Origin of the sequence: uncultured Kordia sp., assembly GCF_947489565.1 — a bacterium.
GTDB lineage: Bacteria > Bacteroidota > Bacteroidia > Flavobacteriales > Flavobacteriaceae > Kordia.
In genome coordinates, this window is record NZ_CANLEA010000021.1 from 1 (window position 1) to 57671 (window position 57671).

Annotated in this window: 63 protein-coding genes (1 of these 63 running past the window's edge); 37 read left to right on the top strand and 26 right to left on the bottom strand. The window is 32.7% G+C overall.

Translation table 11 applies throughout. The annotated features are described in order from the left end of the window. Nucleotides 1-266 precede the first annotated feature (266 nt). From Q0845_RS22540 to Q0845_RS22560, 5 genes are read right to left on the bottom strand one after another with little or no spacing between them, the layout of a single operon-like run. Nucleotides 267-602 (bottom strand): 2TM domain-containing protein, encoded by a 336-nt coding sequence (locus Q0845_RS22540; protein ID WP_298518368.1) that lies wholly within the window; start codon nt 600-602, stop codon nt 267-269. Nucleotides 603-612: 10 nt separating this feature from the next. Then, entirely contained in the window at nt 613-951 is a 339-nt protein-coding gene (locus tag Q0845_RS22545) for a 2TM domain-containing protein (protein ID WP_298518371.1), read from the bottom strand. Next, entirely contained in the window at nt 951-1289 is a 339-nt protein-coding gene (locus Q0845_RS22550; RefSeq protein WP_298518374.1) for a 2TM domain-containing protein, read from the bottom strand. Before Q0845_RS22550 ends, Q0845_RS22545 begins: the two co-directional genes overlap by 1 nt. Beyond that, a complete protein-coding gene (locus tag Q0845_RS22555) occupies nt 1289-2650 on the bottom strand; it encodes a 2TM domain-containing protein (RefSeq protein ID WP_298518377.1) in 1362 nt (453 codons plus the stop codon). Before Q0845_RS22555 ends, Q0845_RS22550 begins: the two co-directional genes overlap by 1 nt. A 57-nt stretch (nt 2651-2707) precedes the next feature. Continuing rightward, nucleotides 2708-3334, bottom strand: coding sequence for a hypothetical protein (locus Q0845_RS22560; protein WP_298518379.1), 627 nt, complete (start codon nt 3332-3334; stop codon nt 2708-2710). Nucleotides 3335-3837: 503 nt separating this feature from the next. Here Q0845_RS22560 and Q0845_RS22565 point away from each other — a divergent pair. Continuing rightward, nucleotides 3838-4299, top strand: a complete 462-nt coding sequence (locus Q0845_RS22565) for a hypothetical protein (protein WP_298518382.1) — start codon at nt 3838-3840, stop codon at nt 4297-4299. A 19-nt stretch (nt 4300-4318) separates the two neighbouring features. Here Q0845_RS22565 and Q0845_RS22570 read toward each other — a convergent pair whose 3' ends face one another. Beyond that, complete coding sequence (locus tag Q0845_RS22570; RefSeq protein WP_298518385.1) at nt 4319-4693, bottom strand: hypothetical protein; 375 nt, start codon at nt 4691-4693, stop codon at nt 4319-4321. A 188-nt stretch (nt 4694-4881) separates the two neighbouring features. On the opposite strand from Q0845_RS22570, the gene Q0845_RS22575 reads away from it, so the two are divergent. Together Q0845_RS22575 and Q0845_RS22580 are read left to right on the top strand one after the other, a co-directional pair. Beyond that, a complete protein-coding gene (locus Q0845_RS22575) occupies nt 4882-5238 on the top strand; it encodes a hypothetical protein (protein WP_298518388.1) in 357 nt (118 codons plus the stop codon). 74 nt (nt 5239-5312) lie between these two features. Next, a complete protein-coding gene (locus Q0845_RS22580; RefSeq protein WP_298518391.1) occupies nt 5313-6290 on the top strand; it encodes a hypothetical protein in 978 nt (325 codons plus the stop codon). 76 nt (nt 6291-6366) lie between these two features. Here Q0845_RS22580 and Q0845_RS22585 read toward each other — a convergent pair whose 3' ends face one another. Further along, a complete protein-coding gene (locus Q0845_RS22585; protein ID WP_298518394.1) occupies nt 6367-7674 on the bottom strand; it encodes a phosphatidylserine decarboxylase in 1308 nt (435 codons plus the stop codon). Nucleotides 7675-7826: 152 nt separating this feature from the next. Here Q0845_RS22585 and Q0845_RS22590 point away from each other — a divergent pair, with 152 nt between their 5' ends. From Q0845_RS22590 to Q0845_RS22645, 12 genes are all read left to right on the top strand, one after another. Then, nucleotides 7827-8198, top strand: coding sequence for a hypothetical protein (locus Q0845_RS22590; RefSeq protein ID WP_298518397.1), 372 nt, complete (start codon nt 7827-7829; stop codon nt 8196-8198). Between the two features lie 23 nt (nt 8199-8221). Then, nucleotides 8222-8737 (top strand): GNAT family N-acetyltransferase, encoded by a 516-nt coding sequence (locus Q0845_RS22595; RefSeq protein WP_298518400.1) that lies wholly within the window; start codon nt 8222-8224, stop codon nt 8735-8737. A gap of 65 nt (nt 8738-8802) precedes the next feature. Continuing rightward, nucleotides 8803-9486 (top strand): DUF6090 family protein, encoded by a 684-nt coding sequence (locus Q0845_RS22600; RefSeq protein WP_298518403.1) that lies wholly within the window; start codon nt 8803-8805, stop codon nt 9484-9486. Nucleotides 9487-9617: 131 nt separating this feature from the next. Beyond that, complete coding sequence (locus Q0845_RS22605; RefSeq protein ID WP_298518405.1) at nt 9618-10133, top strand: hypothetical protein; 516 nt, start codon at nt 9618-9620, stop codon at nt 10131-10133. 7 nt (nt 10134-10140) lie between these two features. Further along, a complete protein-coding gene (locus Q0845_RS22610; RefSeq protein ID WP_298518408.1) occupies nt 10141-10719 on the top strand; it encodes a hypothetical protein in 579 nt (192 codons plus the stop codon). 435 nt (nt 10720-11154) lie between these two features. Further along, complete coding sequence (locus Q0845_RS22615; protein WP_298518411.1) at nt 11155-13560, top strand: aminotransferase class I/II-fold pyridoxal phosphate-dependent enzyme; 2406 nt, start codon at nt 11155-11157, stop codon at nt 13558-13560. Between the two features lie 206 nt (nt 13561-13766). Next, a complete protein-coding gene (locus Q0845_RS22620) occupies nt 13767-14252 on the top strand; it encodes a DUF1572 family protein (RefSeq protein ID WP_298518414.1) in 486 nt (161 codons plus the stop codon). Next, nucleotides 14249-14734: a hypothetical protein gene (locus Q0845_RS22625; RefSeq protein ID WP_298518416.1), complete on the top strand. Its 486-nt coding sequence runs from the start codon at nt 14249-14251 to the stop codon at nt 14732-14734. The genes Q0845_RS22620 and Q0845_RS22625 overlap by 4 nt, the downstream gene beginning before the upstream one ends. Nucleotides 14735-14942: 208 nt before the next feature. Further along, complete coding sequence (locus Q0845_RS22630; protein ID WP_298518419.1) at nt 14943-15605, top strand: LysM peptidoglycan-binding domain-containing protein; 663 nt, start codon at nt 14943-14945, stop codon at nt 15603-15605. 120 nt (nt 15606-15725) lie between these two features. Then, complete coding sequence (locus tag Q0845_RS22635; protein WP_298518422.1) at nt 15726-16451, top strand: hypothetical protein; 726 nt, start codon at nt 15726-15728, stop codon at nt 16449-16451. Between the two features lie 26 nt (nt 16452-16477). Further along, the gene (locus Q0845_RS22640) at nt 16478-17011 is read left to right on the top strand and encodes a GNAT family protein (RefSeq protein ID WP_298518425.1); all 534 of its coding nucleotides are present in this window, start codon (nt 16478-16480) and stop codon (nt 17009-17011) included. 46 nt (nt 17012-17057) lie between these two features. Next, nucleotides 17058-17291, top strand: a complete 234-nt coding sequence (locus Q0845_RS22645; protein WP_298518428.1) for a hypothetical protein — start codon at nt 17058-17060, stop codon at nt 17289-17291. A gap of 60 nt (nt 17292-17351) precedes the next feature. Here the strand turns inward: Q0845_RS22645 and Q0845_RS22650 are convergent, their stop codons facing one another. Next, a complete protein-coding gene (locus Q0845_RS22650; protein ID WP_298518431.1) occupies nt 17352-19505 on the bottom strand; it encodes a TonB-dependent receptor in 2154 nt (717 codons plus the stop codon). 224 nt (nt 19506-19729) lie between these two features. Between Q0845_RS22650 and Q0845_RS22655 the strand changes: the two genes are divergently transcribed. The 4 genes from Q0845_RS22655 to Q0845_RS22670 are packed head-to-tail and all read left to right on the top strand — an operon-like array spanning nt 19730 to nt 21951. Beyond that, complete coding sequence (locus Q0845_RS22655) at nt 19730-19990, top strand: DUF6576 domain-containing protein (protein ID WP_298518434.1); 261 nt, start codon at nt 19730-19732, stop codon at nt 19988-19990. Next, nucleotides 19990-20529 (top strand): metal-dependent hydrolase, encoded by a 540-nt coding sequence (locus tag Q0845_RS22660; RefSeq protein ID WP_298518436.1) that lies wholly within the window; start codon nt 19990-19992, stop codon nt 20527-20529. Before Q0845_RS22655 ends, Q0845_RS22660 begins: the two co-directional genes overlap by 1 nt. Continuing rightward, nucleotides 20526-21191, top strand: coding sequence for a lysoplasmalogenase (locus Q0845_RS22665; RefSeq protein ID WP_298518439.1), 666 nt, complete (start codon nt 20526-20528; stop codon nt 21189-21191). Before Q0845_RS22660 ends, Q0845_RS22665 begins: the two co-directional genes overlap by 4 nt. Nucleotides 21192-21246: 55 nt before the next feature. After that, complete coding sequence (locus tag Q0845_RS22670; RefSeq protein WP_298518442.1) at nt 21247-21951, top strand: lysoplasmalogenase; 705 nt, start codon at nt 21247-21249, stop codon at nt 21949-21951. On the opposite strand, the gene Q0845_RS22675 is transcribed toward Q0845_RS22670, so the two are convergent. Further along, nucleotides 21943-23235 carry an NAD(P)/FAD-dependent oxidoreductase gene (locus tag Q0845_RS22675; protein ID WP_298518445.1) on the bottom strand — a complete coding sequence of 431 codons (1293 nt, stop codon included), beginning with the start codon at nt 23233-23235 and terminating at the stop codon, nt 21943-21945. The genes Q0845_RS22670 and Q0845_RS22675 overlap by 9 nt on opposite strands. A 108-nt stretch (nt 23236-23343) precedes the next feature. On the opposite strand from Q0845_RS22675, the gene Q0845_RS22680 reads away from it, so the two are divergent. From Q0845_RS22680 to Q0845_RS22690, 3 genes are read left to right on the top strand one after another with little or no spacing between them, the layout of a single operon-like run. Continuing rightward, nucleotides 23344-23838: an RNA polymerase sigma factor gene (locus Q0845_RS22680; protein WP_298518448.1), complete on the top strand. Its 495-nt coding sequence runs from the start codon at nt 23344-23346 to the stop codon at nt 23836-23838. Nucleotides 23839-23841: 3 nt separating this feature from the next. After that, nucleotides 23842-24468 carry a hypothetical protein gene (locus Q0845_RS22685; RefSeq protein WP_298518451.1) on the top strand — a complete coding sequence of 209 codons (627 nt, stop codon included), beginning with the start codon at nt 23842-23844 and terminating at the stop codon, nt 24466-24468. A 33-nt stretch (nt 24469-24501) separates the two neighbouring features. Beyond that, nucleotides 24502-24753: a hypothetical protein gene (locus Q0845_RS22690; protein WP_298518454.1), complete on the top strand. Its 252-nt coding sequence runs from the start codon at nt 24502-24504 to the stop codon at nt 24751-24753. 79 nt (nt 24754-24832) lie between these two features. Here Q0845_RS22690 and Q0845_RS22695 read toward each other — a convergent pair whose 3' ends face one another. Both Q0845_RS22695 and Q0845_RS22700 read right to left on the bottom strand, forming a co-directional pair. After that, nucleotides 24833-25636: a 1-acyl-sn-glycerol-3-phosphate acyltransferase gene (locus tag Q0845_RS22695; RefSeq protein WP_298518457.1), complete on the bottom strand. Its 804-nt coding sequence runs from the start codon at nt 25634-25636 to the stop codon at nt 24833-24835. Nucleotides 25637-25674: 38 nt separating this feature from the next. After that, complete coding sequence (locus Q0845_RS22700) at nt 25675-26322, bottom strand: CoA pyrophosphatase (protein WP_298518460.1); 648 nt, start codon at nt 26320-26322, stop codon at nt 25675-25677. Nucleotides 26323-26324: 2 nt separating this feature from the next. Here Q0845_RS22700 and Q0845_RS22705 point away from each other — a divergent pair, with 2 nt between their 5' ends. Both Q0845_RS22705 and Q0845_RS22710 read left to right on the top strand, forming a co-directional pair. After that, nucleotides 26325-27035: a peptidylprolyl isomerase gene (locus Q0845_RS22705; protein ID WP_298518463.1), complete on the top strand. Its 711-nt coding sequence runs from the start codon at nt 26325-26327 to the stop codon at nt 27033-27035. An 85-nt stretch (nt 27036-27120) separates the two neighbouring features. Further along, nucleotides 27121-28326, top strand: a complete 1206-nt coding sequence (locus Q0845_RS22710) for a hypothetical protein (protein ID WP_298518466.1) — start codon at nt 27121-27123, stop codon at nt 28324-28326. A 52-nt stretch (nt 28327-28378) separates the two neighbouring features. Here Q0845_RS22710 and Q0845_RS22715 read toward each other — a convergent pair whose 3' ends face one another. Beyond that, a complete protein-coding gene (locus Q0845_RS22715) occupies nt 28379-28984 on the bottom strand; it encodes a trimeric intracellular cation channel family protein (RefSeq protein ID WP_298518469.1) in 606 nt (201 codons plus the stop codon). Then, on the bottom strand, nt 28984-29724 hold the full coding sequence (locus tag Q0845_RS22720) for an RDD family protein (protein ID WP_298518474.1): 741 nt from the start codon (nt 29722-29724) through the stop codon (nt 28984-28986). Before Q0845_RS22720 ends, Q0845_RS22715 begins: the two co-directional genes overlap by 1 nt. A 24-nt stretch (nt 29725-29748) precedes the next feature. On the opposite strand from Q0845_RS22720, the gene Q0845_RS22725 reads away from it, so the two are divergent. From Q0845_RS22725 to Q0845_RS22750, 6 genes are all read left to right on the top strand, one after another. Then, the gene (locus tag Q0845_RS22725; protein WP_298518477.1) at nt 29749-30726 is read left to right on the top strand and encodes a stage II sporulation protein M; all 978 of its coding nucleotides are present in this window, start codon (nt 29749-29751) and stop codon (nt 30724-30726) included. Further along, nucleotides 30710-31654, top strand: coding sequence for a hypothetical protein (locus Q0845_RS22730; protein WP_298518480.1), 945 nt, complete (start codon nt 30710-30712; stop codon nt 31652-31654). The genes Q0845_RS22725 and Q0845_RS22730 overlap by 17 nt, the downstream gene beginning before the upstream one ends. Nucleotides 31655-31659: 5 nt before the next feature. Continuing rightward, nucleotides 31660-32427, top strand: coding sequence for a DUF4129 domain-containing protein (locus Q0845_RS22735; protein ID WP_298518483.1), 768 nt, complete (start codon nt 31660-31662; stop codon nt 32425-32427). Further along, entirely contained in the window at nt 32424-33647 is a 1224-nt protein-coding gene (locus tag Q0845_RS22740) for a DUF4350 domain-containing protein (protein ID WP_298518488.1), read from the top strand. Before Q0845_RS22735 ends, Q0845_RS22740 begins: the two co-directional genes overlap by 4 nt. A 30-nt stretch (nt 33648-33677) precedes the next feature. Then, complete coding sequence (locus tag Q0845_RS22745) at nt 33678-34703, top strand: MoxR family ATPase (RefSeq protein WP_298518491.1); 1026 nt, start codon at nt 33678-33680, stop codon at nt 34701-34703. Between the two features lie 88 nt (nt 34704-34791). Continuing rightward, nucleotides 34792-36072 carry a DUF58 domain-containing protein gene (locus Q0845_RS22750; RefSeq protein WP_298518691.1) on the top strand — a complete coding sequence of 427 codons (1281 nt, stop codon included), beginning with the start codon at nt 34792-34794 and terminating at the stop codon, nt 36070-36072. 43 nt (nt 36073-36115) lie between these two features. Here Q0845_RS22750 and Q0845_RS22755 read toward each other — a convergent pair whose 3' ends face one another. Next, nucleotides 36116-37252, bottom strand: a complete 1137-nt coding sequence (locus Q0845_RS22755) for a hypothetical protein (protein ID WP_298518494.1) — start codon at nt 37250-37252, stop codon at nt 36116-36118. 693 nt (nt 37253-37945) lie between these two features. Continuing rightward, entirely contained in the window at nt 37946-38776 is an 831-nt protein-coding gene (locus Q0845_RS22760) for a hypothetical protein (protein ID WP_298518497.1), read from the bottom strand. Between the two features lie 609 nt (nt 38777-39385). On the opposite strand from Q0845_RS22760, the gene Q0845_RS22765 reads away from it, so the two are divergent. Beyond that, a complete protein-coding gene (locus Q0845_RS22765; protein ID WP_298518500.1) occupies nt 39386-39811 on the top strand; it encodes a DUF2141 domain-containing protein in 426 nt (141 codons plus the stop codon). A 313-nt stretch (nt 39812-40124) separates the two neighbouring features. Continuing rightward, nucleotides 40125-40397, top strand: coding sequence for a hypothetical protein (locus Q0845_RS22770; RefSeq protein ID WP_298518503.1), 273 nt, complete (start codon nt 40125-40127; stop codon nt 40395-40397). A gap of 483 nt (nt 40398-40880) precedes the next feature. Here Q0845_RS22770 and Q0845_RS22775 read toward each other — a convergent pair whose 3' ends face one another. Further along, nucleotides 40881-41354 (bottom strand): Dps family protein, encoded by a 474-nt coding sequence (locus Q0845_RS22775; RefSeq protein ID WP_298518505.1) that lies wholly within the window; start codon nt 41352-41354, stop codon nt 40881-40883. A 116-nt stretch (nt 41355-41470) separates the two neighbouring features. On the opposite strand from Q0845_RS22775, the gene Q0845_RS22780 reads away from it, so the two are divergent. Further along, nucleotides 41471-42409, top strand: a complete 939-nt coding sequence (locus tag Q0845_RS22780) for a LysR family transcriptional regulator (RefSeq protein ID WP_298518508.1) — start codon at nt 41471-41473, stop codon at nt 42407-42409. 44 nt (nt 42410-42453) lie between these two features. Here Q0845_RS22780 and Q0845_RS22785 read toward each other — a convergent pair whose 3' ends face one another. The 4 genes from Q0845_RS22785 to Q0845_RS22800 form a co-directional block, all read right to left on the bottom strand. Then, a complete protein-coding gene (locus Q0845_RS22785; protein WP_007092881.1) occupies nt 42454-42651 on the bottom strand; it encodes a hypothetical protein in 198 nt (65 codons plus the stop codon). Between the two features lie 130 nt (nt 42652-42781). Next, nucleotides 42782-45643 carry a T9SS type A sorting domain-containing protein gene (locus Q0845_RS22790; RefSeq protein WP_298518516.1) on the bottom strand — a complete coding sequence of 954 codons (2862 nt, stop codon included), beginning with the start codon at nt 45641-45643 and terminating at the stop codon, nt 42782-42784. Nucleotides 45644-46016: 373 nt separating this feature from the next. Further along, nucleotides 46017-46814, bottom strand: a complete 798-nt coding sequence (locus Q0845_RS22795; protein WP_298518518.1) for a TIGR00266 family protein — start codon at nt 46812-46814, stop codon at nt 46017-46019. 64 nt (nt 46815-46878) lie between these two features. Then, nucleotides 46879-47340, bottom strand: a complete 462-nt coding sequence (locus Q0845_RS22800) for a DUF4442 domain-containing protein (protein ID WP_298518521.1) — start codon at nt 47338-47340, stop codon at nt 46879-46881. Nucleotides 47341-47709: 369 nt separating this feature from the next. On the opposite strand from Q0845_RS22800, the gene Q0845_RS22805 reads away from it, so the two are divergent. The 4 genes from Q0845_RS22805 to Q0845_RS22820 all read left to right on the top strand — a co-directional run bounded on the left by Q0845_RS22805 (nt 47710) and on the right by Q0845_RS22820 (nt 51425). Next, on the top strand, nt 47710-48174 hold the full coding sequence (locus tag Q0845_RS22805; protein ID WP_298518524.1) for a DUF4870 domain-containing protein: 465 nt from the start codon (nt 47710-47712) through the stop codon (nt 48172-48174). Between the two features lie 135 nt (nt 48175-48309). Beyond that, on the top strand, nt 48310-48654 hold the full coding sequence (locus tag Q0845_RS22810) for a PadR family transcriptional regulator (RefSeq protein ID WP_298518526.1): 345 nt from the start codon (nt 48310-48312) through the stop codon (nt 48652-48654). Then, nucleotides 48647-50395: a PspC domain-containing protein gene (locus Q0845_RS22815; protein ID WP_298518529.1), complete on the top strand. Its 1749-nt coding sequence runs from the start codon at nt 48647-48649 to the stop codon at nt 50393-50395. The genes Q0845_RS22810 and Q0845_RS22815 overlap by 8 nt, the downstream gene beginning before the upstream one ends. 292 nt (nt 50396-50687) lie before the next feature. Continuing rightward, entirely contained in the window at nt 50688-51425 is a 738-nt protein-coding gene (locus Q0845_RS22820; protein WP_298518532.1) for a head GIN domain-containing protein, read from the top strand. 126 nt (nt 51426-51551) lie between these two features. On the opposite strand, the gene trxB is transcribed toward Q0845_RS22820, so the two are convergent. The 6 genes from trxB to Q0845_RS22850 form a co-directional block, all read right to left on the bottom strand. Next, a complete protein-coding gene (gene trxB / locus Q0845_RS22825; RefSeq protein WP_298518535.1) occupies nt 51552-52523 on the bottom strand; it encodes a thioredoxin-disulfide reductase in 972 nt (323 codons plus the stop codon). A 235-nt stretch (nt 52524-52758) separates the two neighbouring features. Beyond that, complete coding sequence (locus Q0845_RS22830) at nt 52759-53067, bottom strand: hypothetical protein (RefSeq protein WP_298518537.1); 309 nt, start codon at nt 53065-53067, stop codon at nt 52759-52761. Between the two features lie 654 nt (nt 53068-53721). Further along, complete coding sequence (locus Q0845_RS22835) at nt 53722-53991, bottom strand: hypothetical protein (RefSeq protein ID WP_298518540.1); 270 nt, start codon at nt 53989-53991, stop codon at nt 53722-53724. 12 nt (nt 53992-54003) lie between these two features. Then, nucleotides 54004-54606: a hypothetical protein gene (locus Q0845_RS22840; protein WP_298518544.1), complete on the bottom strand. Its 603-nt coding sequence runs from the start codon at nt 54604-54606 to the stop codon at nt 54004-54006. A gap of 35 nt (nt 54607-54641) precedes the next feature. Then, entirely contained in the window at nt 54642-55448 is an 807-nt protein-coding gene (locus tag Q0845_RS22845; protein WP_298518547.1) for a hypothetical protein, read from the bottom strand. A gap of 733 nt (nt 55449-56181) precedes the next feature. After that, a protein-coding gene (locus Q0845_RS22850; RefSeq protein WP_298518551.1) for an ABC transporter permease crosses the window boundary here: on the bottom strand, nt 56182-57671 show its 3' portion. The gene runs 907 nt beyond the window's last position; the window shows 1490 of its 2397 coding nt (coding positions 908-2397); its start codon lies off the right edge, out of view; it ends in the stop codon at nt 56182-56184.

Below are 57671 nucleotides of genomic sequence, written 5' to 3' on the forward strand. Positions count from 1 at the left end.
GCATTTTACATTTATAGTTTCTAAGTACTTCTCGATACTAATTTGTTTCACAAATTCACTCGAAGTGACGTTTGGTAGTATAGAAGCAGATTACTTCATCGCAACTCCTCATAATGACGTATTGAAATATAACTTTTACATTTATAATTTAGCATTTTACATTTATAGTTTCTAAGTACTTCTCGATACTAATTTGTTTCACAAATTCACTCGAAGTGACGTTTGGTACATTTAGAATTTATAATTCAACATTTATAATTTCAAAATCATTCCCAGTTTCTTCTGTCGTCAGACATGTATTCTTGAATTTTTCGTTCTTCCCATTTTTTTCCTAATAAAAAATCGGGACCAAAAACGCCTGCTGCATGAAATGCAACTCCAATTCCCCAGAAAAATGCTGTTGAAAAATGTCCAAATTTCCAAAATGTTTCGCCTTCGTCTAAATTCAACCAAATCATGGCTAATATAAAAACATTGACGATGATATATGAAGCAAAATGTCCATAAAATCCTTTTAGTTTTTCAACCTTCTTGCGCGCACGCATGTATGCTTCTTCTTTGGTGTAATCTTTATTATATGTGTTTGATGATAATCTTTCCATAACTCTTAATTTATAGATTTTCGGAACGAGTTTCCTCGTCCATATACTGTTTTATTTTTCGTTTTTCCCATTGTGCTCCAAAGATGTTAATGGAAGAAAACACATTCATTCCATGTATCAAAAGTACAAAACCCCAAATGATCCAAAGTGTATATAAATCTCCATCTTTTAGTGAACTTTTTATCGTTGCTCCAGCTTCCATATTATGAAAATGTTCTCGAAAAGAAATAAATAAGTTAACGAATATGTATATGGCTACATGCTTATAAAAACTGCGCAAAGACGCTACTTTTTTCTGAGCTTCAATATATGCTTCACTTTTGTGTATATGCACTTTTTCATTTTCCATTAGTTCCATCTTTTTTGCTTCTCTTCCTCCATGTATTCCTTAATTTTACGCTCTTCCCAACTTCTTCCTAGTTTTCCATCTTTCACGAAAACATTGAATGCATGAAATGCCAATCCAATTCCCCAAGCTAACCACACAACAAAGGTTCCTACATCAAAAAATGCTTCATTAAAGGTTTCTCCGTTATCTAGGTTTCTTGATATTTTTTTGATGCTAATGAATAAGTTTATACAAAGATATACGAGCAAGTGGACATAAAAACCTCTAATGTTTTCTACTTTCTTTTGCGCACGCATGTATCTTTCTGTTTTTTCGCGCTTTTGATCGTCTGTATTCATTAGTTCCAATTTTTACGTTCTTCATGTTCCATAAATTCTCTAATCTTACGCTCTTCCCAATTTCTACCAAAACGTCCACCTTCTAAATACACGCTCATTGCATGAAATGCTAATCCGATTCCCCAACCAAATATTGGAAACCAAAACCAGTGGAATTGTGGACTGAATCTTAAATTGATGAATATTAAAAATGGAATTACTAAACAGTATGATAATAAGTTATAATAAAATTCTTTTAATTTTTCTACGTGCTTTCTAGCTTGGATGTATTTATCATCTAAGTCTTGATCTTCTCTATGTATTGTTCTATTTTTCATGACTTCTCTTTGTTTTGTTAGCATCGGAATTGCTACTTGAAAATCCGATGTAGTTTTGTTAATGTATACTTGGCGTTCTGTGAGTAAATCGTATCGTTGTCGGATATTATTTAAACCTACACCACTACTCTTTTTTACAATTTGTTTTTCTTGAAGATTGTTTTCAATGATTAAATTCCCACGATCTTCATGTATTTTTATATGTAACGGTTTTGAAGGCGTTACCATATTGTGTTTTACGGCGTTTTCTAATAGTAATTGTAATGACAATGGCACTACTTTACTTTCTGGATTACTTGCCGTTTCTGGAGCTTCAAAAATGATACTATCTTCAAATCGCATTTTTAGCAAACTCATATACGTTTTGGCAAATTTCAATTCTTCATCAACCGTGACCAATTCTTTGTTTTTCTGTTCTAATACATACCGATATACTTTGGAAAGTCCGGATGTAAATTTCTGCGCTTGACGCGGATTTTCATCAATTAAAGAACTGAGTACATTTAAACTGTTGAACAAAAAATGTGGATCGAGTTGATTTTTTAAGGCATCAAACTGTGCAGAGGCCGTTCCTGCAATGATTTTTTGTTCGGTAACTCTCTTTTTTTGTAATTCCTTGTAAAAGTATATTGCGTGAAAGAAAACAGCGAAAATAATGGTGATGAGTAAAGCTCTAAAATAAAAACTGGGACTTTCCTTTTGTAGAAACTCTCCATAAGAAAGTCCTTCAATATATACACGTTGCGTAATTCTAACTAAAAATACGGTAACTATTGTAATAACAACTGAACCAACAATTCCTATAAACAATCGATATTGTTTCATCGTTTTTGTCCATTGTACTTTGGTGTTCAAATGATCAAAAAAGTACGAGTTTGCTAAACTGATTGGAATGGAATACAAGCAATAGTATCCAAAAACTATGAGCGTTTGTTTATTAAATACGATCGTGCCTCCACCTACATACTTAAATAACAGGTCTACTCCCATTAATACGATTGCAATTATAATTCCTACAAATACAACTCTTGTAAACTCTTTCATTATTTGCTTTTTTAGTTGGCTTCTATCAAATATACTAAGGATTTTTAAACGATCTCGTTACTTTTTACAATCTTCTACTAATTGTGTAGCTCGTTCTTTTCCCCAACTTGGACTATAATCATCTTTCTTTTTTTCTGCTTCAAAGAGTGTTTTTGCTCTTTCCAATTCTTTGCAATATGGCGCCGTGTCTTTTCCAAAATAGCGTGCACTTCCCATATCCCATTCTGTTTTGCTTAGTACAACTCTTGGATTGTTTTTGTCAATTGCATATGCTTTCGCGTAGATTTCACTCACTTTTGGTGCATACTGCATTCCATACGTTGCGCCGTCATAAGCTACCCAAACTGTATATAACATGGCTTGTAAAATCATGATTTCTGGATTATTTGGCGAAATACTTGTTGCATGATCAATTTGTTTTTGTGCCTTTTCTAGTTGTTGTGCTAATTTACTTTTGTCTTTAATTGCAAATCCATTAATAACGTTGATTTGCGCTGCATAATACGATGGCAACCATTCGTTTGGAGTTGCTTCAGCAATGCGCTCAAATAAATTAGCAGCTTCTACACTTTTTTGTTCTTTCCATAACGAAAAGGCTTTTTCCATTCCTTTTTCATACTTTGTTTGTGCTGTGGCAATGCTTCCGAAGAAAACTAAACTTAAAATTAATACGACTTTTTTCATTGTGTTTGCTTTTTGATGATTTTACTTTGTTTGCTTGAATTCCTGTTTTCAAATGATTGAAAAAAGATATTCGATGATGATGAATGCGATACTGATCATTTTTTGATTGATTTGATTGTTTTGATTGATGGTTCAAATATCCAATAAACTATAGGTCTGAAAAAAAAGAAACTACCGAATTGTAATTTTTTAAGGATGAATTGTCATTATGTAGATTTTTAGACTTCTTAGACCGCTTCGCTTTTAGATTTTTTGGTGGTTTATGCTTGACTTTTGTTACTTGGTTGGTTGATTTGTTTATTCGTTTACGCTACGTTTATTGAAGTCTTTGTCATTGAAAATATACTGTCAATCTAGGATTTCGGTGTTTAATAAATAAACTTCAAATACCCAAAACCTAAAAGCAAAGCGTCCCAAAACCTATTCAAAATCTCCCTATGTATAGGTATTTCCTAACATTGTGAATTGGTTATTTTTAAACTACTTAACCGAAACATTTTTTTATGCAATTTTCAGCAACCTTAGAATACTTTATACTTATTGTTGTATATGCTTTACTTAGTTATGATTTTTTAGCTACAATTGGTTTTAAAAAACCGTTAGGGAAAGAAAAGAAAAGTGTACAGAGGTTTCAACAGGTTTTATTAATACTGATTTTACTTTGTATGATTTTATATTATAGATCAGCAACAATCACAACAGTTCAATTGTCTATTGTTCCATGGATTTGGGGATTTTTAGCAGGTCATATTTTTATTAAAACTAAAAAACGTTGGCTGAACGAATTGTTAGGTTTGGGTATTTTATTGGCTATTACAATTGTGTTGTTTTTTAAACAAACAGAAATCATTCAGTCATTTACAACCACTGACATAGCGACAATTACCTCTACGATATATCTTTTGTATATAAATCTCGGATTTCTTTTAGGCATATTTCTCTGGCCTTCTACTTCAGACACATAAGAAGCATTTTACATCTGTATTAAGTAGTTGATACAACTTTTTTGAGTTGCTCTTTATATATTATGATACAGATGATACTGAAAAGGAAATTAATTCCCCATGGTAGCATACAATACGGAAATTCTATCACAATCATTGGACACGTCAATATGGAAGGAAACAAAAAAGCAGCTATTTTTTCCCATTCTTTGTTATAATCTGGAATTGTAAAATAAATGGCATAAATAAGCAAACTCCCTACAGCCCAAGCAGCTACCAATATGTATATCATTTGTATTTCACCCGTTCTGTCTCCCACAGTAATTTTGGCAAGTATCCACGGAAGCACTACATTGAGCAATAACGCTACCAAATAAAAATTTCGAACCAAATGTTGGGCAAGCTTTTTTTGCATGATGAGTTCTATTTTTTACTTAAAGATAGTTTATTTTTAAAAAGTTTTACTTTTAAACTTAACTTGTATAAAAAATATAAAAGCTTTTGAAAAACTTGACATTTACCGGTATTATAAAACTCCCTATTCAGGTAAAAGTAATTACAATATATAATTGCTTTCAAACATTGGTTATTTTATACATACTTATGCAAGTCTTTCCCATCGGTTGGTGGTTAGGAACGATAGCCGTATTGTTGATGATTACTAATTATCATTTGCTATTAGGTAAAAGAATTGCATGGAAAATCATGTGTGTTTGGTATATCCTTCTCACATTTTCAATTCAGCTGGTCTTCGATTCTTTTAGTTTTTCGTTTGACTTCGGATATGGGCTTGACATGTCAATAAGTCTTGGAATTAATTTAGGAGCTCAAAAACTAAGTATTGATGTATTATCATTAATTATGTTGATTATTCATTTTTCCTCAAGAAAATACTTTAGAAAGAAAACAGTTATTGACGAAATTGATGAGATTTCAGGAAAAGATATAAATATAAATTAATACACATACGTTCTTTCCTTTTAAGCTGTTTACATTATTTTTGTAAATACATTAACATACTATAAATCATACTTATGATTAAACATACAATCCGCTTATTTTTTATGATAAGCCTCTTTCCTCTCCTTCTTTTGGGGCAAAAAACAAAAAATACTGATAGCAAAAAAAATACAAAAGCTGTAATAACGCCAATGGTTCAAAAAGACAAAGAACTTTATCACTATTCCAAAGTAACAACACTTCCTTTTGAAAATAATTGTGCTCCCGAATTAAATGAAAAAGAACGTATGGCATGCGCAGAAAGTCATGTACGTACAATGATCTTTGAAAACTTAAATATGTTTAATGATTTTAGTGGAAATGTATATGTTTATTTTACAGTTACTAAAGAAGGTAAAATCACAGATATTGCCACAGCTAACTATCCTAAGACTTACGATTATTCCGATGATTTTAGGGATGCCATCATGAAATTAAAAGTAAAACCTGGAATGGTTGATGGAAAGGCTGTACATACCCGTATGTGGACGCCTTTTACTTTTCCTACATCTTCTAAAGAATTATTATCAGAATCTTTTGCAAAGATGAAAGACGATAAAGATGCTAGCTATGAAAAATATGAATTATTACTTTTTGATGCTACACAATACATTTTTGCGCTTCCTGTATTTGAAAAAGGTAGAGAGTGTAATGCCGCTTTTAATATTGTTCGTTTTTGGATGAATAAAGAAACTGAAACCGCAATTCCTCTTGGTGGTAAGTTTTATGAGAGCTTAACTTCTAATCAAAAATTCTTATATGTTGCTGCAGTACTAAAATATCAATTGGAACAGAAACACTATGAAGGACGCTTAGTTTCTTGTAATCCAAAAAGAGAAGGTTTAAGTAAAGAGGAACTTCGAAAAGAAATCAAAGAAGTTCAATTAGAAGCAGCAAAAATAATGCTCACGTATATGTCTGATGAAAAAAATAATGTTCCAATGAAGTCCAAAACTAAAAAGTTTTATAGAGCAATGAAGAAAGGAAAACTCAAAGAAAAGCTTTTTGATTAATCTTTTACATTATAAAATACAAACGCCACAACTTTTACATTGTGGCGTTTTTTGTTACTATGTATAATCTGATAAATTATTGTACATAAATAGCAGTCTGTCCATATTGAAAATGAATTGGAACATGCCCTGGATCTGCTTTAAACATATATAAATCTTTTACTGGTTTTTCGAATACCATGATGATATCAGAACCACCGAATCTGAACTTACCAAATTCGCGTCCTTTTACGACTGAATCGCCGACTCCAATCAATTTTTCTGCTGGCACACCTGCTGGCGGATTGTCTTTTGTATACATCATCACACCTGAAACTTGTGCCATTCCGATAGGAAGAATCGCTACTTTTCCAACATCTTCGCCTCCATCAACAATGACTAATCCACGTGCTTGATTGAATTCGTATCCATCTTCAGAACCATCTGGCGCATCCCATTGTCCTTCTACCATATCAACATTTAAAAATACTTTTCCGTTAATATCTTTAATTTCCAATACTTCTCCACTTACTGGCGTATGGAAACGGTGATAATCGTAAGGTCCTAAGAAATAGTGTACAAAGGTTCCTCCGTAAAAATCACTTGCATATTCGCTTCCATCCAACAACTCGTCAATAGTTCCGATGGCATGCGTGTTTTTTAAACGATCTTGTGTAGGCACTCCATCTTTTCCTAATACATTTCCTTGTGCATCAATTATATAATCTTGCTTAAAGGTACAATCTGCTGGCGCTACTACAGTTGTATTATCGTCTGGCGCTGCAATTGGTCGCAATGGAGAAATTCCTGTGACTGCATCAGCTCCGTTAAATTCTCTGTAAAAGAATTCGTTAAACGTAGTCCAACTTTCAGAATTATCTCCATATAAAGGATAATTATACATTGGATTGTGTCTAAACGAATAATAACTTTCTTTGGTTAATGAATCGGTTGTATCTAAAAAGCTTCCCCAAGCTTTGGCAAAATCTACCAACCAATCTGCAAACTCTGGATAGCTTTGTAATGAAAGTCCTGATTGTTCTACTTTTTGATCTACCAACCAATAGAATTGACATAATAAATCGTATACTTTTTGGTTGTAACCGTTAGAAGAATCGGTACTTTTCCATGCATTCGGGTAATTTGGATCATCACTTTCGTCTGGTACCAAACATACATACATGTCTAAATAATCATAATAATCTTGAATAGTTGTTGGCCATGCATTTCCATTAAACTCATCATTATACGCATTGTATAAATCTGAATTTAAGCTTTCTTTCGCAGAAATATTTGCGGCTTGTAATGATACTAATAAGGCAGACTCTATTTCTGGCTTCGCTTTTAATAATGCTTGTAACTCTACCACAACTGGGCTATGCTTCAAATGTATTGGGTTTTTCATTGTAATATGGTTTAGTTTTATATATCTCAAATATAGAAGCTAAATACTTCTGATATAAGCGTAATACTATCCTAATTTAAAAAGCACGTAGATTTGCGTACTTTTATAACTACATATTGATTTTACTATATTTGATTCTTAAGAACAATACAATGGATTATTTAGATCAAGAAAAGTTTGGAAAAGTATTCTGCTTTTTTGATTGTCATGGCGAATTTTTAGATCCACAATCATTTAAAGCATGTATAAAACTTCGAAATACTGTAGATGATTTAATGGCACAAGGCTTAACTAAGTACGAAGCTATTATGGAAGTTTGTAAACAGGTACATATTTCTTTTGAAATACTTTTAAAACAGAACCATGTTATTACCATTACTACATTTATGAATAACAAAGAATGGAGTCACAATACCTTTCAAGGAAATAGATTTGATGCCACAAAGTTTATAGCAAGTGAATTATATAAGATGCTGTATATTAAGTTTGAAAATATAGTTTTCATTGAAGAAGTCTCTGAATAAGATATTAATCCTCTGTATTTAAAATGATTCACATACGAAAAGCCACTCCAAATGACATCAATGCCATTGCGCAATTAGGAAGCACTACTTTTTTAGACACGTACTTACCAAATACGCCTAAAGAAGCCGTGGAATCTTTTGTAGAAAATGCTTTTGCTATAGATACGCTTTGCGCAGAATTTGACGATCCAAACGTTCACTATTTTTTGATTTTTTTGGAAGAAACACTCGCAGGATATTCTAAAATTATACACAACGTACCTAATACTACTATTGAAGAAACGCAGCTTACCAAACTTGATCGTTTTTATGTATTGAAAGAATTTCACGGACAAAAATTGGGCGCACAACTATTTAATCATACTATAGATTTTTCTAAAGAAAACGAACAACAAGGAATTTGGTTATATGTATTAATTGAAAACGAACGTGCTTTGCGTTTCTATCAACAAAACAACTTTCAAATTGTGGGCGAATACGATTTTAAAATTTCGGAAACACGATACAATCCTAATTATATCATGTATTTGGAATATTAAATCGACGCAGAAGTTTGTATATTGGTTCAATCCTAATAGGAAGACATCATCTAATCAGAAATATTTTGAAAAAATTCATTAAAAAAATTAATTGGAAATATGCGTTTGGAGAACTATTCTTAATTTTTCTCGGTATTACCATGGCTATTTGGTTTAACAATTGGAATGAACATCAAAAATCGAAAAGAATAGAAGTAAAATCCATTAAGGAAATCAAAAATGCAATTCATCAAGATTTATTAGATATCGAAGAAAACATTGCAGGTTTTGGCGCAAGAGTTGCCTTGTACGAACGTATTATTCGTCATATTAAAAATGATCTTCCTTTAGATAAAGATTTACAAGCACAACTTCCATATTTGCAAGGTATCACAACATTTCTATCGAATATTGGTCCTTATGAAACCTTGAAGTCTAGAGGTTTGGAAACCATAAGTAACGACAGCATTCGGTTAAAAATATCGCTGTATTATGATTTTGAATATGAAAAAATTCAAACCAATGAAAGACAACATTATGAACATCATATAAATTATATGAAACCTATGATGTTGAAGAGTTTTGACATGTCAAATAATGAAATAAAGCCGCTAAATTACGACGAATTATTCCATGATTTTGAGTTTAAGCAAACCATTAGTTGGGCACTGCGTATCGATCAATATATGTTGGATTTGTATAAACGATTATCCAAAAAAGCAAGATCGCTTATAAAAGAACTTGACGACGAAATTATTCGCATTGAATAAAGAAGTATCACAACGCTTTCAACAAAATAATCATTCCTTTACAGTTTTTTGTCTTTTATGTTTGCTGATAAATCGTTAGGCAAAAAAGTTCCGTACATTAGAGAAAAACGCTAATACTTTACTTTCATCACATGAAATCTAACGCTATTCTCTTTTGTCTATTTTTGATCATGGTAAGTTGTCATCAAACAAAAAACGACAATGCTAAAACTCCCATACAAATTATCAATGCATTTGATGATGCAGAAGTAACATGGTTCAAATCTAAAGGAACTGGAACAATTACGGGCGTTGCGAAATTTAAATCTAAAAGCGGTGAAGTACGGTATGGAAAAGAGTTTCGAATTGAGTTGATGCCAAGTTGCACATATACGGAAGAACGATTGCAACATATTTACAAAAACAAACAATCTGGAGCTGTATTTCTTGAAGATGGAATTCCAACATTTACACCTGATCCCGAAGGATATCACGACACTATAAAAATGATGTGTGATGAAGATGGTGCGTTTGCATATAAAGATTTGCCTGCAGGCGATTATTACATAATTGCTTTTATGCTGTGGGATGAAACTGGCGGCGGACTCATGCAACGTGTGACACTTACCGAAGGCGCAACCAAACATATTGAAATGACTAATTTTTAACAGAAACATGAAAAAGTATTTCGTATTGCTGCTCGTATCATACTTGTATGCGTGTTCAACCAAAGAAGCTACGCAATTTGTATTGTTTGATGAAGAATTTACCTTTACGCATCAAGATGCATTAACTTCTTCGCCGAGTAAATCACATTATTATGTCATGAATGAAATGCTTTCTCCTAACATTCCGAAAGATTGGACGCATCCTATTGATTATAGAAACGGAACAGTTCACATTCGTATTGAAGTCATTGAAAAACCTACAGGAAACGAACCTACAAAATGGACACTTTGCTATATTCCCAACAAAGGACAAGAAAATATGTACGGCTGTACTTCTACGAATTTGTTTACGAACGAAGGAATTTATGAAAAAGACGTTTCTATGAACGAATTCTGGGAAAATGAATCTATTATTTGGTCAGAAGGTATCAAACAAATGGATTTAGTGATTAAAGATGATAGCGGCGGACAAGGACATGCACACAAACGTTCTGATCATGAAAAATTTTTTCCCACCAAAGTACGCATCACCATGATTCAAGTGGCAAAAGGAGCGACTTATGATGCTTCTATCTTCCAAAAATAATCTTTAATTTAGCTTCCGCTTCTCTAGTTCTCTTTACAATAATTTCATTCAATCGGATTGGAATTATTAAAAATAAAACCTACTTTTAAACCTGTAAAAGTTTACTTTTCATTAAAGTAATTACACATTTTCTTGTTTTAAGAATCATGGATATTATTTATTCTACGCTAAAACTATCGTTTGTAGCTGATTAGAATTACGCCTTATCAAATTCATGATGTCTTGAAGCCAAGGTAGAATTGCTTGAAAAAAACTTTTATAGCAGTTTGATGTACTACATAAATTTAAGATAAGGCATATCTTCAAAAAGTACATCTACAATACAACACATAGCAAATTATAGACTTGCAAAAAGGGACATTATAGTCGTGACTTTGCTATGGAATACATGCCAAATTTTACAGAAAAAAGTTAACTCCATAAACAACCTACATTATGATTGACACGTTAAATCAAATCATTGAAGATGGATTTAGAAGAAAGTTGGTACACAATTTTACTACTCCAAATCCACAATTACCCAACAACACTATTGTCATAGACGATAATGAAATGATCCATTTTGGATCTTGCAGTTATTTAGGACTCGAAAAAAACAGAACGTTACAAAACGGTGTTATCAATGCCGTCATGAAATACGGCACACAGTTTTCGTCCTCAAGAGGCTATGTTTCGGTAGACTTGTATCAAGAATTGGAACAGTTAATGTTTCAAATATTCAACAAACCTGCGATTGTTTCAGCAAGTACAACCTTAGGACATTTGGCAACAATTCCTGTCTTGGTCGGCAAAAATGATGCTGTGATTCTGGATTTGCAAGTACATTCGAGCATTCAGATGACTGTACAACAGTTGAAAGCTAAAAACATTCCAATCCATATTATTAAGCACAATTGTATGGAATCGCTAGAAAATCAGATAAAAAAACTATACAACAAGCATGAAAAAATCTGGTATTTTGCGGACGGTATTTATTCCATGTACGGAGATTATGCGCCGTTTGAAGCACTCGATTCTTTACTAAATACCTATGATAAATTCCATCTGTACATTGATGATGCGCATGGTATGGGATGGACTGGCAAAAGCGGTTGCGGTGTTGTGTGGAGTAAAATGCAACAATCTGAAAAAATGATTTTGACAGTTTCTTTAAATAAATCCTTTGCTGCTGCTGGCGGATGCATCGTTTTTCCGAATGAAGAAACCGCAAAGAAAGTTCGGAATTGTGGTCCTACGTATTTGTTTTCTGGTCCAATTCAACCGCCAATGTTAGGCGCTGCAGTTGCTTCTGCAAAATTGCATCTTTCTGAAGAAATCAAACCGATGCAAGATACGCTTTGGGAACTTATTCAATATACAAACCAGCGATTGGATGCTCTTGGTTTTCCGCAGTTTCAAAAAACAGATAGTCCTGTATTTTTTATTCCTGTGGGACTTCCTAAAATCTGTTATGATATTATTTCTAAAATGAAAGACAAAGGTTTCTTTGTAAATACCGCTTCTTTTCCGGTAGTTCCGATGCGTAAAAGCGGAATTCGTTTTATGATTACTACTTTTTTGGACAAAACTCATATCAATTCCATGTTGACGACTTTGTGTGAAGTGTATGCGGAAACTATCATGGAAAATGAGATGACTTATGAAAAAATAGCAAAGACATTTTCCATTCCAAATTTCAACATTCATATTGAAAAACAACACATTAGAAATGAATCAAACGAGAAACTTCAAGTGGAGTTATTTCGTACCATCAAAGATTTGGACGAAAAAGAATGGAATGCAACTTATTCCCGAAATGGCACCTTGAGTTATGCCAATTTAAACTTGATTGAAGATGTATATTCGCATCAAACAACACCCGAAAATAACTGGGATTTTTATTATTTACTCATAAAAGATCACACGCAAAAAGTCATACTAAAAACTCCAATTACAGTAGCGTTGATTAAAGACGATATTTTTCATCCAGGATATGTTTCTGAAAAAATTGAAAACTTACGTTTGGAAAACACGCCTTATTTTTTGACTTCAAAAACGGTCATTACGGGAACTTTGATTACCAAAGGAAATCATGTATATATTGATTATAAAAACAAACATTGGAAAAAAGCCTTGTCTTTGTTTATTGAACAACTTTATAAAGTGTTGGAAACGTCCAAAGCAACTAAAATCATGATTCGCGATTTCTACGGACAACAAGATAGCGAGTTTGAGACTGAAATGCTTGAACGCGGATTTATCAAGTTTCAATTGCCAAATAATATGGAAGTTGAGCATTTAACTTGGAACGATAGGAATCAGTATTTAAAATCGCTGCCACAGAAATACCGCTACAATGTAAAAAAGGAAATTATACAGTACGAACCGAATTTTGAGACTTCATATACAAAACCAAACAGCGAAGTTGAAATCAGTCAAGTGTATAAATTATACGAGCAAGTCTTTGAAAAGTCGTATGATTTGAATGTTTTCAAACTGACTTATGAATACTTTCAAAGAATGTGTACTTCTGATGAATATGATGTGATTCGATTGTACTTAAAAGATGATGAAAGCAAACATACAAATCGTTTGGTGGGCGTTATGTTTAGTCATATTCATGAAGATGTATACAATGCGTTAATTGTCGGTTTGGATTATGAATATGTGTACAGTCACAAAACGTACAAACAAATTTTATTCAAAACCTTATTAAGAGCTAGAGCTTTAAATTGCAGAAAATTAGATTTGGCATTTACTGCCGAAATGGAGAAGAAAAAAATTGGTGCCAGACCCAAAGAAGTATTCGCGTATATGCAAGCCACAGAACATTTAAAAGGCAGCATGTTGGAGTTTATGTAATGTTTTGACATAAAACAGAAAGCTTTTAACAATCAATACTTTGTCAGTTTCAGCGCAGTCGTGTAGTGAGGAATAATCATATTTTTCATTCATCTCGACTGCGCTCGACTTGACAATTTTGCAAAATTTTTCCTTATCAAAGTGGTAAAAAAAGTAGTTTTTTGAATGTATATTGTGACACCTTTACTGATTTAAACACCAATCTTATGCAAAAAGAAAGTTTATCCAAAAGTCTGGCAAACCGATTACGTGAAGTATATACTGAAGGAAAATGGGTTACAGGAACCAACGTGAAAGAGCAAATTATGAATACTTCTTGGCAAGATGCTATACAAAGTATTCACGGTTTAAACTCTATTGCAAAATTGACATTTCACTTAAACTATTATATCGTTGGTGTGACACAAGTATTTGAAGGCGGAACCTTAGATATTAGAGATAAATACAGCTTTGATGCGCCTCCAATTACTTCGGAACAAGATTGGAAAGATCGCGTTAAAAAGTTTAGTGAAGATGCTGACAAATTCATTCTTTTGGTAGAAAACATGTCCGAAACACAATTATTTGAAAATTTTGTGGTGGAAAAATACGGTACTTATCATCGAAATATAGATGTACAAATTGAACATGCGTATTATCATTTGGGACAGATATTGTTAATTAAAAAGATGCTAAAAAACTCAGAATCATGAACATTTTCCCTACAAAAAAGCTGTATTTCAAACTTCATGATACGCAAACAAAAACCTTAGATCAATTACAACGAAGAACTAAAAAATCTGAAAAATTAGTTACGTATTATACAGATAAATCTTTTATAGGAACAATTAAAGGAAATAACTTTCATCTTATTTCTTCAACTATAGGCAAAGGTGCTTTCTGTGTGATGAAAGGTAAAATTGACGCAAATAAAGGCTATGTCCATGTGGAAATTCACAAAGCTTTCAGAATATTAATCACTATTATGATATGTCTTATTCCAATTGGTCTTTCCATCGTTTTCTTTACTGATAAAGAGCAATTCAGTTTTTTATTGATTATTGTGGCGATTATACAAATATTGATAATTCGCTTTATTGCTGTAGAACTTGCTTTTAAATTTTTATCAAGAAACAGTTTACAACGACTACGAGACGTTTTAGATGCTGATTGGATACGTCAAAATGAGTATTAAAATCAGTAATTAAAATCCAACGGAGAAACCTTAGCTTTCAAAAGGCATTTCACGATTTAACACATATATATTCAGGCATTCAAAACAATTTTCTTCTTTTTCTTTTCCGACATTTGAAAGTTTTTAATGCATATCACATTGTCTATTTGTAATCTTTTTTCTATTTTTCAAGTACAATATATTTGAAATCTTACCTAAATCTTTAATCATGAAATTCTTTTCAAAATTACTTCTCATAACCATTTTTCAATTATTTTTTCACACGGGCTTTTCTCAAGAAGTCAATTCAGCATATGTAGTTCAACATGGAGATTGGTTGAGTAAAATTTCTCAAAAAGCATATGGAAATCCGCATTTATACTATAGAATTATTGAAAGTACCAATGAAAAGCAACTGACAGACCATAGTTTTCAAAAAATTACGGATGTTCGTAAAATTCGTGTGGGTCAAAAATTGTGGATTCCAAATTATTCTTCAACTAAAGACACAAAAGGCGATGGTGTTTTAGTAACTATTCCGGTTACAGATTGTGAAATACGCGTATGGTATAACTATCAAGTTGTCGCTATTTCCGAACTTAATAAAAACTGGATTTCACAAGATATCGATTTAAAAACCAGAGCGAAAAAAGCGTATACACTTCGACATAATGCGCGTGTAAATGCCAGATTCATGATGCAAAACAAAGATTCAGTAAAAGCTTTACAGGCTAGAGATTTAAAAAAATATAAAAATCCGCATGGACCCACTTTTGAATATCTCATGGAAAAATGCAGTAAAAGTGGCGCTACAACCGAACAATGTTATCAAAGTATTATTAAAACTTCAAGTACGGTTAGTAAAGTATATAATAATCAATGTAAGGATTAAAAACTCGAATCTAAGACTGCTTTCAACACTTTTAGAAACTTAGACGAATACTGATTGTGCTGTTTTGGTCTAGTTTTTGTGCTATTGTATACACAAAATTAACCATCAAAATCATTACACATGAAACATTTTGTAAGTGTTGTTATCGTAGCTTTATTCGTAAGTGCTTGTTACCAGCAACCCCAAAAGAAAACTGTGGCTACATTAGAAACGTCACAAATTTCAAACGAAATCAAAAAGAACACGTATCCTTTTTCAAATGTGAGCTTATATGATGATTTCAGTAATGAATTGATTTTAGATACGCTTCAATTTAAACGTGAAGCTCAATTCTCACCGCTATATATTGGTGATGAAAAAAAAACGATCAAGCTTGTATACAAAACGTCCAAACTAGCCTATAATGGAACTGAGTTTGATCGTGATTATAGAATTCCGACTACTTCTGACATACAAATATTTATAGATACTACCAGAACTATTGGTTTTTCTATGCCTATGGCTGTCTCATATAATAAAACTGAATATCGCACCAATAAAAAATCGTATCCTGTATTTATTAAAAATACTTCTAATAAGATTCACCAAATTGGTATAGGAGAAATTTTATATATGAAGACTGAAGCAAAAGATTCTACTGGGAATTGGCGTGAAATAGAACGTGATTTCATGTATTTTTGTGGCACAGGATTAGCTAGGTATTACCTTAATCCAAACCAGATAGCAATAACAGCATTCCGACAAAATTACGGTCGTTTTAAAACTAAGTTCCGTATAAAATTTGGCAGTTTTGAACATCCAATTTATTCTAATGAAATTGATGGATATTTAAATTTTGAGTTGTAAATTTAACTCAATCTTTTCCTATCCAAATGATCGAAACAGAAACGCTTTTACTAAGACCTATTCGTCTTGAAGATTCTATACAGGTATTTGATTACAGATCAGATGCCAACACAAATAAATTTCAAAATTTTGTCCCAACAGATGTATCTCAAGTAGATGAATTCATTGCTGAAAATCCTTCACAATTTAATGTACCTAATACTTGGTTTCAATTAGTTATTATTGAAAAATCTTCTCAAAAAATCATTGGAGATTTAGGAATTCATTTTATAGCAGGAGATCATCAGCAATGTGAACTTGGTTGTACTTTACACAAGGATTTTCACGGAAAAGGATACGCGACAAAAGCCATGGCACTTGTCATTGATTATTTGTTCAATACATTAAACAAACACCGAATCATAGCTTCTGTAGATCCAGAAAATACGGCTTCTATTCAACTTTTAGAACGCTTACGCTTTAGAAAAGAAGCACATTTTAAACAAAGTCTATTCTTCAAAGGAACTTGGGTTGATGATGTTGTGTATGCTGTTTTACAACATGAATGGAATAAAGATTAGCTAGTACGAGTTTCCAAACGCGTGCAAACAAATAAAACTAAAAAGTATGTCGCATCAATTAAAATTCAATTCTTTTGAAGAACTAGAAAATCATTTAAGAAATTGTATTCATTGGAATGCCACAGAAGATATTGGACAATATGATACTGTTGGAATTACGACGCTTCTCGTGGCTTTATTAGAAAATCTAGAGGAAAACACACATGAATCTCAATACGAAGACTTAAAACAGATGCTTTCCAAGCAACATATTAATTTTTTGGAAAAGCTACTGAAATAGAATATAGAAGCTAGCACGAGTCTCAGACTCGCGCTAGGTTTTACAGTTAGATAGCAACAACTACAACGTATCCAATTGATTGCTTTTCTTATCATCACTAATCGTCCAAAAGAATCCTACAAAGAAGAATTGATCTGCATTCGGACGACGTGTCATACGCTGAAATGTTCCGTTTATATCTGGTTGGTTTGCGTATTCATACCCAAATACATTTCGAAGTCCAAGCGGATTTGATACTGAGAAAAATAATATTTTTTGTTGTGAAATTAAGTACGCCCAATTCACACTTACACTATGGAAATCTTTGGTTTTTTCATTTAAGAAACCGCCAACATTCGGGTTGGTATATGCTCTACCTGTAGAGTAGCTATAGCTGAATCCTACCTGACTTTTCAATTTGTCAATCCAATGTTTTGTCACCAATGAAAAGTTGTGCTTTGTCGCAAAATTTGGCATGGCTTCTACAGGATAATTTTCAAATTTACGCGAAGTGTCTAAGTACGAATACGAAACCCAATAATCTACATTTTTGATACTTTTATTATCTCTCCACCAAAGATCTAATCCAGTTGCATGTCCAAAACCATCATTGGCAAAATCAGTTCCGAACTGAGGAAAATCACCTGAAAACGTAATTAAATTGTTGTATTCTTTATGATACGCTTCCGCGCGAAATGTCTTTCCATCATGCACATATTGATAGTTTAAAATATAATGTGTCGCATTTTCTGGACGGAAATTCGTATTAAATTTCAGATAATTACTATTCGGATTCTGGTAAAACTGTCCGAAAGCAAACGATACTTGATCTTTTTCTGAAGTTTTGTACGCCACAGATAAACGCGGTGAAATCGTAGTCTTGTCTAATAATGAAGTATGATCTAAACGTACGCCAACTTTAGCTGCGAAGTTTTTAGAGAAAAAGATATCTGTTTCCGCAAAAGCACCAATTAAATTACTCTTAAAACCATAATCAACCTTTGGTACGAACGGATTTTCAAACTCTTCGTCAAAATCAGTTGTAAAATATTCTGCTCCAAAACTCAGTTTGAAGCGATTGCTAAAGTTCTTTTTCAACTTTGTTTTAAAGTGGAATGAATTTTCCAAACTGTTAATTCGATCGTCAATAATACGTACTTTCGATTGATCGCGCGTATAACTCAATCCAGAAGTTATTGCCCAATTTTCACCAAATACGCCTTTGTACGAACCATTCATATATAAATTGTTGTTGTTCAATTTGAAACGAACCAATTCATCAAAATTGATACTTTCTTGATCTAGTTCAAAATCGGTAATATCAAATGCAGTATAAAATTTTAAGGTTCCATTCTCAAAATGATGACGAAATACACTTTCTCCTTGTCCACCTTGAAACGGTTTAATCCAATCGTTACGATCTGGAAACAACTCTAAATACGGCGCTAAGTTGATATATGACGTACTAAAACTGACAGAACCTTTCTCCCACTTTTCTGTATGTCCAAGTGCGCCACCAACCGTCATCACTGAAATATCTGTCTTCTCTTGATCGGGTTCGTTAATCGTATTCAATTCTAAAACTCCCGACAAGGCTTGTCCAAATTCTGCGGAGTAACCACCTGTAGAAAAGGTAATTCCTTTAAATAAAAATGGCGAATAACGTCCACGCGCAGGAATATTATTGGTTGTATTGCTATACGGCGTAAACACACGAATTCCATCAATAAATATTTGTGTTTCTTCGGCACGTCCGCCACGTACAAACAAACGTCCATCTTCTGCTACCGTACTCGTTCCTGGTAACGTTTGTAAAGCACCTACAAAATCGCCCAAAGCACTTGCTGTAGTCACAATATCTAAAGGTTTTAACGCTGTTACTTTGGCATTTTCTCCAGCTTCAAACGATCCTGCGCTCAAAATTACGGCATTCAATGCATCTACATTTTCACGAAGTTGAATCGTTATATTTTCCATTTTTGAAACTTCCAGAGATATTTCTTTCGTTTCAAACGATAAAAAAGAAATTACTAAAACCTGTGTTCCTGTTTCTTCTGTGGTAAAGTTAAATGCCCCTTTTTCATTGGTAGAAGCGCCATCATACGTACCTTTTAAATACACATTGGCGCCAAAAATAGGTTCGTTTGATTGATCGGTTACAATTCCAGAAACAGTCGTTTGTGCCACAATTATATTGCAGAAACAGAAACCGATAAGTAGTAGTAATTTTTTCATGAGATTATTTTATTATTGATTGATGATGGGACAAATCTCTTGTAAAATGAAAGACTTAGAAAAAAGGAACTACTCAATTGTCGTAATTTATGGATGAATTGTAGTTAAGTTAAATTCGAGTTAAAAAAACAGAATTCAGCAATTGAATTTGATTCTAATTGCAGAAAAAATAGAAATATCATACTTTTGATATCTAAAAAAATCCCTAGAAGCACTATTTACTCATGAATATAATGGTTTACCTTGCCTGTGCAGTTATTGCAATTTTTATTTACATTAAATTTTTTAAGCCAAAGAGTGATGGCGGAGGATTTACTGAAAAGTCAGGTCAAAGATACCAAACCATTGATGATAAATACAACGCGCAACGCAAAGAGAAACAACAACGCATTGATCGTATTTTAGAGAAAATCAATGAAAAAGGTGTAGCCAGTTTAACACCACAAGAAAAAGCGCTCTTGGACGAATATTCAAACTCTCAATAATGGCGTCTATTTTTGGACATGCTTTGGCAGCGTATACGATTGGAAAAGTTGCCCATGTAAAACTAAATCCTGTAAAGTTATCCTTATTAGCTATTTTCTGTGCAGTTATTCCTGATGCAGATGTGATTATGTTCAATTTTGGGTATCCATACATGCATCCGCTTGGACATCGTGGATTTACCCATAGTATTTTGTTTGCTTTTATATTGGCTTTTTTGATCCGTGCTATCTTTTACAGAAAAGTCAATTATTTCTCCAAACTCGGTATCATATTATTTGTCATTTTTCTCTTATCTACCTTATCTCACAGTATATTAGATGCGTGTACCAATGGCGGAAGAGGTGTTGGTTTCTTTATTCCTTTTGAAAATTCTCGTTATTTTTTCCCTTGGCGACCGATTATGGTTTCTCCATTAGGCGCTGGCAAGTTCTTTAGTGAATGGGGATTGCGAGTGCTTCAAAGTGAAGCGCTGTATATTGGAATTCCTGCAGTAAGTTTATTAGTCTTAAATTATTTCTTTAGAAGGAAATCCTCATGAAAACAAAATTCTTCCTTATTCTTTTTGCAGTTATCACAATACTTGAACTCTTTTTTGGAAGCTTTGAAGACTATACATATTTACATTATTTTACAAAACCAGCAATTGTAATTTCTTTACTTGTGTTTTTTCTTTCAAATTCAAAACATTTGACTTCTTCTTTGAAGTTGATCACTATTCTTGCCTTACTCTTTTCCTTATCGGGAGATGTTTTATTAATGTTTGTTACAAGCTCTGAAACTTTTTTCATCGCAGGTTTGGTTTCTTTTTTGTTAGCACATATCATGTATATTTTGGTTTTCCTGCGCAATAGAAATACCAAAATGAACAATTTCCCATTCATAGCACTATTATTAGTATACGCTACAGGTTTGTTTTGGTTAATTAAAGATGGATTAGGAGATTTGTTGATTCCTGTTTTGGTTTATATGGCAGTAATCTTAACTATGGCTACAACAGCATTTTTGCGAAAAGAAATGGTATTACACGTTGGTTATGTATATGTTTTTGTGGGTGCAATATTTTTCATGTTATCTGATAGTTTACTAGCAATCAACAAATTCCATTATACACTTCCTTTTTCAAACCTTAGCATTATGTCTACATATGCCTTGGCGCAACTTTTCATTGTTTTGGGAATTATCAAAAGTTATAAGAACTAAAAAGTACTATTTTTTTCACTAAATTGCACTGCTTTTTGAGAAGCATGATAGTTGTATGAAATTTTTTAAAGTCTTTATTGCTATATTCTTACTAAATCTTTCTTTAGACATTTATTTTAATAATGCTAAAGAGTTTTATGAATTCAGAATTGTCACAAAGCCTCTAATAACTCTTTTATTAGCTGTCTTTTTTTATGTGAATAGTCATGCAATGCAATTTCGCCATCGAATGACTATTATTGGTGCTTTGTTATTCCTGTGTGCAGGCGATGTTCTTTTATTACAAGACACTCCTTTTTATTCTTTTATGGGAGGATTGGCACTATTTTTAATCTCTATGCTACTCTACTCGCTGTATTTTTATAAGCAAACGAGATACGATATTGACCGATTGATTCCTTATTTGGCAGTATCCTTATTGATTTCGCTCTCCATGATTTACTTAATGTATGATGGTTTAAATAATTTATTAATTCCAGTCATGATTTATCTGGTAACTGTACTCAACTTTTTAAAAATTGGTTTTTTACGTTACAAAAGTGTAAATATGAAAAGTTATCGCTTGGTATTTATAGGAATTGTTTGCTTTACGTTGGCGCAAATGATTATTGGACTCAATGAATTTTATAAAACTTTACCATATAAAGATATATATATCATGTTCTTCTATGGAACTTCTCAATTATTAATTATTATGGGTATTTTGTCAATCAGTTCCCATGAAAAAGTTCAAAAACAAGAAGACGCTTTCTTATTGTAAAGATGATTTTTTGCGTTTTTTATACGGTCTAATAATTAAGCGTGCTTCACGATCGAAACGAATATAATTATATACCCAATTGATAAAAACTACCATTCGATTTCGGAATCCAATTAGGAAGAATAAATGTACAAACATCCACACAAACCAAGCAAAAACTCCTTGAAATTTGAATTTTGGTAAATCAACTACTGCTTTGTTTCTTCCAACAGTTGCCATAGAACCTTTGTCATAATAACTGAAAGGTTTCATTTCTTTGCCATTGAGTTGACGCACTAAGTTTTTTCCCAAGTTTTTTCCTTGCTGAATGGCAGGTTGTGCCATCATTGGATGTCCAAAAGGATATTCTTCACTTTGCATAGAAGCAATATCTCCTAAAGCATATATATTGTCAAATCCTTTTACTTGATTGAACTGATTCACCAAAATACGATTGCCTCTTGTAATGAGTTCTTCTCCGTCTAAACCTGGAATAGTTGCTCCTTTTACACCTGCTGACCAAATTACAGTAGCCGATCTGAAGTTTACAGTATCATTTGTTTGTACCTTATCTCCATCATAATTGGTCACTCGTAAATTTTTCCAAACATCAACGCCCAAACCTTGCAAATAATCTTCTGCCTTTGCAGACGCTTGTTCGCTCATTGCTGGTAATATACGATCGGAACCTTGTACTAAATTGATTTTCATCTGACGAATGTCTAAATCAGGATAATCTTTTGGAAGAATTCCTTTTTTTATTTCTGCCAACGCTCCTGCCAATTCAACACCCGTTGGACCAGCGCCTACAATCACAAAATTCATGAGCGCATTTCGTTCTTCCAAATCAGAAATTAAAATCGCCTGTTCAAAATTTTCAAGAATCAAACTACGAAGGTTCAACGATTGTGGAATCGTTTTCATCTCCATACTGTGTTTTTCAATTTCGCTATTGCCAAAAAAGTTTGTTTTTGAACCTGTGGCAATGATCAAATGATCGTAGCTCAATTCCCCAATATCAGTATTAATACATTTATTGTCCGTGTCTATAGCTTCCACATTGGCCATACGGAAATAAAAATTTGGGTAATCTTTGATAATTTTTCGAATGGGATATGCAATAGAATCGGGTTCTAATCCGCCCGTAGAAACCTGATACAGTAAAGGTTGAAAAGTGTGATAATTATGTTTATCGATTAATACGGCTTGAACTTCTTGTTTTTTTAACTGCTTTGCCAGCGAAATTCCTGCAAATCCGCCACCAATAATGACTACTCTTGGGTAGCTTGTTCTTGGTATGTTCATAAAAAAAAGTGACTTTACACTACAAAAATACGGCTTTCTAATTTTTTTTTGAAAAATATGTAACATATTTGTGAAAAGAAACACTCATAAGCAAATAACCATCAAAAATTGAGCAAAAACCTCGAACATAGTTTTGTTACCGAATTAGAACGTCATCAGAATATCGTTCATAAAGTGTGTCGTATATATACCTCAAATAAAGATCAGCACAACGATCTTTTTCAGGAGATTACCATACAATTATGGAAAGCATACCCAAAATTCAGAGGCGATTCTAAGTTTAGTACTTGGATGTACAGAGTAGCGTTGAATACAGCGATTACCTTATACAGAAAATCTAAACGTAGTGTGAAGACGCAAGACTATGAAAGTGTTGTTTTTAAAATCAAATCTGAAGATTATGACAATACTGAAGAAGAACAGTTAAAAATAATGTATAAAGCAATCAAGCAGCTATCAGATATAGAAAAAGCCTTGATTTTCTTATACTTAGAAGATAAAAATTATAAAGAAATAGCCGAAACAATTGGGATTACAGAAGTGAATGCACGTGTGAAGATGAACAGAATTAAGACCAAATTGAAAAAGATTTTAAATCCATAACTCATGGAAGAATTAGATTTATTAAAAAAAGATTGGAAAAAGCAAGAGGCACATCAGCCGAAGCTATCCTACGACGATATTGACAATATGATGTTGAAGAAATCCTCTTCGCTTGTAAAATGGGTTTTTTACGTCAGTTTGTTAGAACTTGGGTTTGGAATTGCCATTGTGATTCTCGCTTTGTTAATTCAACCCGACATTTTGAACGATTCTAGCATGCCATCATGGTTGAATTGGTTCTTTTACGCCTCCTCTGCAGTTGTATTTTATTTTATTTACAAGTTTTTTACCAATTATAAAAAAATCTCTACAACAAGCTCCATTAAAGATTTAATGAAAAATATTATGACCACACGTAGAACTGTAAAACATTATGTGATGTACAGTTTGAGTGTGATTGCTTTTACCGTATGTATTGCGGTTCCAACAGGATATATTGAAGGAGCAGGCGGAGCAGATAAGTTTACAGCCGAAGCAACACTTTCGCATTATTTATTACTTGCGGTAGCCACTATTATTGCAGCTTGTTTGGTTGTAGCCTTATTTTACGGAGTGTATTATTTATTATACGGACTCCTTACCAAGAAGCTCAAAACAAATTATACAGAGTTACAACAATTAAAATCATAAAAACAATCATACCTTTTTAATAAACCATATATCATGAAAAAGATCTTTTTTTTAGTACTAGCTGCTATGTTTTGCGTCTCAGTAAGTGCACATGAAAACACAAAGAGTTTCCAACAACAATTTGGAACATCCTTAGTACAAAATACAACTTCACATGCATCAATGCATACTATTAATAATGGTGGATGGATGCAGTTTATTTATAATGTATTTCATAAAGTTGGACAAGCTTTGTATTCAACGGTAAACGATACACCGCAAGAAGAAGAAAACACTGAGAATTAATACGCTCGGTAAATTCAACATATAAAAAAAGGACGTTATTTCGAAGTAACGTCCTTTTTCTGCATGTTTTTGAAATATATTAATACTCCCATTTACGTTTTTCATTGAGTTTTTCCATCGCCTCCAATTCTGCTTGAGGAATTACTTTTAAGAACGAAGGATGCTGCTCAATTGCATATTCTATTTTTTCTATGATCGCTGCTACGCTTTCATTTTCATAATCAATCTCTAACGGTTGTTTGATTTCCATGGATTGCAGAATTCCTTTCTTTTTGATACGAAGTCCTTTGCGATCAAAAGAACGTCTAAAACCATCTATTACTATTGGAACAACAATAGGTTTGTAACGTTTTATGATATGTGCTGTCCCTTTTCGGATAGGTTTCCAAGGTCTTGTAGTTCCTTGTGGAAATGTAATTACCCAACCGTCATCAAGTGCGATTCCAATATTGGAAATATCACTCATTTTCACTTGTCTGTTTACATCTTCACCATTGGCACGCCAAGTACGTTCAATGCTTACAGATCCTGCATATGCTAATATTTTTGGTAGTAATCCTGATTTCATTGTTTCCTTAGCCGCAACATAGTATAAGTTTAGCTTCGGATTCCACAAATATCCTACGTTTTTAATAGAATCACCTCGACCTTTCAAACTCGCATTAAACACGTGAAACATCGCTACAACATCTGCAAAATAGGTTTGGTGATTGGACACAAATAATACATTTTTGTCTGGTAAGGAGCGTAATACTTCTGAGCCTTCAATTTTTAGTTCATTAAAACCACGATAACGTCTATGCGTCATAGTACCCGCGATTCTAATCAACCATTTTTTTAAAAATAGTATATGTCCGAAAGGATTTCTTTTGAATAATCCCATGTATTTTAAATTTTGAACGAATTACAAAGCTACAAAAACTAATTTGAAATGGCTTTAGAAATAATGTCTTTAACTTCACTTAGCATCATTGCTGTTGCTCCCCAAACCACGTGTTCATTTAAATAAAATGCTGGAACTTGGATCTTTTTCATGTAGGAAGTTGTCAATTCTTTTTGAATAACGGTACGTTCCGAAAGGAAGTCTGCCAAGGTCACTTCAATGATTGCTTCTACTTCTGAAGGTTCCGGAATAAAACTTGGCGTTTCATGTAAAATTCCGATAAATGGCTGTACGATAAAGTTACTTGGAGGAATGTAAGTCGCTGTAAGTTCACGAATTACCTCAACGGTATGTATTGGCACTCCTACTTCTTCTTCCGTTTCACGCAATGCGGCTGCTTCATAGTTTACATCCTCAGGCTCTAGCTTTCCGCCTGGAAATCCAACCTGATTGGAATGCACTCCACTGTAGGTTTTACGAAGAATTAAAACAAAATTTGTTTCTCCTTTTTCATCCGGATAAAACAATGCCATGACTGCCGATTTTCGTGCATTTTTCATACGATCTTCCATGGCGTTGAGCTCTTGTTCTCGCATCGAAGGCGCCATTTTCAACTGTGAAGAAACGCCTGGAAGCGGGATTTTTGCTATTTTTGGAAGGATTTTTTTAAAATTATCAAAATTCATCTATGAAAAAGATTTGCTTTGTATTAATTGCTGCATGCGTTTTATTCGGTTGCGAAGATACTAAAACTTCTACATCCGATACGAAAGAATCGCAAAAAACAGAAACCCCAAAAACAGTTAAAAAGCCTACGAAAGAGGTGAAAAAGCAACCAAAAAAAGAAGTCAAGATTACCAGTAAGAATGTATTAGATTATATGATCGAATACGGTAAAAATAATCCTGAACGTAAGGTGCGAATTGTGACTGATTTTGGAGATATTGATATTGAATTATACAACGAAACTCCGTATCACAGAGCAAATTTTATCATGCTTGCCAAGCGTAAATATTTTGATGGTACACAATTTCATCGTGTGGTAAAGGACTTTGTTATTCAAGGTGGAAACTCCGATGGCTGGAATATTGCAAAAAAACGTCGTGCTATTGGTAGGTATTTGCTTCCGCCAGATACTAAAAAAGGATTCAAACATGACCGAGGCGTTATTTCCATGCCTAGTGGTGAAATTAATAATGCGTATAAACTTGCTTCACCATATGAATTTTTTATCGTTCAGAAAAAAGGTGGTACACATCATTTAAATGGAGGATATACGGCTTTTGGAAAAGTATTTGCAGGTATGGATGTTGTGGATGAAATTGCCAATCAGCCAACGGATAAAGGCGAATGGCCAAAGGCAAATATTATGATTCTTCGTGTGGAAGTGTTGGATTAATACGATTCTATACAACGCTCATACATTTTTTCACTCCTTATTAAGATAATTCATTAGTTTTGCGTTAAAATCAACATTAAAACACATGAAAAACTGCACAAGAGTATTACTTATTTTCTTGTTATTTACTTCTAGCCTTTTTGCACAGATTAACTTTGAAAAAGGCTATTTTATTTCTGAAGACGGTCAAAAAACAGACTGTTATATTAAAAATGGAGATTGGCTCAACAATCCTTCTAAATTTGAATATAAACTAACTCTTGATGGAGATACCAAAACATTAAGAATATCATCTTTAAAAACCGTTGTGATAAACAATGCGTTTAAGTTTGAGAAACATACTGTTCCTTTTGATAATTCAGATCGTTCAATTGCAAAGTTAAATTATGAAAGAAGTCCAAATTTAAAAGAAGTAGATCTTTTATTAAATGTGCTTATTGAAGGAGAAGCTTCTTTGTATTCTTTTGTCGATGGAGATAAAAGAGCATTTTTCTTTAAGAAAGGAGACAATGCTATTGAACCATTAATTTATAAAGTTTATACCAACAAAGATCGCGATATTTTATACAATAAGAGATACCAACAACAGTTATTAACTGAATTACCGTGTGCTGGAATTTCTATGAAAAAAATTACGCGTGTTGATTACAAAACGGATGATTTAAAATCCTTTTTCAGAGATTACAACCAATGTAAAGGAAAAACTAGCGTTGAATTTAATAAAAAGAAAAAAGGAGTATTCCATTTAAAAGCCTTTGCAGGAGCTTATCAAGGAAGTTCTGAAAGCAATATAGCCATTTCTGCCTTTTTTAATAATGGTATTGATACAGGAACTGCTTGGTCACCGACTTTTGGTGTAGAACTTGAATATGTTTTTCCGTTTAACAAAAATAAATGGTCCGTATTCGTAGCGCCAAACTATAGCTCTTATGAAGGTGAAGGTGGCTTTTTAGATTTATCCGTCAGAAGAAGATTTAAACTAGAATACAGTTCCATTCAAGTTCCTATTGGGTTTCATCATTATATGTTTTTGAATGATTCTTCTAAATTATTTTTAAGTGGTGCTGTTATTTTTGACATGTTGTTAGATGCAAAAGGAAGTGGAAATATCGTGATTGAAAAAGATCGATTCAAAACTGCTGCCGGATTTTCCGTAGGACTTGGATATAGTTATGATAAGTATTCAGTGGAAGCAAGATATATTCCAAATAGACAGATTTTGGAAACTAGTCCAGTATCTAGTATTGAATTGCAACAATTCTCTATTACTGTAGGATATACTATTTTCTAAAAAATCTAAGAAAAATATATTGTAAAGGAACTGACACATGTTGGTTCCTTTTTTATTTATGATAAATGGTTGGCAATTGAATTCGAAACTTTACCACAATCAAACGAATTGAAATGACCATAAGCGCTGTAAAAATATAGATTAAGTCTTCTGGTAAACCTGCATATTTCAACACAAAAAAGGTAATTCCGCCCAAAATACAAGCAGTTGCATAAATTTCTTTGCGGAAGATTACAGGAATTTCATTACATAAAATATCTCGAATTACACCACCGAAACTCGCGCTCATAGTTCCTAATGCAATACAGATAAGCGGATTTAAGTCTTTTGAGATTCCGACCTCAACACCAATAATGGTAAAAACTCCAAGTCCAATTGTATCAAACAGAAAGAGAGACGTTCTGAGTCGGTTGAGTTTTTTCCGAAGTACTATCGAAAAAATAACAGCCGCACCAATAGCATATACATAGTTTAAATCGTTCATCCAGCCAACGGGAGTTTTCCCAATAAGCACATCACGCAAAGTTCCGCCTCCAACAGCTGTGACAAAAGCAATGATGAAAATTCCAAACGGATCCATACGTTTTTGCATCGCAATAAGCACGCCTGAAATTGCAAATGCAAAAGTCCCAATAATATCTAGTGCGTAAAAGAGCATTACATGTTTTGTGTGTAAAAGTTGTAGTCTTTAATGATAATTTCTATAAAAGGAATCGTTGCTTTATCGGACTTCGTTTCCATTACCTGCTCTACTTTGGCACGTAATTTATTCAGTGTATCAAAATCTTTTCCTTTTTTAGCGATCAAGAAGGTTTCTTTAATGATGCGCATATCATTATCTGAAAGATTGATCACAGAAGGATATTGTGGCACATAATTGTCGCCCAATTCCTCCATGATTGTATGTGAAATGCGGACTTTATTTTTCTGAGAAATTACAGCCGTTCCAGCAGTAACATCTCCTAAACGCTGCGCTTTATCGCTCATAATGATACTAATGATTGCAATAAAACCACTTAACAGATTTAAATCAACAATTCTAAAAAACCATCGAATCAAATAATCGACAAAAGTAGCTTGATAGCCATCAATTTTCACGACTTTAATCTTTGTAATTTTCTTTCCCACGGTTTGTCCTTCCCACAAAGATTCTAAAACCAAACTATAAATCAGCGCAGGAAAAAGCAACATTGCATAAATGGCATATTGAGACCAATGATCTGCATAATAAAACCAATCCGAATATTGAAAAAGACCAAGAAAACTCATGATAATTACATATCCGTATGCAATTTTAATAATTAAGTCAATAACGTGCGCAACAACACGTTCTCCAATAGCTGCCAGTGTAAAATCGATATTTACATTTTGCGTAGTATTAATTTGTATCTCTGACATATTATGTTTTATTTTAGCGTATCTATGAGAGAAGTTGCATTTATCAAGCAAAATAAGGAAAAATGGTTAAACTTTGAAAAAACCATTTATAATAATCAGTTTCAAAATCCAGATGAACTTTCGTCCTTATACATTCAGTTAATGAATGACTTGTCGTATGCACAAACCTATTACCCTAAGAGTAAAACCATTAGCTACCTAAATCAGCTTGCCGCTGCAGCTTTTCAACGTATTTACAGAACCAAACGTACCAAAACAAATCGTATTGTTTCTTTTTGGAAAACAGAAGTTCCACTAATTATGTACGATGCTCGCCGTTATGTGATGTATGCGTTTTTAATATTTGGTGTTTTTGTTGCAATTGGTGCAGTTTCTGCTGCGTTTGATGATTCATTTGTTCGTTTAATTTTAGGCGATGGTTATGTCAATACAACCTTAGAAAACATTCAAAAAGGAGATCCTGTAGCCATTTATAAAAGTGGAAGTAATTGGGGAAGTTTTATTGGCATTACACTTCGGAATCTGTATGTAGGAATGCAATGCTTTATCCTTGGCGTTTTTGGAGGCATTGGTACTGGCTATGTTTTAATGCGCAACGGTGTGATGTTAGGTTCTTTTCAGTACTTCTTTTATGACCAAGAAGTATTGTGGGAAAGCGTTCGTGGTATTTGGATTCACGGTGCTATGGAAATATTTGCCATTGTTATAGAAGGTGCTGCTGGCTTAATATTAGGCGCTAGTATTTTGTTTCCTAAAACCTATTCGCGCATTACTTCTTTTAAGATGGGACTCAAAATTGGAATAAAAATATTAATCAGTACATTTCCTTTTACAATCGCTGCTGGCTTTTTAGAAGGATACGTTACGCGATACTCGAATATTATGCCGAATTGGCTTTCGGTTGGTATTATAATTCTTACCTTAGGAATTATATCATTTTACTACTTACTATATCCGCGTATCGTTCATAAAAAATTAAGAACACATGTTGCAACTATATAAATCTAGAGATTTCGGACTCTTTTTTAAAGATACTTTTGCTTTTCTAAAAATGCATGCTGCCCATTTTTTCAAAAATTATATTTTGGTAAATGGACTCTTTTTGGCAGTTTTAATTGGTATGAGTTATTTTTTATATAACGAATTAGCCGAAATGCAAGCGCTAGGTCTTTTGGAAGAAAACAACTATCAAGAACTCTTAAGATATCTTCAGAGATATTCGGCTACGTTTTCTACCTATGGTATCTTTTACATATTGTTAGCTGCTTTTGTGGGAATCTTGAATTATTCATATATCGCTTTCTATTTTAAGTTGTATGAACGACATCAAGGAGCCAATTTTGGTTATAAAGAAATATCTGATGAATTATTTTCCAACTTTGGAAAATTGGTCAAGTTCATTTTAGCTACCATAGTTATTTCAATTCCTATTCTTATTGCAACTTTTATTGTAATGGGTATTTTAACATTTACGATTATTGGAATTCCGTTCATTTTATTTGTAATCGCATTTCTTTCGCTTTTTTATCATTCTGCCATCATGGAATATTTAAAGTCTGATAAAGGTGTATTTGATTGTTATGGATATAGCTTACAACTTTGTCTTCAAAACTTTTTCCCTGCAGTCGGAGCCGTTGGTGTTTTTATGTTGATTACAGGAGTATTTCAATTTGTATTAGGATTGGTACATGAAGGAATTTTATTCTTTATTGGGATTTCTGTATATGAAAATCCTGCATATTTAAACGATTTAGAGAAAAGTTCCACAATATTCATGATTGCATTTGTATTGCAAATTGCCATATATCTTATCAATTTTATAATTTCAGCTATTATACAAATACATCAGGCTATTGTATATTATGGTTTAAAAGAAGACCGAGAAAATATTCACACAAGAAGTACCATTGATAGTATTGGGAAAGGCTAACATTCATGTCAAAATTCTTAAAACACATATTTTTTACTTTTCTCATTGTTGGAATTTGCACAAATCCGCTTCGAGCTGAAGTTCGTACGTCTGTTAACGAAACAACCGTACAACAAACACCTCTAAAAGAAGATTTCTCATATATAAGTCCAAAGAAATACGATGACGATTTTAAAGAGCGTTATCAAACGGATGATTATATATATGATGGCGAAAAAAGAAGCAAATCTTGGCTTTCTAGTTTGGTTGATTGGTTGGAAGAAACCATGCAAGATTGGTTTAATTTAGACACACGCGAAGAAGCTTCTGCTATCGTAAAAAATCTTACAAATGCATTTTATATAATTATCATTGTATTGGTTGTTTTCTTTATTGTGAGAACACTGATGAATGGTGAAGGTCGTTGGGTTTTCGGAAAACAATCCATCCGTCATAAAATAAATTTTGAAGATGTAACTACAGATATTCTCATTACCGATTTCAAAAAACTTATTGAAGCAGCAATGGCAAAAGGCAATTACCGATTGGCAATTCGCTATCAGTATCTCAATATGCTCAAAAAATTAAATGCTGCTGAAGTCATTGCGTTTGATCCCGAAAAAACGAATCTTGATTATACGTATGAAATTAAAGATGAAGCTGTCCGCGAACAATTTCAATATACTTCTTATCTGTATAATTATGTTTGGTATGGCGAATTTGACATTGATGAAGCACAATATCAAAAAGCCCAAGAATCATTTCATGTCTTACTTAAAAATGTTGCCGCATGAGTAAAAGACTAAAAATATATCTTGGAATTTTAATCGCGATAATTATTTCGGTTACGTTTATAGAAGTGTCTCAACCTACGGTTATTGATTGGCGAGAAACGTATAATGAAAAAGAAACCAATCCGTATGACTTGGAAGTATTTTACAAGGAATTAGGAATCATTGTATACGATGGAGAAATCAAAAATATTTACCGAACTCCGTACGAATTTTTCAATGACGAATACGATTGGAAGAAATATGAATATAAAATTGAAGGAACCTACATGAATATCACACCAGATTTTTTGGTTGATCCTTCATCCATTCATGAAATGCTTGATTTTGCCGCAGAAGGAAATACCGTTTTTATTTCCGCTAAAGAAATGCCACGTTATCTGAGAGATTCTTTAGGTTTTTCAATAAAACATGAACCTAGAATTGTAAGTGAAGCGACCTTTACATTTGCTAACAGTCGATTGGCTAATCATCATGTTACATACAAAAAAGGAATTAGCAACGTCTTCTTCTCATATATTGATACCTTGACAACTACCGTATTAGGATATCAAAAATTTAAAGAGGATCCTAAAAAAAAGACATATACCAATTTCATTCAAATTCCAATTGGGAAAGGTTCTTTCTTACTACACACGCAACCTGCTACGTTTACAAATTATTATTTACTAAAAGATAATTATCACAAGTATACAGAAGGCGTGTTGGCATATATTCCAAATGATGATATCTTTTTCGATTCACCCAATAAAATACAAAGCGCGGATGGCACAAATAACGATTCACGATTTCGTTTTATAGATTCGCAACCCGCATTGCGTTGGGCTTGGTACTTATCGTTAGTATTCTTAACTATTTTTATTCTTTTCAATATCAAACGAAAGCAACGTATTGTAAAAGTCATAAAACCACTAGAAAACACCACTGTAGATTTTACCAAAACCATTGGAAATCTTTTCTATGAAACCAAGGATCATCAAAATGTAGCACATAAAAAAATTACGTATTTCTTAGAATATCTGCGCACAGAATATTTTATGGATACGCAAGTTCTCGATGAAAAATTTTGCAAACGTTTGCATCAAAAATCAGGAAAATCATTAGAAGAAACGGAGCGACTCATCAAACTAGTCAAAATTTTAAAGAAGAAATTATTTTTTGACGAAAATGATGTCATTCGAATTACGGACGCTATTGAAAAATTCCGCAAAAAAGACAATTAAATTAGTAAATTACACTATTAAACGCATTATATGGACTTTAAAGGAGATATTAACGAAGAAGAAGCACAGTCAGCAAAAGACACGCCATTGTCTTTTGAAAATAGAATTGATTTGACCGAATTGCAAGATGGAATTCAGAAAATAAGACAAGAACTCTCTAAAGTAATTGTTGGACAAAAAGGCATGATTGATATGCTGATTACCGCATTGCTTGCCAAAGGACACGTACTGATTGAAGGTGTGCCTGGAGTTGCCAAAACGATTACTGCAAAGTTGTTAGCAAAATCGTTGACGGTTGATTTTAGTCGTATTCAATTTACGCCAGATTTGATGCCAAGTGATATTTTAGGAACGTCTATTTTTGACATGAAAAAGTCTGAATTTGAGTTTAAAAAAGGACCTGTATTCACCAATATGTTATTAATTGACGAAATCAATCGTGCGCCCGCAAAAACACAAGCTGCTTTGTTTGAGGTTATGGAAGAACGTCAAATAACAATGGATGGTACTAAATATTCTTTAGACGCACCTTTTATGGTATTGGCCACACAAAACCCAATTGAACAAGAAGGAACGTATCGTTTGCCGGAAGCGCAATTGGACCGTTTTCTGTTTAAAATCAATGTAGAATATCCTAATCTTGAAGAAGAAGTAGAAATCATTGCTCGTGAACACGCTTTGAAAGAAAGTAAAAAAATAGATCAAATCACGGCGTTTTTAAATCAAGAACAAATTACCAAGTACCAATCGTTGGTCAATGAAATTGTAGTAGAGCCTCACTTATTAAAATACATTGCAGAGATTATCATTAATACGCGCAGCAATCAATTTTTATACATGGGCGCGTCTCCAAGAGCTTCGATTGCAATTTTGAAAGCTTCTAAAGCGTATGCTGCGATGAACGGACGTGATTTTGTGACGCCAGAAGACATTAAACAAGTGGCAGCACCTGTATTACAACATCGTATCATTGTAACACCTGAGCGCGAAATGGAAGGTATGACTTCAAAGCAAATTATCAATCAAATCATACAAACTATTGAGATTCCTCGATAATGTATGGTTTTTAAACTACTAGTGAGTGCAAGTCATAAAAGATTTTTTTAAGTCCTTATATATCCAAGATCGTTTCTTTTACGTGTGTTTGGGAATCGTGCTATGCTTTATTATTAGCTTCCTTTTTCCAAGACTCTTTTATGTCTCAAAGCTTTTATTGCTTATTTATTTCACTGTAACTCTACTTGATATTTTTATCTTATACCGAACGAACAATGGTATTGTTGGGAAACGACAACTTCCTGATAAATTGTCTAATGGTGATGAAAACGAGATATATCTCAAATTGGAAAACTATTATACATTTCCTGTATTTACTACTATTATTGATGAAATTCCAGAACAATTCCAGGTACGTGATTTTTCTATTGAACGAAAAATAAAACCTTCAAGTATTGTTGAACTAAAATATAAATTACGTCCGACCGAACGTGGCGAATATACCTTTGGAAAACTCAACGTATATGTTGCTACTTCTTTAGGATTGGTTTCCCGTCGTTATCATTTTGATAAGGAAGCTATGGTACCAACCTATCCTGCTTTTTTACAGCTTAAAAAGTACGATTTGTTGGCTATTGGTAATAATTTGACGATGTATGGAATCAAGAAAATTCGTCGTATCGGACATACGATGGAGTTCGAGCAAATCAAAGAATATGTGATTGGAGATGATTTGCGTACGATTAACTGGAAAGCCACCGCAAAACAACGTCAGTTGATGGTGAATCAGTACCAAGACGAGAAATCGCAACCTATATATTCTGTGATTGATAAAGGGCGAATGATGAAAATGCCTTTTAATGAATTAAGCTTGCTCGATTATGCCATTAACGCCACTTTGGTGATGAGCAATGTAGTTTTAAAAAAGCAAGACAAAGCAGGTATGTTCACCTTTTCTAAAAAGGTTGATAATATGGTAATTGCAGAGAGACGCAGTTCACAGATGAATTTAATCTTAGAAGCGCTGTACAATGTAAAAACAGATTTCTTTGAATCCGATTATGGAAGATTGTACGCAAACATTAAGCAAACGATAAAACATCGCAGTCTTTTATTGTTGTACACGAACTTTGAAACTGTAGAAGCGCTCAACCGACAATTGCCTTATTTAAAAGGAATTGCCAAAAGTCACTTACTCGTAGTCATCTTTTTTAAGAATACAGAATTAGATCAGTTGATCCATACGGATGTGACTAACATTCAAGAAGCGTATGATAAAGTCATCGCGGAAAAGTTCTCTTTCGAAAAACGTTTGATTGTCAACGAACTTAAGAAATACGGAATTCACTCTATTCTTACGACTCCAGAGAATTTAACTATTGATGCTATTAATAAGTATTTGGAGATGAAATCTCGTGGGTTGGTGTAGAGATTTAAAATAACTACAACTCCTATATTTTTGATTAACCTCTTTAATTGAAAAGTATTTGACAGAAATATAAACTTAAAATAATACAAACAATACCGATAAGAATCCAGCATAAGAATTTAATCAAATCTTTTTTTACAGGTTCATTTCTATCTCTTTTTTCATGATATCTTTTGTAATGATAGAAACCATAATAGCACAAACATGCACTCAAAAGCAATAAAAATATTTGAAAAACAATGTTACATTTTTTTTCAGGAGCAGGTGGTAAGCCTATAGGGTTAATAATGTCAATCGTAAATTTAACTTTTCGAAACTTCCCTCCTTTTTTTGTAACATCTTTAGTCGTAGTTGCATGATATGAAATTCTTGTTTTACTCTCTACTTCACGAATTTGTTTTACAGTAACCAAGTACTCACTGTATAAGCAATATGCTCTTAAAAATGCTAAAGTCTCATTGGTAAGAAGATCTCCTTCTTTTAATTTTATAGGAGTTTCGACTCCATTTAGTTTGTATGCATATATTTTTTGTCCGTTTAACGTTTCTTGGGGACTTTTAGGAAAATCTCCTTCAATACCATCATAATATTTAGGGTCTTTGGGATCAAATGGGGTTGCATCGGCAAAACCATGTAACTCTAATTGAATTTCCTCTCCTTGTTCAAAGTTATCTTTAAAAAATTCTCTAATTGTTATATCGGCAAATTCTAACATTGAAAGTGCACTTGGAGAATCTGCAAGATGATATTTCCCTAAATTATAATCAGTAATTTTTCCTTTTAATTTTTCACCTTTAGTTGTATAACTAAATTCTGATCGTAAAACCCTTTGATTATCTTTAATTATATTCTGATAAGAAAATTTAGGTTCAAATTCTTTAGATATTTTCCCTGTCTTTTTTAAACTATCAAAATATGAAAAAATGTTTTTACGAATTTTGTCTTCTACTAGTTTGATATCTTTATCGATCTGAATTTCAATTTTCAGATCTGCTTCTGTTAAGCTTCTGACATCATCAGTGAATAATAGAGATGAAAACGTAATCGCTGTAAAAGCGCAAAAAAGTATTATAAAACTTTTTAAAACTTTATTAGTTTCCTCAGAAAAAAATGCTAATATCCCACAATAAATTGAAAGTATGATATAAATAACAAATACGATAATTTTTGGATAGTCCATTGTGAATTTAGGAATTATTAGATTTTTAAATTAAGATAGCGCTTTTATAAATTTGTGTAAGAGTAAGGTTTTTAATTAATTACTAGCAAAGTTCAATTTGATTATTTTATTTTCTCTTATTTTAAAACTAAAAAAGTATTGCATTTACAAATTACTAATATCTAAGTTTTTATATTTATTTAAATCTCTTTTTATCATAGATTATAATATTATTTCAGTATTGTATATACTTAAATTATATATAACAACAACTCGTTATTTAATGGCTATTATCTTTAAAAGTAAAATAAAGATTATACATACGCAATGTAATTTCCTGTAATCGCATACAATAAAACTTAACTTTCTTTCTACATCCTATACTATAAGTAAAGACAAATCCATCATCTCCTCAACTACTTTCAACCATTTCCTCTTGACATTCCAATCAAAACATCAAGAAGTTTTCACACTTTACTACGTAGCAAAATAAAGTTTACTACCTAGTAAAAATATTTTTACTAGGTAGTAAAGAATAAAAAGTACTTGAAAAGAGATTTCATTTCTCTAGAGAAAAAAGATAAAAGAAGCGGTAATTTTATAATTATGGACAGATAAAAAAGGAAGTTAGCTCAGCAAAAAAAAGCAAGCAATAAAAAAGCGAACTCTGAAAAGTCCGCTTGTGTTTGTATTTTATGTTGAGAAGTTATGATTTTAATTTGCTGTTTTTCCTTCTCGGTATTCAATTCCTTTTTGACCGATCAACGTACCTTTGGAATCTGCATACATTACGTATATGGTATTACTCTTTGGATAATAGACGGTTCCGAAAGTTTTAGAAATGTCTTTGGCTGTTTTTCCTTCACGATATTCAATTCCTTTTTGTCCAACCAACGTTCCTTTAGAATCTACATACATTACGTATATGGTATTACTCTTTGGATAATAGACCGTTCCAAAAGTTTTGGAAATATTTTTAGCCGTTTTTCCTTCACGATATTCAATTCCCTTTTGCCCAACTAACGTGCCTTTGGAATCTGCATAGACCACATAGATCGTATTATTTTTAGGGTAATACACCGTACCAAATGTTTTAGAAATGTCCGTTGCCATTTTTCCTTCGCGATATTCGATTCCTTTTTGTCCAATTAAAGTGCCTTTGGAATCTGCATAAATCACATATATGGTATTACTTGGAGGATAATAGACCGTTCCAAATACTTTGGCAATATCCGTTGCCATTTTTCCTTCGCGGTATTCCAATCCTTTTTGTCCGATCAGCGTACCTTTGGAATCGGCATAGATTGCATAGATCGTATTATTGTTTGGATAAAATACTGCGCCAAAAACTTTGTCGATATCAGTAGCTGTTTTTCCTTCACGATATTCTATTCCGTTTTGTCCGATTAAAGTATGATTCTGATTGCTAAAAATGGTATAGATTGAATTGTTTTGTTTGTAATATACCGTTCCGATAGCATGATCAATTTGACTGAATAGCACAATAGGAGTTACAAACAATAGAACAGCAATGAGTTTTTTCATAATATTCTTATTTGATAGCATTTTACACTTGTTTTAGATACTATTTTATAAAAATAAGATTAAAGAGGTTACGTACGTATGATTTCATTCGTTTATTTTTTAAAATAAGAGACCATCTGAAAAGTTTTTAAAACGTCATTCTAAACTTGGTTCAGCACCTAACTCAACTGGTTTTTCAATTGTACTGAGAAACCGAATCATATTCGACTTGACGAAGATTTGACTTTTATGACAATCTCTTATTTTTTTAAAAGACTCCGTTTTTCAACGAAGCTCGTAAAATTCGTAATTTTGAATTCTACTAACCTAAATCAATAACTAACGAAAGTTTTATAAATGTTACTTTTTTATGGAAGCATAATATATACTGTGATTACCTAAAAAACCGTTGAGCTTCCATAAAATAGCAATACTACATTCTATATATATAGACGTAGTTAATTTTGAAAAGGTTCCCGACCTAACACCTAAAATCTATTACCAAATGCCTTTTTTACAATTCATCCTTCAAAAATTACAGTTAGGTATCTTTTTTTGTGTGTGATTGAGATTTATTTGGACATTTGAATCATCAAACAATAAATCATTAATCAATAAACAATTACAATCATGAGAAATTTACTTTTAATCGCAGTTTTCTTTACAGGTCTTTTTACAACAACAGCACAAACAACTTCTGAAGAAGGAGTAACCATCACAGTTACCATTGACAAAATTAAAAACAACACCGGAAAAGTATTATTCGCTTTACATACCGAAAGTACGTTTATGAAAACAACACCTGTACAAACTGCAGGAAGCAAAATTGAAGGCAATACAGTAACCGTTACTTTTACAAATGTTCCAAAAGGCACGTATGCAATTACATGTGTACATGACGAGAACAACAACGGACAAATGGATTTTGAAGCTAGCGGAATGCCAAAAGAAGATTACGGCATTTCTAATAATCCAATGAGCTACGGACCACCACAATTTGATCCTGCAAAATTTGACGTAAAAGATAGCGATGTAACTTTAAAAATCGTTTTATAATATAATTTTTGAGCTCTTAGATTTGCGTATTGAGATACCGATCTAGATAAATTCAAACAAACAACATTCTTTCATCAATCATAAAAAAGCAATGCTAAAAAGTGTTGCTTTTTTTATGTAATAAACAGTATGACAACATCTTAAATTCTCATCTTTTTATAAAATCTTACAAGGAAAAACATGTTATTTCACCTTATGTTCATCGTGATTTATAAAAAGTGGTACATGATTTATAAATGGCGATAATCTTCATTTTTCAAGCTCCAAATATTGGAATAAGTTTGATCAATTATTAATTCAAAAAAATATAATTATGAAGAAAAAGAATTTGAAAAACTTGCTATTAAACAAAACAGTAGTATCAAACCTTGTAAAAGGAGGCGATGGGCGCGACATTACTAGACAAAGTCCATGTGCTGTTAAATCTGATGGTGGTGCTTGTGATTCTCTTGATTGCGGTCCCGTAGGTGATGTAACAGTAATTGCTACTTGTGCTGCCGGATGTACTAGTCCAACCGATCAACTTTCATACTGCGCTGGTGGAGGTGTACCGCACAATTGTTTGTCAATACAAGCATGTGCATAATCCAAACACTTTTTGATAAAGAAAAAGCGAGCCAGTTCAGCTCGCTTTTTTTGTAATTTATTATTTATACTTGTATATTTAATTCTATTTTACTTAAAGCTAAAAGTTTAAAAATTCATAATTTTTTTAATAATTAAAACTTAGTAAAAACGATGAGCAAAATTCAAAAATTCAAAAAATATCTTGTAAAGTCTCCCTCAAAGATAAAAGGTGGGAAAATAACATTTAAAGCAAAAGAAGGAGCTACCTTACCTTAATAGCTTATTTTATGATTAAAGTTAGAATAATTTCTGGCTAAGCGTCAGTAGTATTGAACAAAACCCAAATTCAATGACTATTCTGAAGTATACACTAGCAATGATTGCAAATACAGATTGTACTTGCAGTTAATTTTTAGTAGTAAATGATTTAACTAAGAAAGCGACACATTTCTGTGTCGCTTTTCTTTTAACCAACCTTATAAACTTTAATTAAAACTTAGTACTACTTATCTAACCAAGCATTCATCATCCAAATAGTTTTTTCTTGCTCAGAAATTAAATCGCTCATCATCGCATTGGTTCCTTCATCATGAGCTTCGCCTGCTTTTTCTAAAAGTGTTCTTTCTAACTGCAACAATTCTGAGATAGAAGCCACAATCAATTCAACTGCTTTTTCATCTTTAGAAATATGTTTTCCAACAGGAACTTTCGCGTTTGCTATATAATCTTGAAATGTGTGTAATGGTTCGCCTCCAAGAGTTAAAACACGTTCTGCAATTTCATCTACTTTTACTTGCGTATCGTTGTACAACTCTTCGAATTTCGTATGTAACTCAAAGAATCCTTTTCCTTTGATATTCCAGTGAATTCCACGTAAGTTTTGATAATACACTTGAAAATTTGCCAATAATACGTTCAAATCTTCAACTAAACTTTCTGTTTTTTGGATGTCTAATCCTAATATATTTAATGTCATTTGATTCTGTTTTTACAGTGTTAACTTTTGTTGAAGCAAAATTATTGAACATTTAACCTGATTTAGTATAAGTTTTATTGATAGTTTTTATATTTTTATCACTCAAATTTATAACGATGACAATCACACAATTACAATATGTATTGGCAGTAGCCGAACACCAGAATTTTACACTTGCCGCACAAAAGTCATTTGTAACGCAACCTACGTTGAGTATGCAAATACAAAAGCTTGAAGATGAGTTGGAAATTCAGATTTTTGATCGAAGTAAGAAACCTATTCAGCTCACAGAAATTGGGAAGAAAATTGTTGAACAAGCACGCAATATTGTCAATGAATCTGGGAGAATGCAAGATATTGTCGATCAGCAGAAAGGATTTATTGGTGGCGAATTTAAGTTAGGAATCATTCCGACCATCATGCCGACTTTGTTGCCAATGTTTTTAAAAACGTTTATTAAAAAGTATCCAAAAGTCAACTTAAAAATAGAAGAATTAACGACAGAAACTATTATTAAAAGACTCAATGACGGACATTTGGATGCCGCTATTGCTGCAACTCCGCTCGGATATGACCAAATTAAAGAACGTGTTTTATATTACGAACCCTTTGTAGGGTATACGACCGAAAATCACCGTTTGTATGACAAGAAAGAAATTGAAACTAGCGATTTAGATATTGACGATATTTTATTGTTAGAAGATGGACATTGCTTTAGAGATGGTGTTATCAATTTATGTAAAGTACCAAGAACGGCAATTGACGATCATTTTCAATTGGAAAGCGGAAGTTTTGAAACTTTAATAAAACTGTCTAATGAAGACTTAGGCATGACACTTCTGCCCTATTTACATACCTTAGACATTAAAGAATCGGAACGTAAATATTTGCGCCATTTTGCAGAGCCAAGACCAGCACGAGAAGTCAGTTTGCTATTTCACAAAAGCGAATTGAAAATGCAGATTATTGAAGCACTACGCAGTGTAATTATGGGCATTGTACGCGGTGCCATTGCGTTTCACAATGTGCAAATTATTAGTCCAATACAACAATAGAAAAGTATATATGCTAAAAAAGCCGCGACGTATCGCGGCTTTTTTTATGGTTTTAAATAGATTAAACATTGATCTAATTGTGGATTTGCTGTTACGAGAGAATTGATCCAAATTTTCAATTCTTCTATTTCGTGAGGCAGCAATCTCTGCAAAGCTTTTTGTAACTCTTTACAAAACAGTGATGGATCAAAACTAACTTTTTTGAGTATAGTTTTTGTGTAATCAAACATCGCTCTAGCCATATTCAACGAGGGTTAAGGTTAAAATTTCTAAGAGTAGTTTTCGTCTATAAGCATTTTGTTTATCCTTATAAATGTACTAAAAAAAATTAATGTTTATACTTCTTCAACAAAACTTTAACAATAAGACCTATTATTCTTTCATTACCTTACTTATTATCTTACCAGAATTTGTTAGTGTATTTAGTATGTATATTCCTGCTGCGGCTTCTGATAAATTAACTTCGTATGAATTATGAGTGATTTGCGTAATGTTACTTTTTAAAAGTCTCCCTTCCATTGTTCTTATTTCTATCGCTTTTATAGCTTCTTTGGCAGTAATATTCAAAATTCCATTTGTTGGATTTGGATAGATATTGATCATATCTCTTTCCAAATTTTCTTCTGCAATACTCAACGGATTTGCAATTAAAGTAGATGCCGTATTTGTAATGATTGGAAAATTGAAATCAAAATAAATGTTTGCTGTATTGTCAAATGTATCATTTTCTACCAATGTTGTTAGTGTCTTAATTTTAAAAACTAGGTATCCATCATTATCGGCGTCATCAAAAGGAAGGTTTATGTTCTCAAAAATGAATTCTACTTCATTGTTACTTTTGATATTGGTAACCATTTCATGACTACTCGAAACTGGTCGCAATGTAGAAATATCAAATTTAGAAGTATCTATTTCGTCTGTTACTACCACATTTACTGCGGATGCTGTTCCCGTATTCTCAAAACGAATCATATAGTGTACAAACTCGTTTATATAATCTGTGGTGACAGTTTCACCTTCCAAACAACGTATATCATTTGGATCATACGAGTTGACAACAGTTTGTTGTAACACCATTATATTATTATTAGGTGTTTCGTCTGACACTCCTGAATTTATAGTAGTTTCAAAACTTAACACATCGCCTCCATTCACTGCAGGAACTTCTGTTGGTGAATTGATATTCATCGTAAAAGCAATATTTCTTGTTTCAAATGGCACTAGGTTTGTAAAATTCCACGTACTTGTATTAATAGCCTGCGTATCTGACATAGGAGTTGCAGTTACTACATCCATCAAATCATCATCGAAGGTCAATTGGACAGTTCCTGACAGCGTTGTATTCCCTTTATTTTCATATTGAATTTGATATGAAGCATCGAAACCTGGTCGTGCAATTTCTAGTGGCATAATAGTGACTTCTACATCATTATGAGTTCCGTTTGGTGTCACACAAAAATCTTGTATGGTAGGATTGGAAGCCGTTGCAGTATCAATCATTATAGAAGCTGGTGAAACTGTATAGTATGCAGAGTTTTCTAATTGTGGCGTGATTGTATAGGTCTCGCCTTCTGACAAGTACAAAGCATAATCACCTGAAGTATCTGTAATAATTGTCTCCGTTGCTGAACCTTCAACTATCGCTAATCCAATACTCGGGTATACAATATCATTTATATCGCAGCCATTTGTATTGTTATCTAATTTTGAACTTCCTTGCAATACTACATATTCGCCTCCAGGCGTAAAAGAACAGTACGTACTTACAACTGCTGTTGCAGGAACTATTGATAAAGCCGATATAAAAGCTTGTTCTTCTTCATCTACACAAATAAATTCTAAGGTTGGATTGTTATCAAAACGAAGGTCATATATACTTGAAATAATGATTCCGTTTTTTACATTTATATATGTTAGTTGATTATTATAACAATCAATATCATTAAGTCGAGGATTTTGACTTACATCTAATTCTGTTAAGAGATTATCAGTACATTGTAAACCTATCATTTCAGGGTTTTGACTTAAATCAAGAGCTGTCAAGGAATTTGAATTACATTCTAAGCCTAAAAGATTTGGATTTCCACTTAGTTCCAATTGTGTTAATGAATTATCATTACATTCAAAATAGATAAGATTGTTATTACTAGTAACATCTATAGTTTCTAATAAATTATTATTACAAAACAATCTTTTAAGGCTTGTAGCTCCTGTTGTATTTATACTCGTTAATAGATTATCATTACAATTTACATTTTCTAAGTTTGGATTTTGAGTAAAGTCCAAACTTGTCAATTGGTTTTCAAAGCAATTAACGGTTTGTAAAATAGGATTTTGAGAAACATCTAAACTTGTAAAGCTATTTTTTTCACAGTCTAAATATTTTAAGTTGGGATTTTGAGTAAGATTTAAGCTAGTTAATGAAGTTTCGCTGCATCGTAATGATTGCAAATGAGGATTTTGGGTGACATCAATAGTTGAAATACTATTTTTATCAATACTTAGAGTTCTTAATGATGGATTTTGCGTGGGATTGATTGTTGTTATTGAATTGTCACTAGCAGTTAATAACTGTAAATTTGGATTTTGAGAAATATCTAAACTAGTTAACAAGTTATTGTTACAACGTAAATCTTCAAGATTTGGATTGGAAGTTACATCTAAGCTTGTGATTCCATTTCTAAAACAAGAAAAATTCTTTAATTGTGTGTTTTGTGTAACATCAATACTTGTAAAGTTACAGCGATATATATGTAAGTACTCTAAATTTATATTCTGCGTTACATCTAAAGTAGTTAATTGATCATTCCCTGATAAAAATAAAGATTCTAGATTGACATTTTGTGTTACATCAACAGCAGTAAGAGAGAAATTTGAGAAATCATTACTACAAGCTAGTGTCTTTAGATTGACATTTTGTGTAAGTGATAAGGTCGAAATTGGATTTGCTGAACAATATAATGCTTCAAGATTTGTAAAATATTCAATTCCTTCTAGTGACGAAATCGATCTCCCCGTAGCACTCATAAATGTTACTAATAAGGCTTCCGATTCTTGAATTTCACCATCATTATTAAGATCAATCGTACTATCATTTATTTCATCATCATCCGTATCAACAAGATTTGTTGTTAATAAATAGTTTTTAAAATTAGCATCGGGAATATTTATAATTTGTGCTTGACTCCATTGTATTATAAAAAATAGTGGTAGTAGTAGGTAACTTTTTTTCATGTGTAGGTTTTGGTTGGTAATCGTTTATTTAGGGCTTACTAAGATAAAATTCATTCGTAATAGTATAAAGATATAGCATTGGGAAATAATTTCAATATTAAATGTAAATATGTAGCTATTTATTTCATATTTGCATTTTCTTAAACTAATTTGGGACTGCTTGTTTAGCGCTCTTTGTAATTATTAAATCAATTTTGATGTAATATATAAATTTAACTAAAGTAAGCATATAAGTGTACATCGTAATTTATAAATTATGTATACTTTAGGGTATTATCCTTTGATGAAAGACATACAAAAAGCGCTCATTATCAAGTCACAAGCCGTAACTCGGTAATAAACGCTTCTTATATTTTTATAATTTTAGACTTAACTAACGATTGTCTCCATCGAATAAATCGCCAATACTTCCTAAGATGCTTCCTTCTCCTTTGCTGTTTCCACCATTTGGTAATGAAGAGATAATTCGTCCTGCCAAACGACTAAATGGTAAAGATTGAATATATACAATTCCTGGTCCCTTTAAGGTTGCAAAAAACATTCCTTCGCCACCAAATAAGGTGTTTTTAATACCGCCAACAAATTCAATATCGTAATCTACATCTTGTGTAAAACCTACAATACAACCTGTATCTACACGTAATGTTTCGCCAGGCGCCAATTCTTTTCGTGCCATGGTTCCACCAGCATGTACAAACGCCATTCCGTCTCCTTCAAGTTTTTGCATGATGAAGCCTTCACCGCCAAAAAATCCGCGGCCTAACTTTTTAGAAAATTCAATACCTACCGTTACACCTTTTGCAGCGCATAAGAAGGCGTCTTTTTGACAGATAAATTTTCCGCCATAATTTGTTAAATCTATGGGAATAATTTTTCCTGGATATGGTGATGCGAAACTTACTTTGCGGACACCAAACGCTTTTTCATTTAAAAAAGAAGTCATGAATAAGCTTTCGCCAGTTAGAATTCGTTTTCCGGCAGAGAATAATTTCCCTAAAATACTTTGTTCTTGATTGGAACCGTCGCCAAAAATGGTATTCATACTAATACCATCGTCCATCATCATAAAGCTTCCTGCTTCCGCGACTACGGCTTCTTGTGGATCCAGTTCAATTTCTACATATTGCATTTCTTCACCATAAATATGGTAATCTATTTCGTGTGCTGTCATTGTTTATTTTGTTTTTTGATTGCAATGTATAAGATGAAAAAAAATACAATTTGTTACAAGGAAATTATTTTTTCTTTCTGAGTTTTATTCCCCATTCGTATTCAAAATTGGAAACACTTTCTCCTGATGCATCAAAACCTTCCGCGTATAAGGTTAGGCTTTGCCCTTCTCCTGTTTTGACAGCTTCTTCAATAGCTGCTTTTACTTTGAGTCCATCTTTACACACAAAATGAATACGTCCTGTCGCTTTTTTGGTAAATGTTCCTTTTTGCGATCGGACTAACATTGAAATTTTTTTGCCTGAGTTTTCAATTTCTTGAATCACCAATACGCCTGTTGCCAACTCGGAAGCCATTCCTTGCGTTGCCCAATACAATGATTTAAAAGGATTTTGATTGATCCAGCGATGTTTTACAGTCACGGTTGCTTCTTCTTGGTTGATTTCTTTTAATCGTACACCTGAGAAGTAAGCCGATGGAAGTTTGAATAATAAAAATTTGTTGATTTTAGATGGAGTCAGTTTCATGAATTATATTTTATGCACGCATAGCAAATTACAAAAAAATAGTGATGCTCACAAAGAAACTTAGAGTATTGCATTTATTGCAAAGAGTTTTAAAGATTAATATTATTCTATAGTTTCAGAATTAATTATTTGTTGCCTGTTTCATATTTCGACTTATCTCTTCTCTTAAGTACACCTGTATCCTAAATTATGTTTTTGAGCTAAAACGACACGCATTACCATTTTAAATAACTAATAATCAATACCATAACTCTAATACCTTCATCTAAAATCACGATATCAAAATGTTAATATTATGTTAAATTTAAGTACTATGTTTTGCATAATACCTTTTTTTAACCATATATTTGCATAAGAAAATAATATGCAATGGAATCAACTTTAACAAATCATGACAAAAATGTAGCGACAGTTTTACATGTAGCGTCGTTTAGTAAATACTTTTTTCCTTTTGGAAATTTTATACTTCCCGTCATTTTGTGGTCGATGTATAAAAAGGATGGTGAATACATAGATCATCATGGAAAAGAAGTGATTAACTTTCAATTGAGTCTGTTTTGTTATAAAATCATAGCTACGATGTTATGCATTCCATTTTTCTTTGTATTTGGAGTTCGATCTATTAATACTTGGGATATTTTTTGGTTCAATCATATTTCATTCAATGTAGAAGAAGGAACTCGTTTTTTTGGATTCTCTGTGATTGGAATTATTTTAGGACTCGTAGCATTATTATTTTTTGCAGTAAACATTACGTATACCATTGTGGCAGCAATGAAAGCGAATGAAGGTGAACGTTATCGTTATCCATTAACGTATCGATTCATCAAATAAAATCATCACACTTCTGCTTAGCTCAGTATAACATCATCAATCATTATACTTGGATTTAGCTTAGTGTACAATCAATCATCAATCAATCATCATCAATCAAAAAACGAACAGAATCATTAAAAGACACATGAAAACATGAAGATAGAGAACACAAAAGCACAAATGCGTAAAGGCGTGTTGGAGTATTGTATTTTATCCATCTTGAGAGATCAGGATGCGTACGTGGCCGAAATACTTGGAACACTTAAAGACGCAAAAATGCTTGTCGTAGAAGGCACTATTTATCCGCTACTGACAAGATTAAAAAATGCAGGTTTATTAAGTTACCGCTGGGAAGAATCTACTTCTGGACCTCCAAGAAAATACTATGGACTTACAGAAACAGGAAGATTATTTCTTAAAGAACTCAATACTACTTGGGACAATTTACAAAAAGCTGTATCACTCGTAACACGACAAAAAAATACTAACAATGAATAAGACCATAAATATAAATTTAGCAAATATGTTTTTTCATATCGATGAAGATGCATATAACACATTGCAGCGTTATTTAAACGCCATAAAACGCTCCTTTACAGACTCGCAAGGAAGAGATGAAATTATTACTGATATTGAAGCAAGAGTTGCCGAACTTTTCTCAGAACGTCTAAAATCGGACCGACAAGTAGTTGGAATGAAAGAAGTTCAGGAAGTTATTGATATCATGGGACAACCAGAAGATTATTTGGTAGATGACGAAATCTTTGAAGACGGACCAAAAGCTGGCAATACGAACGCAACAGGAACTTCTGGAGCCACTAGAAAGTTATACAGAGACTATGACAATAAAGCAATTGCAGGTGTTTGTGCTGGATTGGCACAATACTTTGGTGTAGATTCTTTATGGATCCGTTTGTTAGCAATTATTATTGTATTTGCAGGAGTTGGATCGCCTATACTTGTGTATTTTATCTTATGGTTTATCATTCCAAAAGCTACCACTACTAGTGAAAAACTAGCAATGGCGGGAAAGCCGGCGAACATCAGCAATATTGAGCAAAAAATCAAAGAAGGATTGGATGATGTTCAAGAAACATTAAATGACATCAACTTTGAGCAAGTCGGACAAAAAGCAAAAAGTGGAACATCTTCCTTCTTTGATTCTATAGGACATATTATTGAAACTTTTTTAAAGATTTTTGGAAAGTTTTTTGGAGTTATTTTCATCATTACAGCCGCTTCTATTTTAATTAGCGTTTTAATGTCAGCACTTGGGTTTAGCTTCTTTAATTTTGAAGTTTGGGAAGGAAGAGATTTCTTCTACTACGAAGATTTAGGAGTCTTGAATGAAACTTCACCTTGGATATTAGCTCTACTCGCTTTAGTTGCTATTGGAATTCCTGCAATCGTGTTATTCATTTTGGGAATGAAGATTTTAGTGAAAAATTCAAGATCTATTGGAACTCCAGCTAAAACAATTTTAATTGTATTGTGGGTTGCTGCTTGTATCGGAATTGCCTATATCGCTTCTAGCGCAGCTTTGCATCAAAATGTAGAAGCTAGTTTAACTGAAAAAGTGCAATTGCCAATTAGTCAAAATGATACGATTAAAGTAAGAATGGTAAAGAATGAAGATTTTAATGAAAGCTTCCGTAGATACGATCATAGTTACAAAGTTGAATATGACGAAAATGGAGATGTTATTCTCTACTCTCAATCTGTAAAACTAATTGTAAGAGCTACTGAAAATGAAAATGCAAGAATCAACATTAATAGAAAAGCTAGTGGTGTATCCTTCCAAAAAGCAAAACAACGCGCACAAGGAATTAACTATAATTACCTTTTTGAAGATAATACCTTAAAGCTTAATGGTTACTTTTTATTTGATGAAGACGATAAATACAATAATCAAGAAGTAGAAGTAATTCTTTATTTACCAGAAGGTGCTATTATTTATCCAGATAAGAGTACTAAACCATTCCACTATAATTCTAGACGTTCTGGAGATATTTTACCAAATGGTTCTAAGACAGAAGGATATCATCACCAAGTTGTTGACGATGAATTACAATGTTTAGATTGTCCGCCATCGGAAACAAAAAAAAGTAAAAAGAGAACAACCAAGAAAAGTGATATTACAATCAACTCTGAAAAGGTAGATATTAATATTAAAAATAAAGACAACGATGTAAATGTAAACGTTCCAAAGGATAGCGTTTCAAACAATACAAATAACTAAAATCAATCAAAATACCTCAGCTTCACTCAGTATGAAACATATTGAGTATTGTTGAAAAATCAATCAATCAATCAATCAATCAATCAATCAAATGAGCAGTTCACAATCCATATCAATACTATCGAAACTAGTTGACACCATTAGTTTTGATAGTTGGATTGTTTGTTAGGAATTTTAAACAACAAAACATCATCAATCATCACTTCGACTCCGCGTTCAGTGTGAAAAAGACATGTCACATTGAGCGAAGTGGAAATGAAGAACAAAACATCAACAAAAAACACTAACTATTATGATCACAATAGCACGAATTATCGCCATTGCAATTTTGAGTCTACTGATGACTTCCTGCGACTTTAATTTTAGTTCAGGTATTGCTGGTAACCGTAACGTGGTTACCGAAGAAAGAGACGTAGATCAGCGCTTTACTATTATCAAAGCTTCTGAAGGATTGGACGTGTATATTACACAGTCTGAAACAGCTTCTATTGAAGTAGAAGCAGATGAAAATATTATTGGATTAATTGCTACCGATATTAATAATGGTACGCTTAGAATTCATACAGAAAAAAATATTGGACGCTGCAAAGCTAAAAAAGTACATGTAAGCGTACCCAATATTGAAAAAATTGTAGGGACAAGTGGTTCAGACGTATATGGAACGAACACTATTGTCACAGAAGATCTTGAAGTAAAAAGCAATAGTGGAGCAGATGTAAATCTTGAAGTAGAAGCAGAATATGTAACTTGCTCTAGTTCTAGCGGTGCTGATATTAAAATTTCAGGAACTGCAGATTCATTGGAAGCAAGTGCCAGTAGCGGAAGCGATATTCATGCAAAAGAATTGACTGTGAAAGACTGCAATGCTTCTGTAAGTAGCGGCGCTGATATTACCGTATATGTTACTGAGAAATTAACAGCAAATAGTTCTAGTGGCGGCGATATTAGTTATTATGGAAATCCAGAATCGGTTACAAAAAACAAATCTGTAGCTGGTGGTATTCATCAAAAAACAAATAACCATCGCTAGTATATAATATCACATCAACCAAACCCTGCCTAACCAAAAAACCGCGCTAAATTATTTAACGCGGTTTTTTATTTTTTATATTTTTATTGATCAATCTTCAAAGTAGAAAATTATCAAATTGAATTTTTACGCTTCTACAACATCTTCTACAGATGCTAAATAACGTTCTGCATCCAATGCTGCCATACAACCTGTACCTGCAGCAGTAATTGCTTGACGGTATTCTTTATCTTGAACATCTCCAGCAGCAAATACACCTGGAATGTTTGTTTTAGTTGACTTTGCTCCCGTGATTAAATATCCAGTATCATCCATGTCTAAAATTCCTTTAAACATATCTGTATTTGGTTTATGTCCAATCGCAATAAAAACTCCTGTTACAGGAATTTCGTGTTTTTCTTTCGTTTGATTGTTTACCACACGAACACCTTCTACCACCATATTACCTAATACTTCATCTAATTCTGTATTGTATAATACTTCTAAGTTTTCAGTAGCATTTACGCGGTGTTGCATTGCTTTACTAGCACGCATTTCATCTCTACGAACCAACATGGTTACTTTTTTACAAAGTTTTGCTAAGTATGTAGCTTCTTCTGCAGCAGTATCTCCACCACCAACAACAATTACATCTTGTCCTTTATAGAAAAATCCGTCACAAGTAGCACACGCAGAAACGCCACCACCTTTTAAACGTTCTTCACTTTCCAAGCCTAAATACTTGGCAGAAGCTCCAGTTGAGATGATTACCGTTTTGGCTAAAAATGGTTTCTCCTCTGCTCCATCACTTATGTATACTGTATGAACTCCTCCTACTTCCGTAGAAAAATCAACCTTTGTAGCAATTCCAAAACGCACATCAGTACCAAAGCGAGTTGCTTGGTTTTTTAAATCTTCCATCATGGCAGTTCCATCTGTACCATTTGGATATCCTGGAAAGTTATCTACTTCTGTTGTCGTGGTTAACTGTCCTCCAGGCTCCATTCCTGTGTACATTACTGGTTTCATGTCTGCTCTTGCTGCATAAATTGCGGCTGTATAACCTGCAGGTCCACTTCCTATGATTAAGCAATCTAATGCTGTATTTGTGTCTGACATATTCTTTTTTCTAAATATTAAACGCTTTTTAACAAAAGTAGTTTTTTCTGTGAATTCCTTACATAAAATTTATCAACAATATTCGTTAAGTGTTTGATATCTTTTTTCAAGCTCATAAAAAAAGCAACAATGCCTTGTAAACATTATTGCTTTGTAGTTTCTAATATGTATTTCTTCTTTATAAAACCTTTAATTGCTTATACATACAAACAATCGTAAGACTCTTTTAAAGAGGTTATCTTTCAAAGTTTAGTACATATTGGTAAATACCATCTGTAAGCGGGATTTCTGTCTGATCTATGGTTAATGTATTATCTGGATTAAGCGTCATGATTCCTATTTCAGCTTGACCAAATTGATCATTTTCTACGACTAAATATGCATTCCCATTAAATTCAAAAATTAAGTATGAATATATCCCAGAATACATTCTTCCTGAAGGTTTTGGACTAAAATCTGTAGTTTCTATGGCATTGTTTTCAACAGTTAGTGTACCATTGTCAAAAGTATAGGTTACTAAAACCTCATTATATATAGGTTTCATCTCCTACTATATCAGATCTTTTAAGGTTCCAAGATCCGCTTAATGTACTGTCATCTATTACTAAAGGAGTAACATCATCATCATTGTTACAACTCGCAGTAATAATCAACAATAATACTGGTAATATTATGTTTCTAATTTTCATTTTGGTATGGTTTTAATGTTTATAAAAGTATTAAATGAGCAATATATAAAAAAGCAATAGCCTGTAAAAAACACAGTCATCGTCGGAAGAAATAATCTTCTAAACATGAATGACTTAGGTTCGCCTTAATTTATCTAGCTGGACAATATAGTTTATAGCTAGTATAATACAATCCTCCTAAAAGCTGACCTTTATGTTCTAAACTTGAAATTGACCTCTTATTCAAGCTTAACGATTTAAGATTTTTTTCTTCATAATAATTCTAATTTTAATATTAAACATAAATATCTAAAAAGAAGTATTAAGTCACAATACAAACTACAAAAGCGCAGGTGAAAATTTCAAAAGTGAAGTACTAAATTTCAAATTTAAGAATCAAACCATTCAGAACATATGAGTCAATGGAAAATTAAAAGTTTTGAAAAGAAGTTTTGAGTGTTGGCGTAAAAAAAGCAATAACCTATAAAATACGTTATTGCTCTATTTTGTGTATTTAATTTTTGTGCTGTTTACACAATTTTATTTGCCAAACTCACTAAGAAATTTACGCCATTGTCTATATTAGAAATTGCATCTGCTTTTGAAGAGTTTGAAGCAGCTGCATCATTAATTTCTTTTAATACTTTAATTGCATTTCCATTGGTAATATTGCTTTCTTTAATGAATTGATCAACTTCTGAAATACTCATTTGCGTCAAACTTGCAATGGTAGTTTGAAACTGAGCATCTGTTTGTGCTGCAGCCTGATTTGCTAGGCTATTCCAATCTATATCACTCATATGTTTTCTATTTTAATTGTTTCCTTTAATTGCTGATTCTATGTTGAGAAGTTTGTTAAATCCATTTCCAGTTTTAACCAATAAACTGTCTAAATGCCTTTGAATTTTCCCTACATCAAAATTAGTTTTCGTTAAACTCTGAATTTGCGTCAATGTATTGGCTTCAGTTTGTTTCAACTTTACCGCAGAACTGATTAAATTTTGTAAGGTAGCGCTCGCCTGTTGATAGCTTGCAAAGTTTGTATTGAGCGAAGTAACCATTTGCTCACGTTGTGTATCGAGTAAATTATGAAGCGAATCGCGTTTTCTATTAATGACTGGCATGACACTTTTTAAGATATTTGCCAATTCTGAATTCACATCTACGCCAGCAGGTATTTTTGATTGTAAATTTTTAACGAATGACGGAATGTATTGATTATTCATGAAAGCATCTACCTTTCCTTTTCGCTCTTCAAATAATTTATTGACTAATGCTATGTTTAATTGGTGCATTGAATTGGCTTCTGCAATTACTTCTTGTGATAAAGTAGCCGTAGATGCTGGAATGGAAGCACAAGCGTTGATACTTATAACCACAAAGGCAATCGCTATACTGCGGATAAAAAATTTCATGAGTTCTTTATTTAATAGGGTTGGTTTTTAGTTTTTTATTGAAAGATGGATTTTATTTTATTGATAATTCCTTGAAGAATACTAAAAATAGCATCCGAAGAAAATCCACCAATAAGCGCTAAAACTGCATTGTTAAAAATACTTAGCTCTTGATTCACATTATAAGAAGAAACAATTTCTGAAAGAATCAATCCTGAAATAATTCCCAATATGATTAATGCGGTATAATAAATAGTTTGTTCGGGTAGTAATGTAGCATTCTTTATGCCTTCGCTAATACTTCTTAGGAGGTAAAACATCACTCCTAATCCCGAAATTGCACAAAGAAATAGGATATTTAGCAATAACGATTTTCCGCTATTACTTAAAATTCCTTTAGATAACGACAAGGTATTTACCTCATCTGACAAGGAAGTTCCAATAAACAAAATTAAGAATATAATCGCCAGAATGATTAAGTTTCTGATGATTGGCAATTTTGTTAATAAACTTTTTTTGGTGTTATCTTTTGAAACGACATCGAGATACGCAATAGATTTCGGTGTTGCTGGTGCAACATTTTTCACAAGAATATTATGTGCATTTATCAAATCGCTTATTTTATCACTTTCTATTAAAGAGTTGACATCTGTATTGATCGTTTTGCCACTATTCATTGCATACAAAAGCATGTTTTCTAGCTCTTGTTTGAATTGAATCATCGTATCATCTGACACACCTTTGGAGATTCCTTTTGGCGGTTCATTTGCCGTTTCATTTGTACTCGCAGTGGTCGTAGTACTTGATTTAGATTTAGAAGAACCTGTTGGCGTAAACGTTGGTGTTGGGTTTGAAGTAGCCATATGATTAATAATTTTGGTCAGTTCTTCAAACTTACAATTTAAAATGCGTATTTGAAAACTTATACAAATACGCATTTAAAAATCAAGGGTTTATACGTAGCTTTTTGGTTGGTGGTTGGTTTTTTGTTTCAAAGCATGTATTCTTAAACTTATAAACTCCTATGCTTTAAATTTGTTGATTTGTTGATTTGTTGATTTGTCTGTTTGTTTGCTTGTTTATGCTGAGATTGTCGAAGTATTGGTTGGTTTGTCTTTGCGAGCGTTTTGAAAAACGTGTAGCAACTTATTTCTAACAAGCAGATTACGCCATCGCAAACTTCTCGTCATGAAGTATCGAAACGCAACTTTTACATTTAAAATTTAGCATTTTACATTTATAATTTCTAAGTACTTCTCGATACAATTTTTCTTCATTTCATTTTGAAAAATCACTCGAAGTGACGTTTGGTATTATAGAAGCAGATCACTTCGTCGCAAACTTCTAGTCATGAAATATCGAAACGCAACTTTTACATTTAAAATTTAGCATTTTACATTTAACATTTCATAGTACTTCTCGATACAATTTTTCTTCATTTCATTTTGAAAAATCACTCGAAGTGACGTTTGGTATTATATTAACAGATTACTTCGTCGCAACTCCTCGTAATGACGTATCGAAACGCAACTTTTACATTTAAAATTTAGCATTTTACATTTATAATTCAACATCCAACATTTATAATTCCAAAAACTACTCAAACTTCAAATATTTAATTAAATCAACTTTGGTAGCATTAAAAGCTTTGATACCTACTACAACAAATACTAATATCAATAATATCACTGGAGCAATAATAAATGGCCACCAAGGCATCTCAATTCTGTACGCAAAGTTATCCAACCAGTTTTGCATCAAATAGTACGCAATTGGCAATAAAATAATAACCGCAATTCCCGTAATTTTTATAAAACTTTTGACAAGCTGCACGATGATTTCTTTGACAGATGCGCCCAATGTTTTCCGAATGGCAACTTCTTTTAAACGCTGCTGAATGGTCAACGTAGCTAAGGCAAATAAGCCAAGAAGTGCAATGAATATTACTACTAACGTTAGAATGAAAAATAGTGTTTGTTGCTTTTTGTAAATATCATGTGTTTTGTTAAAATATTTATCAAGGTAATAGAATGAAAACGGATAGCCAGGTTCCAATTCCGTAGTCCAAAAACGTTCAATTTCTGTCAATGCTGCTTCTTTTTTTCCTGGTTTTATTTTAAATTGTACTGTACTCATTGCACCTCGAATCCAGCTAAAACCTGTATAATACATAAAGAATGTTGGACGAATTTCTTTGTCTAATCCTTGAATATGATAATCTTTTACTACACCAACAACGGAAAACTTCTTTTCATTAATGTCTAATTCTTTGTCTAATGGATCGTTTGCAATTCCCAAACGTTTCGCAGCCGTTTCATTTAAAATAATACTGTTAATGGTATCGGAAGCAAAATCCTTAGAAAAATAGCGTCCTTTGGCAATTTTTGTATTGATCATTTCTAAATGTCCAAAATCGAGCGGAATGAATTTTATATCTACCACAACATCTTTGTACATGACATCTAGAGAAATATCATTGTCATCGCCAGGCACTAAAAACGTAGAAGAAATATCTTCTATATTCGGGTTGTTTTGAAATACATTTTGAATCAAGTTGTATTGCTTGCTTCTACTCATTTGTGTATCATTAAACTCTACCACCAAGATTTCTTCTCCTGAAAATCCTAAATCTTTTGAGCTCATATAATCTACTTGCGCGTACACAACCAATCCACCAATAAAGAAGAATCCTGAAATTACAAATTGCAATCCTAGCATTACATTTCGCATCAAAATCATACCGCCACTTCTTGAGAAGTTTCCTTTTAGTACACGTACGGTTTTAAAGTTAGATACATACAATGCCGTAATGAATCCGATCACAAAAGCAATTCCAACAGCTAATAAAATTACTTTGACAATAATAGCGGCACTTCGTAAAGTCAAGTCCTTATTAATAAATACATTAAATACAGGTAAAATTAATTCTACAATAATCAACGCCAAGAAAGCAGCAATAAGTCCTTGCACTACGATTTCTGAAACAAACTGCAAATGCAAGCCAAATTTAGAAACACCCAAGGTTTTCTTAACACCTACTTCTTTTGCTCGCTGACTTGCAGAAGCTATGGATAAATTAATAAAGT

Coding starts and splice junctions, on each gene's coding strand:
- Q0845_RS22765 (WP_298518500.1), top strand. CDS start 39,386: ATGAGAAATTTACTTTTAATCGCAGTTTTCTTTACAGGTCTTTTTACA.
- Q0845_RS22770 (WP_298518503.1), top strand. CDS start 40,125: ATGAAGAAAAAGAATTTGAAAAACTTGCTATTAAACAAAACAGTAGTA.
- Q0845_RS22645 (WP_298518428.1), top strand. CDS start 17,058: ATGTCGCATCAATTAAAATTCAATTCTTTTGAAGAACTAGAAAATCAT.
- Q0845_RS22585 (WP_298518394.1), bottom strand. CDS start 7,674: ATGAAAAACCCAATACATTTGAAGCATAGCCCAGTTGTGGTAGAGTTA.
- Q0845_RS22780 (WP_298518508.1), top strand. CDS start 41,471: ATGACAATCACACAATTACAATATGTATTGGCAGTAGCCGAACACCAG.
- Q0845_RS22730 (WP_298518480.1), top strand. CDS start 30,710: ATGTTGCAACTATATAAATCTAGAGATTTCGGACTCTTTTTTAAAGAT.
- Q0845_RS22650 (WP_298518431.1), bottom strand. CDS start 19,505: ATGAAAAAATTACTACTACTTATCGGTTTCTGTTTCTGCAATATAATT.
- Q0845_RS22685 (WP_298518451.1), top strand. CDS start 23,842: ATGGAAGAATTAGATTTATTAAAAAAAGATTGGAAAAAGCAAGAGGCA.
- Q0845_RS22575 (WP_298518388.1), top strand. CDS start 4,882: ATGCAAGTCTTTCCCATCGGTTGGTGGTTAGGAACGATAGCCGTATTG.
- Q0845_RS22595 (WP_298518400.1), top strand. CDS start 8,222: ATGATTCACATACGAAAAGCCACTCCAAATGACATCAATGCCATTGCG.
- Q0845_RS22695 (WP_298518457.1), bottom strand. CDS start 25,636: ATGGGATTATTCAAAAGAAATCCTTTCGGACATATACTATTTTTAAAA.
- Q0845_RS22840 (WP_298518544.1), bottom strand. CDS start 54,606: ATGAAATTTTTTATCCGCAGTATAGCGATTGCCTTTGTGGTTATAAGT.
- Q0845_RS22590 (WP_298518397.1), top strand. CDS start 7,827: ATGGATTATTTAGATCAAGAAAAGTTTGGAAAAGTATTCTGCTTTTTT.
- Q0845_RS22570 (WP_298518385.1), bottom strand. CDS start 4,693: ATGCAAAAAAAGCTTGCCCAACATTTGGTTCGAAATTTTTATTTGGTA.
- Q0845_RS22670 (WP_298518442.1), top strand. CDS start 21,247: ATGAAATTTTTTAAAGTCTTTATTGCTATATTCTTACTAAATCTTTCT.
- Q0845_RS22755 (WP_298518494.1), bottom strand. CDS start 37,252: ATGGACTATCCAAAAATTATCGTATTTGTTATTTATATCATACTTTCA.
- Q0845_RS22775 (WP_298518505.1), bottom strand. CDS start 41,354: ATGACATTAAATATATTAGGATTAGACATCCAAAAAACAGAAAGTTTA.
- Q0845_RS22675 (WP_298518445.1), bottom strand. CDS start 23,235: ATGAACATACCAAGAACAAGCTACCCAAGAGTAGTCATTATTGGTGGC.
- Q0845_RS22620 (WP_298518414.1), top strand. CDS start 13,767: ATGCAAAAAGAAAGTTTATCCAAAAGTCTGGCAAACCGATTACGTGAA.
- Q0845_RS22635 (WP_298518422.1), top strand. CDS start 15,726: ATGAAACATTTTGTAAGTGTTGTTATCGTAGCTTTATTCGTAAGTGCT.
- Q0845_RS22790 (WP_298518516.1), bottom strand. CDS start 45,643: ATGAAAAAAAGTTACCTACTACTACCACTATTTTTTATAATACAATGG.
- Q0845_RS22820 (WP_298518532.1), top strand. CDS start 50,688: ATGATCACAATAGCACGAATTATCGCCATTGCAATTTTGAGTCTACTG.
- Q0845_RS22665 (WP_298518439.1), top strand. CDS start 20,526: ATGAAAACAAAATTCTTCCTTATTCTTTTTGCAGTTATCACAATACTT.
- Q0845_RS22580 (WP_298518391.1), top strand. CDS start 5,313: ATGATTAAACATACAATCCGCTTATTTTTTATGATAAGCCTCTTTCCT.
- Q0845_RS22625 (WP_298518416.1), top strand. CDS start 14,249: ATGAACATTTTCCCTACAAAAAAGCTGTATTTCAAACTTCATGATACG.
- Q0845_RS22690 (WP_298518454.1), top strand. CDS start 24,502: ATGAAAAAGATCTTTTTTTTAGTACTAGCTGCTATGTTTTGCGTCTCA.
- Q0845_RS22735 (WP_298518483.1), top strand. CDS start 31,660: ATGTCAAAATTCTTAAAACACATATTTTTTACTTTTCTCATTGTTGGA.
- Q0845_RS22615 (WP_298518411.1), top strand. CDS start 11,155: ATGATTGACACGTTAAATCAAATCATTGAAGATGGATTTAGAAGAAAG.
- Q0845_RS22555 (WP_298518377.1), bottom strand. CDS start 2,650: ATGAAAGAGTTTACAAGAGTTGTATTTGTAGGAATTATAATTGCAATC.
- Q0845_RS22760 (WP_298518497.1), bottom strand. CDS start 38,776: ATGAAAAAACTCATTGCTGTTCTATTGTTTGTAACTCCTATTGTGCTA.
- Q0845_RS22795 (WP_298518518.1), bottom strand. CDS start 46,814: ATGACAGCACACGAAATAGATTACCATATTTATGGTGAAGAAATGCAA.
- Q0845_RS22845 (WP_298518547.1), bottom strand. CDS start 55,448: ATGGCTACTTCAAACCCAACACCAACGTTTACGCCAACAGGTTCTTCT.
- Q0845_RS22660 (WP_298518436.1), top strand. CDS start 19,990: ATGGCGTCTATTTTTGGACATGCTTTGGCAGCGTATACGATTGGAAAA.
- Q0845_RS22655 (WP_298518434.1), top strand. CDS start 19,730: ATGAATATAATGGTTTACCTTGCCTGTGCAGTTATTGCAATTTTTATT.
- Q0845_RS22545 (WP_298518371.1), bottom strand. CDS start 951: ATGGAAAATGAAAAAGTGCATATACACAAAAGTGAAGCATATATTGAA.
- Q0845_RS22605 (WP_298518405.1), top strand. CDS start 9,618: ATGAAATCTAACGCTATTCTCTTTTGTCTATTTTTGATCATGGTAAGT.
- Q0845_RS22720 (WP_298518474.1), bottom strand. CDS start 29,724: ATGTCAGAGATACAAATTAATACTACGCAAAATGTAAATATCGATTTT.
- Q0845_RS22740 (WP_298518488.1), top strand. CDS start 32,424: ATGAGTAAAAGACTAAAAATATATCTTGGAATTTTAATCGCGATAATT.
- Q0845_RS22745 (WP_298518491.1), top strand. CDS start 33,678: ATGGACTTTAAAGGAGATATTAACGAAGAAGAAGCACAGTCAGCAAAA.
- Q0845_RS22700 (WP_298518460.1), bottom strand. CDS start 26,322: ATGAATTTTGATAATTTTAAAAAAATCCTTCCAAAAATAGCAAAAATC.
- trxB (WP_298518535.1), bottom strand. CDS start 52,523: ATGTCAGACACAAATACAGCATTAGATTGCTTAATCATAGGAAGTGGA.
- Q0845_RS22830 (WP_298518537.1), bottom strand. CDS start 53,067: ATGAAACCTATATATAATGAGGTTTTAGTAACCTATACTTTTGACAAT.
- Q0845_RS22610 (WP_298518408.1), top strand. CDS start 10,141: ATGAAAAAGTATTTCGTATTGCTGCTCGTATCATACTTGTATGCGTGT.
- Q0845_RS22810 (WP_298518526.1), top strand. CDS start 48,310: ATGAAGATAGAGAACACAAAAGCACAAATGCGTAAAGGCGTGTTGGAG.
- Q0845_RS22540 (WP_298518368.1), bottom strand. CDS start 602: ATGGAAAGATTATCATCAAACACATATAATAAAGATTACACCAAAGAA.
- Q0845_RS22805 (WP_298518524.1), top strand. CDS start 47,710: ATGGAATCAACTTTAACAAATCATGACAAAAATGTAGCGACAGTTTTA.
- Q0845_RS22705 (WP_298518463.1), top strand. CDS start 26,325: ATGAAAAAGATTTGCTTTGTATTAATTGCTGCATGCGTTTTATTCGGT.
- Q0845_RS22710 (WP_298518466.1), top strand. CDS start 27,121: ATGAAAAACTGCACAAGAGTATTACTTATTTTCTTGTTATTTACTTCT.
- Q0845_RS22785 (WP_007092881.1), bottom strand. CDS start 42,651: ATGGCTAGAGCGATGTTTGATTACACAAAAACTATACTCAAAAAAGTT.
- Q0845_RS22550 (WP_298518374.1), bottom strand. CDS start 1,289: ATGAATACAGACGATCAAAAGCGCGAAAAAACAGAAAGATACATGCGT.
- Q0845_RS22725 (WP_298518477.1), top strand. CDS start 29,749: ATGAGAGAAGTTGCATTTATCAAGCAAAATAAGGAAAAATGGTTAAAC.
- Q0845_RS22715 (WP_298518469.1), bottom strand. CDS start 28,984: ATGCTCTTTTACGCACTAGATATTATTGGGACTTTTGCATTTGCAATT.
- Q0845_RS22835 (WP_298518540.1), bottom strand. CDS start 53,991: ATGAGTGATATAGATTGGAATAGCCTAGCAAATCAGGCTGCAGCACAA.
- Q0845_RS22560 (WP_298518379.1), bottom strand. CDS start 3,334: ATGAAAAAAGTCGTATTAATTTTAAGTTTAGTTTTCTTCGGAAGCATT.
- Q0845_RS22640 (WP_298518425.1), top strand. CDS start 16,478: ATGATCGAAACAGAAACGCTTTTACTAAGACCTATTCGTCTTGAAGAT.
- Q0845_RS22565 (WP_298518382.1), top strand. CDS start 3,838: ATGCAATTTTCAGCAACCTTAGAATACTTTATACTTATTGTTGTATAT.
- Q0845_RS22630 (WP_298518419.1), top strand. CDS start 14,943: ATGAAATTCTTTTCAAAATTACTTCTCATAACCATTTTTCAATTATTT.
- Q0845_RS22800 (WP_298518521.1), bottom strand. CDS start 47,340: ATGAAACTGACTCCATCTAAAATCAACAAATTTTTATTATTCAAACTT.
- Q0845_RS22815 (WP_298518529.1), top strand. CDS start 48,647: ATGAATAAGACCATAAATATAAATTTAGCAAATATGTTTTTTCATATC.